The sequence below is a fragment of the Pseudomonas sp. 22082 genome (assembly GCF_052046055.1).
Classification (GTDB): domain Bacteria; phylum Pseudomonadota; class Gammaproteobacteria; order Pseudomonadales; family Pseudomonadaceae; genus Aquipseudomonas; species Aquipseudomonas pharyngis.
On record NZ_JBQEQB010000015.1, the window covers coordinates 55,463 to 101,801 of the forward strand.

46 protein-coding genes (1 of these 46 only partly in view) are annotated in these 46,339 nt (G+C 61.8%); 22 read left to right on the plus strand and 24 right to left on the minus strand.

The window, feature by feature from the left end; translation table 11 throughout:
- On the minus strand, positions 1-1,196 hold the 5' portion of the coding sequence (locus ACTJK9_RS18115; RefSeq protein ID WP_440815228.1) for an FTR1 family protein. Its footprint begins 700 nt before the window's first position; the window shows 1,196 of its 1,896 coding nt (coding positions 1-1,196); its start codon is at positions 1,194-1,196; the stop codon falls past the left edge of the window.
- 151 nt (positions 1,197-1,347) lie between these two features.
- Between ACTJK9_RS18115 and ACTJK9_RS18120 the strand changes: the two genes are divergently transcribed.
- The 5 genes from ACTJK9_RS18120 to ACTJK9_RS18140 all read left to right on the plus strand — a co-directional run bounded on the left by ACTJK9_RS18120 (position 1,348) and on the right by ACTJK9_RS18140 (position 6,080).
- Positions 1,348-2,721, plus strand: a complete 1,374-nt coding sequence (locus ACTJK9_RS18120) for a COG3014 family protein (protein WP_085612045.1) — start codon at positions 1,348-1,350, stop codon at positions 2,719-2,721.
- Positions 2,722-2,924: 203 nt separating this feature from the next.
- Positions 2,925-4,319, plus strand: coding sequence for a COG3014 family protein (locus ACTJK9_RS18125; protein WP_085612046.1), 1,395 nt, complete (start codon positions 2,925-2,927; stop codon positions 4,317-4,319).
- 15 nt (positions 4,320-4,334) lie between these two features.
- Positions 4,335-4,709, plus strand: a complete 375-nt coding sequence (locus ACTJK9_RS18130; protein WP_011336502.1) for a YcfL family protein — start codon at positions 4,335-4,337, stop codon at positions 4,707-4,709.
- A gap of 36 nt (positions 4,710-4,745) precedes the next feature.
- Positions 4,746-5,333, plus strand: coding sequence for a penicillin-binding protein activator LpoB (gene lpoB / locus ACTJK9_RS18135; RefSeq protein ID WP_007951848.1), 588 nt, complete (start codon positions 4,746-4,748; stop codon positions 5,331-5,333).
- Positions 5,334-5,336: 3 nt separating this feature from the next.
- Positions 5,337-6,080, plus strand: a complete 744-nt coding sequence (locus ACTJK9_RS18140) for a penicillin-binding protein activator LpoB (RefSeq protein WP_085612047.1) — start codon at positions 5,337-5,339, stop codon at positions 6,078-6,080.
- A 61-nt stretch (positions 6,081-6,141) separates the two neighbouring features.
- On the opposite strand, the gene ACTJK9_RS18145 is transcribed toward ACTJK9_RS18140, so the two are convergent.
- From ACTJK9_RS18145 to ACTJK9_RS18155, 3 genes are all read right to left on the minus strand, one after another.
- Complete coding sequence (locus ACTJK9_RS18145; protein ID WP_039765305.1) at positions 6,142-6,774, minus strand: LysE family transporter; 633 nt, start codon at positions 6,772-6,774, stop codon at positions 6,142-6,144.
- A gap of 114 nt (positions 6,775-6,888) precedes the next feature.
- A complete protein-coding gene (locus tag ACTJK9_RS18150; RefSeq protein ID WP_039765304.1) occupies positions 6,889-7,470 on the minus strand; it encodes a mechanosensitive ion channel family protein in 582 nt (193 codons plus the stop codon).
- Positions 7,470-9,380, minus strand: a complete 1,911-nt coding sequence (locus ACTJK9_RS18155; RefSeq protein ID WP_085612048.1) for an ATP-binding cassette domain-containing protein — start codon at positions 9,378-9,380, stop codon at positions 7,470-7,472. Before ACTJK9_RS18155 ends, ACTJK9_RS18150 begins: the two co-directional genes overlap by 1 nt.
- 50 nt (positions 9,381-9,430) lie before the next feature.
- Between ACTJK9_RS18155 and ACTJK9_RS18160 the strand changes: the two genes are divergently transcribed.
- Entirely contained in the window at positions 9,431-9,949 is a 519-nt protein-coding gene (locus ACTJK9_RS18160) for a TIGR02444 family protein (protein ID WP_440815235.1), read from the plus strand.
- Here ACTJK9_RS18160 and ACTJK9_RS18165 read toward each other — a convergent pair.
- On the minus strand, positions 9,873-11,078 hold the full coding sequence (locus ACTJK9_RS18165; protein ID WP_440815238.1) for an AlgP family protein: 1,206 nt from the start codon (positions 11,076-11,078) through the stop codon (positions 9,873-9,875). The two genes, ACTJK9_RS18160 and ACTJK9_RS18165, sit on opposite strands and share 77 nt — an antisense overlap.
- A 192-nt stretch (positions 11,079-11,270) precedes the next feature.
- Between ACTJK9_RS18165 and ACTJK9_RS18170 the strand changes: the two genes are divergently transcribed.
- Entirely contained in the window at positions 11,271-11,936 is a 666-nt protein-coding gene (locus tag ACTJK9_RS18170; protein ID WP_085612051.1) for an FKBP-type peptidyl-prolyl cis-trans isomerase, read from the plus strand.
- A 60-nt stretch (positions 11,937-11,996) separates the two neighbouring features.
- Here ACTJK9_RS18170 and ACTJK9_RS18175 read toward each other — a convergent pair whose 3' ends face one another.
- The 7 genes from ACTJK9_RS18175 to ACTJK9_RS18205 all read right to left on the minus strand — a co-directional run bounded on the left by ACTJK9_RS18175 (position 11,997) and on the right by ACTJK9_RS18205 (position 18,398).
- The gene (locus ACTJK9_RS18175; protein ID WP_007951863.1) at positions 11,997-12,455 is read right to left on the minus strand and encodes an Rsd/AlgQ family anti-sigma factor; all 459 of its coding nucleotides are present in this window, start codon (positions 12,453-12,455) and stop codon (positions 11,997-11,999) included.
- A 185-nt stretch (positions 12,456-12,640) separates the two neighbouring features.
- Positions 12,641-13,192 carry a disulfide bond formation protein B gene (locus ACTJK9_RS18180; RefSeq protein ID WP_221398321.1) on the minus strand — a complete coding sequence of 184 codons (552 nt, stop codon included), beginning with the start codon at positions 13,190-13,192 and terminating at the stop codon, positions 12,641-12,643.
- Positions 13,193-13,413: 221 nt separating this feature from the next.
- Complete coding sequence (locus ACTJK9_RS18185; RefSeq protein WP_440815240.1) at positions 13,414-14,652, minus strand: heme biosynthesis protein HemY; 1,239 nt, start codon at positions 14,650-14,652, stop codon at positions 13,414-13,416.
- Entirely contained in the window at positions 14,649-15,791 is a 1,143-nt protein-coding gene (locus ACTJK9_RS18190) for a uroporphyrinogen-III C-methyltransferase (protein WP_085612053.1), read from the minus strand. The genes ACTJK9_RS18185 and ACTJK9_RS18190 overlap by 4 nt, the downstream gene beginning before the upstream one ends.
- A gap of 16 nt (positions 15,792-15,807) precedes the next feature.
- Entirely contained in the window at positions 15,808-16,575 is a 768-nt protein-coding gene (locus ACTJK9_RS18195; RefSeq protein ID WP_085612054.1) for a uroporphyrinogen-III synthase, read from the minus strand.
- Positions 16,572-17,513 carry a hydroxymethylbilane synthase gene (hemC, locus tag ACTJK9_RS18200; RefSeq protein ID WP_440815243.1) on the minus strand — a complete coding sequence of 314 codons (942 nt, stop codon included), beginning with the start codon at positions 17,511-17,513 and terminating at the stop codon, positions 16,572-16,574. The genes ACTJK9_RS18195 and hemC overlap by 4 nt, the downstream gene beginning before the upstream one ends.
- 138 nt (positions 17,514-17,651) lie before the next feature.
- The gene (locus ACTJK9_RS18205) at positions 17,652-18,398 is read right to left on the minus strand and encodes a LytR/AlgR family response regulator transcription factor (RefSeq protein WP_039765284.1); all 747 of its coding nucleotides are present in this window, start codon (positions 18,396-18,398) and stop codon (positions 17,652-17,654) included.
- A 473-nt stretch (positions 18,399-18,871) separates the two neighbouring features.
- Between ACTJK9_RS18205 and argH the strand changes: the two genes are divergently transcribed.
- Positions 18,872-20,266, plus strand: a complete 1,395-nt coding sequence (gene argH, locus ACTJK9_RS18210; RefSeq protein WP_095049356.1) for an argininosuccinate lyase — start codon at positions 18,872-18,874, stop codon at positions 20,264-20,266.
- A gap of 127 nt (positions 20,267-20,393) precedes the next feature.
- Here the strand turns inward: argH and ACTJK9_RS18215 are convergent, their stop codons facing one another.
- Positions 20,394-21,053: a glutathione S-transferase family protein gene (locus ACTJK9_RS18215; RefSeq protein WP_221398323.1), complete on the minus strand. Its 660-nt coding sequence runs from the start codon at positions 21,051-21,053 to the stop codon at positions 20,394-20,396.
- A gap of 123 nt (positions 21,054-21,176) precedes the next feature.
- On the opposite strand from ACTJK9_RS18215, the gene ACTJK9_RS18220 reads away from it, so the two are divergent.
- From ACTJK9_RS18220 to ACTJK9_RS18230, 3 genes are all read left to right on the plus strand, one after another.
- Positions 21,177-21,461: a hypothetical protein gene (locus tag ACTJK9_RS18220; RefSeq protein WP_007951881.1), complete on the plus strand. Its 285-nt coding sequence runs from the start codon at positions 21,177-21,179 to the stop codon at positions 21,459-21,461.
- Between the two features lie 191 nt (positions 21,462-21,652).
- Positions 21,653-21,898, plus strand: coding sequence for a TIGR02647 family protein (locus ACTJK9_RS18225; RefSeq protein WP_007951883.1), 246 nt, complete (start codon positions 21,653-21,655; stop codon positions 21,896-21,898).
- A 194-nt stretch (positions 21,899-22,092) separates the two neighbouring features.
- Positions 22,093-24,936 (plus strand): class I adenylate cyclase, encoded by a 2,844-nt coding sequence (locus tag ACTJK9_RS18230; protein WP_440815248.1) that lies wholly within the window; start codon positions 22,093-22,095, stop codon positions 24,934-24,936.
- A 6-nt stretch (positions 24,937-24,942) separates the two neighbouring features.
- Here ACTJK9_RS18230 and rnk read toward each other — a convergent pair whose 3' ends face one another.
- From rnk to cyaY, 3 genes are all read right to left on the minus strand, one after another.
- A complete protein-coding gene (gene rnk / locus ACTJK9_RS18235; RefSeq protein ID WP_064379882.1) occupies positions 24,943-25,353 on the minus strand; it encodes a nucleoside diphosphate kinase regulator in 411 nt (136 codons plus the stop codon).
- Between the two features lie 128 nt (positions 25,354-25,481).
- Entirely contained in the window at positions 25,482-25,706 is a 225-nt protein-coding gene (locus ACTJK9_RS18240) for a DUF1289 domain-containing protein (protein ID WP_064600343.1), read from the minus strand.
- Positions 25,707-25,710: 4 nt separating this feature from the next.
- Positions 25,711-26,043, minus strand: a complete 333-nt coding sequence (gene cyaY, locus ACTJK9_RS18245) for an iron donor protein CyaY (RefSeq protein ID WP_007951887.1) — start codon at positions 26,041-26,043, stop codon at positions 25,711-25,713.
- Positions 26,044-26,282: 239 nt separating this feature from the next.
- Between cyaY and lptM the strand changes: the two genes are divergently transcribed.
- The 6 genes from lptM to ACTJK9_RS18275 are packed head-to-tail and all read left to right on the plus strand — an operon-like array spanning position 26,283 to position 30,890.
- A complete protein-coding gene (lptM, locus tag ACTJK9_RS18250; RefSeq protein ID WP_082934452.1) occupies positions 26,283-26,456 on the plus strand; it encodes an LPS translocon maturation chaperone LptM in 174 nt (57 codons plus the stop codon).
- Between the two features lie 9 nt (positions 26,457-26,465).
- Positions 26,466-27,713, plus strand: coding sequence for a diaminopimelate decarboxylase (gene lysA, locus ACTJK9_RS18255; protein WP_007951889.1), 1,248 nt, complete (start codon positions 26,466-26,468; stop codon positions 27,711-27,713).
- Between the two features lie 4 nt (positions 27,714-27,717).
- Positions 27,718-28,548 carry a diaminopimelate epimerase gene (gene dapF / locus ACTJK9_RS18260; protein ID WP_011336523.1) on the plus strand — a complete coding sequence of 277 codons (831 nt, stop codon included), beginning with the start codon at positions 27,718-27,720 and terminating at the stop codon, positions 28,546-28,548.
- Positions 28,549-28,561: 13 nt separating this feature from the next.
- On the plus strand, positions 28,562-29,287 hold the full coding sequence (locus ACTJK9_RS18265) for a DUF484 family protein (RefSeq protein ID WP_440815253.1): 726 nt from the start codon (positions 28,562-28,564) through the stop codon (positions 29,285-29,287).
- Between the two features lie 2 nt (positions 29,288-29,289).
- Positions 29,290-30,189 (plus strand): tyrosine recombinase XerC, encoded by a 900-nt coding sequence (xerC, locus tag ACTJK9_RS18270; protein ID WP_085612059.1) that lies wholly within the window; start codon positions 29,290-29,292, stop codon positions 30,187-30,189.
- On the plus strand, positions 30,186-30,890 hold the full coding sequence (locus ACTJK9_RS18275) for an HAD family hydrolase (protein ID WP_197867119.1): 705 nt from the start codon (positions 30,186-30,188) through the stop codon (positions 30,888-30,890). Before xerC ends, ACTJK9_RS18275 begins: the two co-directional genes overlap by 4 nt.
- 65 nt (positions 30,891-30,955) lie before the next feature.
- On the opposite strand, the gene sutA is transcribed toward ACTJK9_RS18275, so the two are convergent.
- The 4 genes from sutA to glnK form a co-directional block, all read right to left on the minus strand.
- Positions 30,956-31,282, minus strand: coding sequence for a transcriptional regulator SutA (gene sutA, locus ACTJK9_RS18280; protein ID WP_007964546.1), 327 nt, complete (start codon positions 31,280-31,282; stop codon positions 30,956-30,958).
- 102 nt (positions 31,283-31,384) lie between these two features.
- Positions 31,385-31,810 (minus strand): secondary thiamine-phosphate synthase enzyme YjbQ, encoded by a 426-nt coding sequence (locus ACTJK9_RS18285; protein ID WP_085612061.1) that lies wholly within the window; start codon positions 31,808-31,810, stop codon positions 31,385-31,387.
- Positions 31,811-32,025: 215 nt separating this feature from the next.
- Entirely contained in the window at positions 32,026-33,363 is a 1,338-nt protein-coding gene (locus ACTJK9_RS18290; RefSeq protein ID WP_007951904.1) for an ammonium transporter, read from the minus strand.
- 37 nt (positions 33,364-33,400) lie between these two features.
- Complete coding sequence (gene glnK, locus ACTJK9_RS18295) at positions 33,401-33,739, minus strand: P-II family nitrogen regulator (RefSeq protein ID WP_002555808.1); 339 nt, start codon at positions 33,737-33,739, stop codon at positions 33,401-33,403.
- A 398-nt stretch (positions 33,740-34,137) separates the two neighbouring features.
- Here glnK and ACTJK9_RS18300 point away from each other — a divergent pair, with 398 nt between their 5' ends.
- On the plus strand, positions 34,138-34,398 hold the full coding sequence (locus tag ACTJK9_RS18300; protein WP_007920416.1) for an accessory factor UbiK family protein: 261 nt from the start codon (positions 34,138-34,140) through the stop codon (positions 34,396-34,398).
- A 303-nt stretch (positions 34,399-34,701) separates the two neighbouring features.
- Here the strand turns inward: ACTJK9_RS18300 and ACTJK9_RS18305 are convergent, their stop codons facing one another.
- On the minus strand, positions 34,702-34,956 hold the full coding sequence (locus tag ACTJK9_RS18305; RefSeq protein WP_085612062.1) for a HigA family addiction module antitoxin: 255 nt from the start codon (positions 34,954-34,956) through the stop codon (positions 34,702-34,704).
- 487 nt (positions 34,957-35,443) lie between these two features.
- Here ACTJK9_RS18305 and ACTJK9_RS18310 point away from each other — a divergent pair, with 487 nt between their 5' ends.
- Positions 35,444-36,937 carry a YifB family Mg chelatase-like AAA ATPase gene (locus ACTJK9_RS18310; protein WP_440815259.1) on the plus strand — a complete coding sequence of 498 codons (1,494 nt, stop codon included), beginning with the start codon at positions 35,444-35,446 and terminating at the stop codon, positions 36,935-36,937.
- Between the two features lie 105 nt (positions 36,938-37,042).
- On the opposite strand, the gene ACTJK9_RS18315 is transcribed toward ACTJK9_RS18310, so the two are convergent.
- Positions 37,043-39,019: a methyl-accepting chemotaxis protein gene (locus tag ACTJK9_RS18315; RefSeq protein ID WP_085647044.1), complete on the minus strand. Its 1,977-nt coding sequence runs from the start codon at positions 39,017-39,019 to the stop codon at positions 37,043-37,045.
- Between the two features lie 180 nt (positions 39,020-39,199).
- Entirely contained in the window at positions 39,200-40,120 is a 921-nt protein-coding gene (locus ACTJK9_RS18320; RefSeq protein WP_440815263.1) for a LysR substrate-binding domain-containing protein, read from the minus strand.
- Between the two features lie 158 nt (positions 40,121-40,278).
- On the opposite strand from ACTJK9_RS18320, the gene ACTJK9_RS18325 reads away from it, so the two are divergent.
- Positions 40,279-41,673 (plus strand): NorM family multidrug efflux MATE transporter, encoded by a 1,395-nt coding sequence (locus tag ACTJK9_RS18325; RefSeq protein ID WP_221398329.1) that lies wholly within the window; start codon positions 40,279-40,281, stop codon positions 41,671-41,673.
- A 42-nt stretch (positions 41,674-41,715) separates the two neighbouring features.
- On the opposite strand, the gene ACTJK9_RS18330 is transcribed toward ACTJK9_RS18325, so the two are convergent.
- Positions 41,716-43,386, minus strand: coding sequence for a putative bifunctional diguanylate cyclase/phosphodiesterase (locus ACTJK9_RS18330; protein WP_064600376.1), 1,671 nt, complete (start codon positions 43,384-43,386; stop codon positions 41,716-41,718).
- A 264-nt stretch (positions 43,387-43,650) separates the two neighbouring features.
- On the opposite strand from ACTJK9_RS18330, the gene rep reads away from it, so the two are divergent.
- Together rep and ACTJK9_RS18340 are read left to right on the plus strand one after the other, a co-directional pair.
- On the plus strand, positions 43,651-45,660 hold the full coding sequence (gene rep, locus ACTJK9_RS18335) for a DNA helicase Rep (protein ID WP_440815267.1): 2,010 nt from the start codon (positions 43,651-43,653) through the stop codon (positions 45,658-45,660).
- A gap of 57 nt (positions 45,661-45,717) precedes the next feature.
- Positions 45,718-46,290 (plus strand): xanthine phosphoribosyltransferase, encoded by a 573-nt coding sequence (locus ACTJK9_RS18340; RefSeq protein WP_003229440.1) that lies wholly within the window; start codon positions 45,718-45,720, stop codon positions 46,288-46,290.
- Positions 46,291-46,339: the final 49 nt, after the last annotated feature.

Here is a 46,339-nt window from a genome sequence, read left to right on the forward strand (position 1 = left end):
AACGCGAGGATCGCCGCCAGCACCAGAATCGCTTCCAGACCTTCGCGCAGCAGAATCAGCAGACCGGAGATGTAGCTCAGCGACCAGCTCAATCCATCGCTGCCCAACAGGCCGGCAGACTCCTTGAGTTTGGCCTTGGCCGCATCGAGACGCTGTTCGGCCTGCTCCACCGGCAAGCCGTCCTGCAGCGATTGCCGATAGGCCATCAGGGACTTTTCGGTGTCCTTGCGCACGTTGGCGTCGACGTTGTCCAGCGAGCTTTCGACCAGTTCGAAGCCTTCCAGATACGCCGCCACCGACAGGTCGTAAGCCTGATCGTGTTCACCGGCACGGTACGCCGCCAGGCTCTTGTCCAGGGTCGCGGCGGTGTAGTCGAGCAACTGCGCCGGGCCGCGCTTGACCTGCGGCGGCTGCGCCCGTTGCGCACGGAAGATCGCGGCGGCTTCAGCGCCCTCGGCAGCCTGCACCTCGGCCGGGGTCTGGCGGGCCAGATCGGCAATGTTGTAGGTCTTGTCGGCTTTGGCCGTGGCCGGATCGGCGCTGAACTGCGCGATATAGGTCGCCAGATCCCAGCGCTGACGGTCGTCCAGTTGATCGGCAAACGCCGGCATGTCCGTGCCTTCGACGCCCTGGCCGAGGGTGCTGTAGATCGCATACAGGCTCAGGTGATCCATCCGCGCAGCATCGCGCAGATTGGCCGGCGCCGGCGTCATACCGACACCTGCCGGGCCGTCGCCGGCACCCGCGTCGCCGTGGCACACCGAGCAGTTTTGCGCGTAGAGCGGCGCACCACGGGTCGGGTCGGGGGTGATGATCGGGGCCTGGCTGACTTCATAAGCCACCGCCAGTTTCGCCCCCAGTTGTCGGGCCTGACGGGCCACGTCCGCACCGTCCTGTTTCGCCGTGATCGCGGCGTGCAAGGCGCTGACGCCCTGTTCCAGCGCCGCTTTCTCCGGTTTGGCCGGCAGGCCGGCGATCAGCCCTTGCAGCACCTGGGTGAATTCCAGTTGCTCGCGGTATTCGCCATCGTCGATGACCTTGCCTGCCGCTACCGTCGGCGGGTAATCGGCGCTGATGTAATCCAGCAGGTGCAACGCTTGCGGCGCGCCTTCCACGGTGTCGGCCAGCAGATTGAAGCTGCTCAGGGCGCACAGCGGGAACACCAGCCAGGCCAGAAATCGGGACGCGGCAGTCATGAATGAGTCTCAAGTGGAAATGCGAAGTTACATATTGTTCACTTCGAGCGCGATTCCCTCAAGCTTTCTCTCCAATACCCGGCACATGGCCACTGCCCACCCCTATAATCCTTCACCTTTCGCCTCTCTGCTCCAGGAAGAGCTGCACTCCATGCGCCAACGCCTGCTACTCCCGGTATTAATCAGCACGATTCTGCAACTGAGCGGCTGCGCGGCTTACCGCAATTACGACCTGGAAATGCAGCAAACCAACGACCGGCTGATGCTCGGCGACTATCAGGGTGCCCTGGATGTGCTGGAGTGGCACAACCCGTGGGAAGACAAGGACCTGCTCTACTACTTCGAGAAGGGTTCGATTCTCAGCTTCGCCAACGCCCGCCCGCAGAGCCAGAAAGCCTGGCGCAGCGCAGACCGGATGGTGTTCCAGCGCGAAGAAGCCGTACCTTCCGCCCCCATGAAGCTACTCAACCGGTTTGCCTATGAAATGGGCACCCTGCTGGTCAACGACAAGCTCAGCCGCTACGAAGGCTATGACTACGAAAAAGTCATGCTGACCACACAGATGGCCCTCAACCAATTGGGCGAAAGCGATTTCGACGGCGCCCGGGCAGACATCAAGAAGACCCACGAACGTGAAGCACTGATCGCCCGCCAGCGGGAGCGCCAGTATGAAGAGCTCGAGGAACAGGCCAAAGCTCAAGGCATCGTCGTGCAATACAAGGATTTGCAGGGCTATCCCGTCACCACCCTGGACGCGCCAGCGGTTATCGAACTGAAGAACGGCTACCAGAGTGCTTTCAGCCATTACCTGGCCGGGTTCACCTATGAAGCGCTGGGTGAACGGGATCTGGCCGCACCGGGTTATCGCCAGGCAATCGAGTTGCGCCCGAATATCCCCTTCCTCGAACAGGCGTTGCGCAATCTCGACAAACCGCCGGCCAAGGATGATGAAAGCGATGTTCTGATCGTCGTCCAGAGCGGTCTGGCGCCGGCCCGCAGCTCGGTAACGGTGCCGATCCCGGTGCGGCTCAATGAAAATCTGGTCATTACTGCGCCGATCTCGTTTCCCATCCTGGTGCCGGACACCGTCACACCAGCGTTCGACCACATCCTGGTGGATGGCCGCAAACGCCCGCTGACCGTGATCAACAGCGTCACCGACATGGCGTTTCGTACGCTGCGCGATGACATGCCGGCGATCATTTCCCGGGCAATGTTCCGCGCCAACATGGCCGCCATCTCGCAGGCTCAGGAAAACGAACGCAATCCGGCCAAGGCCTCGCTGGTCGTCACCGAGCACGACCCCTTTGAGGAGGCCGACACCCGAACGTGGCGCACGCTCCCCGACAAGACATTGGTGGCGCGCATACGGCTGAAGAAAGGCGATCACCAATTCAATGCGCCCAATGCACCCGGAGCGTCATCGGTCACCCTGCGCATCGATCGCGATCACCAATTGGTCAACCTGCGAGTTCTGAGAGATGTCGCCAACGTAATCGGCAATGCCAGACTGCCGGATAAGTAATGGCACCTAACTAACCGGTGCAATTAAAAAGCTATTACATAGCCAGCATCGCCCGCTTATAATGCCGCGCCCGCGCTATCGCGTTGCGGCATTAAAGCTCCTCTTTTTATGAGGAATTGGCAGGAGGCCAGCGCCACTGCCGATCGGTCCCAGCAGCCCGACCCGCACCCGAGGCTGTCGCTACTCATGGAAGAAGTAACCCCATGGCATTCCGCGCTCCCACTCTGATTGCGCTCAGCGCTGTCACCCTGCTGTCCGGCTGTTCGGCGTTTCGCAACTACGATTCCGAACTGGCCCAGACCAACCAGCAACTGGCCACCGGCAACGTCGACGCCGCCCTGACCCTGCTGGAAAAGAACAACACCGGCCCGGACAAAGACCTGCTCTATTACTTCGAGAAAGGTGAACTGCTGCGCGCCAAGGGCGATCTGTCCGGCAGCCAGAATGCCTGGACCAGCGCCGACCAGGTGGTGGGCAAGTGGGAAGACTCGGTCAAGCTCGACACCGACAAGTACCTGGCCCAGTTCGGCAGTTTCCTGGTCAACGACAAGGTGCGCCGCTACGAAGGCTACGACTACGAAAAAGTCATGCTGACTACGCAGATGGCCCTGAACCTGCTGGCGGTCAACGACTTCGACGGCGCCCGCACCGCGATCAAGAAGACTCACGAACGTGAAGCGGTGATCGCCGACCTGCGCGACAAGGAATACCTCAAGAGCGAAGAGGAAGCCGAGAAGGAAGGCATCAAGACCGAGTACAAGGACTTGCAGGGCTACCCGGTGGCCAGCCTCGACGCGCCGGAAGTGGTCGGCCTGAAAAACAGCTACCAGAGTGCGTTCAGCCATTACCTGGCCGGTTTCGTCTATGAAGCTCTGGGCGAAAAAGACCTCGCTGCGCCGGGCTATCGCAAGGCTGCCGAACTGCGCCCGAACACGCCGCTGCTGGAGCAGGCGTTGGTCAACCTCGACAAACCGGTCAAAAGCGATGACAGCGACATCCTGATCGTGGTGCAAAGCGGTCTGGCGCCGGCCCGCGATTCGATCCGCGTGCCGTTGCCGCTGCCAATCTCCAACAACGTAGTGATTACTCCGCTGTCGTTCCCGATCATCAAGCCCGACACCTCCACCGCGACGTTCGCGCAGATCGGTGTCGATGGCCAGCAGGTCGACCTGACCGCGCTGAACAGCACCACCGCCATGTCCCGCCGCGCCCTGCGCGATGACATGCCGGGGATCATCCTGCGCACCACCGTGCGCGCGATCACCAAAGGTGTAGCGCAGAAGAAGATCAACGAAACCAACCCGCTGGCGGGCCTGGCAGTGGGTATTTCTTCAGCTGTGCTCGAAGGTGCCGATACCCGTACGTGGCGTACTCTGCCGGACATGACTCAGGTTGTACGTCTGCGCTTGAAGAAAGGTGAGCACCTGGTCACTCTGCCGAGCGCCGTCGGTGGCTCTCAGGTCAAGGTCACCGTCGATCAGCGTTATCAGGTGATCACCCTGCGCGCCGTCGGCAATCAGGTGTTCGCTGCCGGCCTCGCCGCCCACGTCACCCCGAGCGCTGGCGCTACCGCCGTGGCCAGCCTCAAACAACCTTAAGAACGGAGTCTTTGCATGCGCTTCAAACTCATCGCCGTCGCCGCCCTCGCTCTGCTGGCGAGCGGTTGCGCCACCCCGCCACCACCGGAGCCGGGCAGTGCCGCGAGCAAGGTCGTGGCCATGGGCCCGCAGAAACACATCGTGGTCGGCGCGATGCGCGTAGCCCGCGAAAACGGCTTCATGACCGTCAACGTGCAGTTGAGCAACACCCTCAACAGCAACAAGACGTTCTACTACCGCTTCGCCTGGCTCGGGCCGGAAGGTTTCCCGATCGCCGAAGAAGAAGTCTGGAAGAGCCAGATGATGTACGGCGCCCAGACCAGCTTCATCCAGGGCATCGCCCCGACGCCCAAAGCCGTGGACTTCCGTCTGGAACTCAAGACGCCTTAAGCCCGACACCCTATTCCCGATTCAGAGAGCATTCCCATGTTTGCACGCTTTTCCTTCATCGCCGTCCTCGCCCTGCTGGCCAGCGGTTGCGCCAACACTTCGCCGACCCTGGGCAGCAAGAACATCAGCTACGGCGACACCAAGGCTGTTGAAACCGTGACCAACGAGTTCGGTTCGACCGACCTGCAGATGATCGCCGAGTCGATGACCCGTTCCCTGGCCCAGTCCGGCATTCTGCAGGGTCGTCCTGTGGTGCAGGTCTACGACGTGAAGAACAAGACCAGCGAATACATCGACACCCGCGAAATCACCACCAGCATCAAGACCCAGCTGATGAAGTCCGGCACCGCCCGTTTCGCCAGCGACAACACCGCGATGCAGAGCCAGGTCGACCAGCTCAAGCTGCAAAACCAGAGCGGCCTGTACAAGAAAAGCACCGTGGCCAAGACTGGCAACATGATCGCCGCCAAATACCGTCTTGAAGGTTCGATCAGCTCGATCGTCAAGCGCAGCAGCGACTACAAGGACGTCTTCTACAAATTCAGCCTGCAACTGATCGACGTTGAAAGCGGTCTGGCCGAGTGGATGGACGAGAAAGAGATCCGCAAAACCACGGAGCGTTAATCGATGCGCACATGGATTGGCATGATGGCCCTGGCTTGCGCGTTCAGCGTGCAGGCGGCCCCGAAAGTCGCGGTGACGGATCTGGCGTATCAGGAACGTGTGGAGCAATACATCCACATCGTTTCGGCCCAGAACAATTACCGCGAGGGTTATTACAGCGCCAGTGGGTCTTCGAGCTATAACGAGCTCGAAGCCACCACCAGCTACATCGAACAGACCGAGCTGCGTAAGTTCACCGGCGACATCAAGGGTGAAATCCTGCGTACCGGCATGTTCCAGCTGGTGCAGGGCACGCCGTACACGGCGTCGTCCAAGGGTGACGTCTACGACGTGATCAAGCGGATCAAGGCCGGCAACTTCAAGGGTGCCGACTACGTGCTGTTCGGCACGGTGTCGGACATCGACTTCACCCAGGACGTAAACGAGCTGGCGAACACCGACAGCTATTCCGCCGTGCTGGGCCTGACGCTGGTGGCCGATTTCAGCCTGATCAACACCAAGACCTTCGAAATCACCTCGGCCTTCACGGCGATGGGCGAAGCGCAGGACACCAAACTGGTGAACCACCGCGACATCAAGATCTCGCTCAACCGCCCGCGGGTGGTGCGCGATGTTTCGAAGGCGCTGGGCGAAGACGTGGCCGGACAGCTGAGCATGCAGCTCGGCGGTGGCGGTTACGAGCAGCCGCGCGAACCGCAGCAGCGCAACAATCTGCCGCGTGATACGGCGCCAGTGATTCTTCACTGACCGACTGTCGGAAACGAAAAAGGCGACCTTCTCAGGTCGCCTTTTTTTGTGGCTGCACGCTTTACGCGGCCGCTTTGCGCAACGTCGCCATGAACGCCGCAGCGCCAATGAACAGCCCGGCAAACGTGCGGTTCATGCGTCGCTGCTGGGTCGGTGTACGCAACAGGCGCAACACCTTCGACGCCAGACCGGTGTAGCCGGCCATGACGATCAGGTCGACCGCGATCATGGTCACGCCGATCACCACGTACTGGATCAGCAGCGGCGCATGCGGATTGATGAACTGCGGCAGCACCGCGAGCATGAACACCAGGGCCTTGGGGTTGCTGATGTTCACCAGAAAACCACGGAACACCAGCGCCAGCGGCTTGCCGATCGGCCGGACCGCCGCGTCGTCACTCATGTCCATCGGCTGTGCGCGCCATTGCTTGATCGCGAGATAAACCAGATACGCGACACCGAACCATTTGATCGCGTGGAACGCAGTGGCCGAAGCGGTGAGGATCGCGCCGACACCGGCGCCGACGATGGCAATCTGCACAGCCAGGCCGATCTGCAGGCCCAGGGCGTTCCAGTAACCGCGCCAGAAACCGTATTGCAGACCGCTGGACATCGACGCAATGGCGCCGGCACCCGGAGAAAGACTGATCACCCAGCAGGCGGCAAAAAACGCCAGCCATGTTTGAAGCTCCATCGCACACCTCGACTCGGACTCGTGACAATCCTCAAAGCTAATGCGGATTTGGCTGGATGACTACCGATTTTTTGCAGGATGTCGCGGCCGCTGACCAATGTGGCCGGCGCCCAATCACTTTTCGAAACCGCTGGAAGGGAAGACATCCGTGCCGCGCCAGCGGCGCACCGAACGCTGGAAGAACAGGCTGTTGGGTACTTGCACCATGGCACTGCCGGTGCCGAGTTCTTCGGCCTCGATCAACGTGGTGTAGAGCAGATTGATCGCCACCACCCGGCCTTTGACGCCGGGTTTGTCGGTGGTGTCGACCAGTTCGACCACGTCGCCAAGACGGAACGGGCCGACAGTGAAGATCAGAATTGCGCAGAGCAGGTTCGACAGCACGCTCCACATGGCGAAGAACGCCACCGCCGCCACCGCGACGAAGCCCGACAGCGCGGTCCAGAGCACCGTGGCCGACACCCCGAGACGCTCCAGCACAAAGATCAGCGCACTGCCCATGATCAGCCAGCGCAGACCGCCGCGCAGCGGCATCAGCAACTGCGGCGGGAACGGATACTTCTCGCCCAGGCGAGTCAGGAATCGGGCGACGACGCGCTGGGCGAAGTAACCGGCCAGCAGGATCAGCAGAATCTGCACACCGAGCCAGATCGGCTCGGCCCACATCGCCGGCAATGGAAGTTTGAAAGCTTCCATCAAGACAGCGCCTCCAGCTCCGCCTGCATGCTTTCCAGCGTTTCCAGCGCTTGCATCCATGCTTCTTCAAGCTCGCCTTCGCGGACTTTCAACTTGGCCTGTTCGGCCAGCAGGTCACGCAGTTCGTTCTTGCGCGCCGGCTCGTAGAGGTCGCTGTCGCCGAGGCTGGCATCGACCTTCGCCAGTTTCTCGTGCAGCTTGCCGAGCTCGGCTTCGAGCTTGTCAGCCTCGCGCTTGTGCGGCGCCAGTTGCTGACGCAACGCAGCGGCAGCCTGACGCTGGGCCTTCTTGTCGGTCTTGTCCGGGTTGACCGGTGTGTTGCTGACCGGGGCGTTGCGCTGACGGTACTCGACCAGCCAACGGGCGTAGTCCTCAAGGTCGCCGTCGAACTCTTCGACCTTGCCGTCCGCGACCAGGAAGAAGTTGTCGGTGGTGCTCTTGAGCAGATGCCGATCGTGGGAAACCACCAACACCGCGCCGCTGAATTCCTGCAACGCCATGGTCAGCGCCAGGCGCATTTCCAGGTCGAGGTGGTTGGTCGGTTCGTCGAGCAGCAGCAGGTTCGGCCGTTCCCATGCGATCAGCGCCAAAGCCAGACGAGCCTTTTCGCCACCGGAGAAATTCAGCACCGGCTCGTCGATCCGTGCGCCACGGAAGTCGAAACCACCAAGGAAATCGCGCAGGGTCTGCTCGCGCTCGGTCGGCGCCAGACGCTGCAAGTGCAGCAACGGGCTGGCCTTGGAATCCAGCGAGTCGAGTTGATGCTGAGCGAAGTAACCGACCACGGTGTTCTCGCCGCGAGTCAGGCGCCCGGCCAGTGGTTCGAGTTCGCCGGCAAGGTTCTTGATCAGGGTCGACTTGCCCGCGCCGTTGGGGCCGAGCAAGCCGATCCGCGCGCCGGGGGTCAGTTGCAGCTTGACCTTCTCCAGCACGGTTTTCTCGCCGTAACCCAGGCGCGCATCGGACAGGTCGATCAGCGGGCTGGAGATCTTGGTCGACTCGCGGAACACGAAGTCGAACGGCGAATCGACGTGGGCCGCCGACAGCTCTTCCATGCGCTCCAGCGCCTTGATCCGGCTCTGGGCCTGACGGGCCTTGGTGGCCTGGGCCTTGAACCGGGCGATGTAGCTTTCCATGTGCGCACGCTGCGCCTGCTGCTTCTCGTAGGCCTGTTGCTGCTGGGCCAGACGCTCGGCACGGGCGCGTTCGAACGCGGTGTAGCCGCCACGGTAGAGCGTCAGCTTGCGCTGATCGACGTGGGCCACGTGATCGACGACTTCATCGAGGAAATCGCGGTCGTGGGAAATCAGCAGCAAGGTGCCGGGGTAACTTTTCAGCCACTCTTCGAGCCAGATGATGGCGTCGAGGTCCAAGTGGTTGGTCGGCTCGTCGAGCAGCAACAGGTCCGATGGGCACATCAAAGCCTGCGCAAGGTTCAGACGCATCCGCCAGCCACCGGAGAAATCTCCTACCTGACGATCCATCTGCTCGTTGGTGAAACCGAGGCCGGCAAGCAGCTTGCGCGCCCGCGCATCGGCGGTGTAGCCGTCGGCGCTGTCGAGTTCGGCGTGCAGGCGGGCCAGCGCGGTGCCGTCGTGGGCCTCTTCGGCTGCCGCGAGCTCGCGCTGCACTTCGCGCAGGCGCAGGTCACCGTCGAGTACATAGTCGACCGCCAGGCGCTCGAGCGTGTCGACCTCCTGGCGCATGTGGGCGATACGCCAGTCGGCCGGCAGCAGGCAGTCGCCCGAGTCCGGGTGCAACTCACCGCGGAGCAAGGCGAACAGGCTGGATTTGCCGGCGCCGTTGGCACCGATGAGGCCGGCTTTGTGGCCGGCGTGCAGGGTCAGCTCGGCGTCTTCTAGCAGACGTTGCGGGCCACGCTGTAAAGTCAGGTTCTGAAGTCGGATCATAATGGCGGCGGAGTCTACCAGCTTCCCCCGCAACTGGCGCGAGTAGCACGATGTCCTCTGACCTGTGGAGCTTTGCACTTGCCGTCTACGCCCGTCCCGGCGTCGAGGATGCCTGCCTGCGCCTGCAATCGGCGGGGGCCAACGTGTGCCTGATGCTGTGCGGTTTATGGCTGGAACAACGCGATGCCACCTGCAACGAGGTGCGAGCCCGGCAACTTCTTGAACTGACAGAGCCTTGGGACCGGGAGGTGGTGCAACCGTTGCGCACATTGCGCATGCAGTGGAAAGCGCTGGCCGAAACCGATCCGGCGCTCAAGGGGATGCGCGAGCAGATCAAGGGACTGGAACTGGAAGCGGAACGTGCTCTGCTGTCGCGACTGGAAGGCGCCGCACAAGGCTGGAAGCGGAATTCGAAGGAATCGAGTGACTGGCTGGAAGTGCTGGCCGGCCCTGCGGCCAACCTGAACCGCGACGCGCTNCGGCGACCAGCGCTTAGGAAGCGCTGGACGGGTTGCTGGCGACGCTCGACACCGGCGCCGACGATGGCGTGGTTGCGGTGGTCGAGGTAGTGGCGGCGGGTGCAGGTGCAGCGGTCGCAGCCGGAGTTGCCGGTGCGGCAGGTTTGGCAGGTTTGGCAGCAGGAGCAGCGGTCGGTTTTACTGCAGCGGGTTTCGCGGCAGCCGGCTTGGCAGCGGCAGGTTTTTTCACCGCAGGTTTTGCAGCAGGTTTCGCTGCTGGCTTGGCGGCCGGTTTAGCGGTGGTCGCTGGCTTGGCGGCGGTCGTTGCAGGCTTGGCGGTGGCAGCCGGTTTGGCGGCTGTTTTTACAGCGGGTTTGGCCGCAGCTTTCACCGCAGGCTTGGCCGCTGGTTTCACTGCCGCTTTGGCAGCAGGTTTGGCAGCAACCGGTTTGGCAGCGGTTTTCGCCGCAGGCTTGGCAGCAGCTGTTTTGGCGGCTGGTTTAGCGGCGGCTTTAACGGCTGGTTTTGCTGCCGGCTTGGCGGCTGGCTTGGCAGCAGGTTTCGCAGCGGCAGTTCTCGCTGGAGCCGCTTTCGCAGCAGCAGTTCTCGCCGCAGGTTTGGCGGCTGGTTTTGCAGCAGCCGGCTTGGCGGCAGCGGGTTTGGCCGCTGTGGTTTTGGCCGCAGGTTTAGCAGCGCTGGCGGCTGCGGGTTTCTTCGCGGCTGGTTTTGCAGCGGCTTTCACTGGCGCTTTTGCAGGGGCTTTTGCAGGAGCCTTGGCCGGTGCTTTTGCAGCAGGTTTGGCGGCTGCTTTTTTCGCAGGTACCGCTGCCGGTTTGGCCGAACGCAGGGACAACGCCTTGCCAACAGCCTCTTGAACACGACCGACACCCTGGGCCAGTTTCAGGCTTTCCTGGGCATCGCGCTTGAGTTGCAGAATGTAGCTGCGGGTGTCGGACTGACGTTCCTTCAGCGCATCGAGCAGGTCTTCGAGTTCCTTCACGGCAGCCTTGGCCTTGGTCTGCGCCTTGGCTTTACCGGCTGCTGCTGCGTCCTGCAGTTTGGTGCGGGACTTGTGCAGTTTTTCTTGCGCCTTGCCGCGTTGCTTTTCCAGTTTGGCGAGCAGTTTTTCAGCATCAGCCAAGGCTTGGGAGCAAGCGTTTTCCAGATGCTCGAGCAGGCTGCCCGAGAGTTGTTGGAGTAAATGCAACGGAGTGTTTACAGGCTTCTTGGTGGCCGACATGGTTTACCTCCTGGCTGACGTGAGTGCGGCTCATACTAGACCTCTGCTGCTACCGCCGCTAGGGCATGTTGACAGTATCGAAAGCACTCGGTTGCAGGCTTGCAAAAAACTTCTGCGCATTGGCAAAAGCAGTTCACCGTTGCAGACGTTCGCGCTGGCATAATCCACCGCAATTCAGGATGGAGAGTGCCCATGTCGCGCTACTTTTTTTTATCCCTCTGCATGATTTTTTCCGTGGCTCAGGCCGACGAAAAAACGACGGCGAATGACGCCCACGATCTGGCTTACAGCCTCGGCGCCAGCCTCGGCGAACGACTGCGTCAGGAAGTGCCGCAGCTGCAGATCCAGGCGTTGATCGAAGGTCTGCAGCAGGCCTATCAAGGCAAGCCGTTGGCACTGAGCGAGGCACGCATCGAGCAGATCCTCGCCGATCACGAATCGCAGGCAGCCGAGCAGGCGGCGATGCCTTCGACTGAAGCCGCGATGGAAAACGAGCGACGTTTTCTCACCGCCGAAAAAGCCAAACCGGGTGTAAAGGAGCTGGCCGACGGCATCCTGCTGACCGAGCTTGCGCCGGGGAATGGCACCAAGGCCGGCCCGGATGGAAAAGTGCAGGTGCTGTACATCGGCCGACTGCCGGACGGCACCGTGTTCGATCAGAACAGCCAGCCGCAGTGGTTCAATCTCGACAGCGTGATCGCCGGCTGGCGCACCGCGCTGCAGAACATGCCGGTCGGCGCGAAGTGGCGTCTGGTGATTCCATCGGATCAGGCTTATGGCGCCGACGGTGCAGGCGACTTGATCGCGCCGTTCACACCGCTGGTGTTCGAAGTGGAATTGCGCGGCGCGACCAGTTGATCGCCCAATAAAAAACGGTGCGTTTGGGGCGCACCGTTTCTGTGTCTTGCGAGGTTCGGTTCAGGCCTGAACCGAATCCTCTTCCTTGTGTGCGGTATGCAGCACTTCGATCAGGCAGTCTTCCAGTTCGAAGCGCTCGTGGAGCAGGCCGCCCAGCTCCTTGAATTTCTCCGCAACGCATTTGCCTTCATCACAAAGGTCGTTGAACGCGAGCAGCTTTTCGGTGATGACATCGATCCGCGGATAGATCGTCTCGGCCAGTTCCAGGCCGCGCTTGTCATTGAAGGCCTTGGCCTCGCCCGTCAGCTGTTCGTAGATTTCGAAGTGCCCGGCCGAGACGTAATCGACCAGCACACCGCAGAATTCCTGCAAAGGCTTTCGATCCTCGGACAGCGCCTGAGGTTTGGCGCCCAGCTTGTCATAGGCAGCGATCAATTCCTCACGCTCCTGCAGCCAGCGGTCGATCAGCAGATGAACTCCACCCCAACGTTCCTGAGCATTCTGACAACTTTCGAGCATGGTGATCTCTCTTCCCTTGTGGGTCATGCTGCCCTACACCCGCGCCTCTTCTTGTGGCTATTGCTTTGAGAGGCGGCCGGGCAGAGCGTCATCGAGCAACACAATTCCAATGACACGTGCGGGCCAGATTATGCCCGCACGCCTATGGCTTCAAGGTACGCAGGAGAGAAAGTTCATACAAGTGTTTAATCCCTGACCAGCGCCGGGTGCGACGGTTGGCCGCTAAGTGGTCGCTGTAAAGCCATCCAGACCTGTCGCAGCAACTGGTAAGCGGCAAGGATCGACATCCCCACGAAGAACAGCAGGCTCCACTCCGGAATGCTCAAATCGAACAGTGTCCAGGACAACTCCGTGCAATCGGCAGTGTCGTTGAACATACGCATCAGTGCGCATAACCACGGCAGGCTGCTGAACATTTCCTCCGGCCCTGGCCCGCAATGCGCCAGCCTTTGCAGGGAATCACTTTGCAACAGTACTTGTCGCCAGGCCGCCGTCATCCCGCCAAGACTGGTCAGCAACGCCATCATCCAGTACAGCGACAGACCGACACGCTGCGGCCCATGGACCGCCGCCACACCACAAAAAGTGGTGAGCATACACATGAACAGACGCTGGACCAGACACAGGCTGCAGGGCACCAGACCGACCGCGTATTCGAGGTAATAAGAAGCTCCCAGGGCCAGAATCCCCGCAGTGAAAGCCATAAAGAACAGGGAGCGTGAGCAGGCCAACGACATGGCTTATCCGTAACAATAAAGACAGGCAGTTACGGTAGAGGAAAGCGCCTCGGGCTTTCAAGGCAGGTCACTGGCGACACTTCATCAGAAGTGTAGGGAAATCCCGACAGGCACCGAAGGATTCGGTGTAGCCCATTGTAGGATTTTGCTCGGGAGAGGATTTACCGGTAACAATTCAGTCACCGGGAAAGAAATGGAGGAGCAACGCTCCCCCTTTCTGATCATGCTCGAGCGGCTACCGGCAATGGTGCAGCCAGCAGGCGCTCATCCAGCATACCGAGCCCTTCCTGGAACAGCAGATTGCTGCGCTCGGTGTCACCGAGCCGGGCCAGCAGACGCGCCAACTCGGCGCACGCTTCCGGATTGCGCTGCACTCGCAGACTGCTTTCCAGGTAGTCCCGCGCCTTGCCCCACAGACTGGCTTGCAGGCACAGGCGTCCCAGCGTCAGCAGCAAGCTGGCATCGCCCGGATGATCCTTGAGCCATCCCTCGGCTGTCTGCAACTGACGCGCCGGATCGCTGCCACGCACCAGACCGTAAAGGCGCGCCAGATGACTGTCGTACTTGCGCTTGAGCGCCGTGCGCAGCACTTCTTCCGCTTCGACCTGAGCACCCAGCTGGCGCAGCTGCTCGGCGTAGGCCAGCACCAGTGCCGGCTCCTGGCGCTGGGCAGAAGTCAGTTGCTGCCAGGCGCGGTTGAGCGACTGTAAACCGACTGCGCCGTCCTCTTCACGCTGGGCCGCGAGGGACAGGTTTTCCCCCCAGGCGCGACGTTCGAGTTCGGTCAGTTCGGACGGTGGCAGGACTTTGTCCTTGCGCAGCTCCGGCAACAGGCTAATCACGGACGACCAGTCACCGCGCTGCTGATGCAGGCGCTGCAACTGGCGCAGGGTCTGGACATTGTGCGGATGGCGTTCATGCATAGCCTGCAAAGTGACCAGCGCCCCATCGGTATCGCCACGATCGGTCTGCAACTGCGCATGGCTGAGGGCGATCGCCAGCTCGGCCTGCGGCTGACGCTCGAGGGCACGCTCCAGCAGGCGATCGCTTTCCTCGTAATGACCTTGTTCGTTGGCGGCGCGGGCGGCGCCCAGGTAATACAGCAACGGTTGACGCTCGGCTTCGGCGGCCCGGTAAAGATGACGCTGGGCGCTGGCCCAGCGCCCTTCGGCCAGGTCGAGCTGACCATGCTCGATCGCCACCTGCACACGGCGGCTGCGGTTACGACGCGACCACGGATTGACCACTCCGCCGGAGGTCAGTACCAGCTCGACCAGCGCCTTGATGCCCCAGACCAGCAGCCAGAGCACCGCCACCACCGCCAGGGTCGCCCAAAGGCTCGATTCATAACGAAAGCTTTTGTAGGCGACCAGCACGTAACCGGAATGCTCGGCAATCGCCAGGCCCAGCGCCGCCGTCGCCGCGATCACCAGAAACACGATCACATACAGGCGCTTCATGGTGTCGCCTCCTGCGCGGTGCTGGCAGCCGGTTTGGCGAAGGGTTTCACCGAGTCTTCGGCGTTGACGTTGCGGCGCTCCAGATAGGCCTGCACCGCACTTAAGGTTCCAGCGAGATCCGGCGTGTTGACGGTAACCGGTTGCTTGCTCAATTCCGCGACCTGCTCGAGCATGATTTTGCTCTGCGGGTTGTCCGGATTGAAGTTGCCCGTGAGGACGTCACGCGCTTCGGCCAGCGCCTGGGTGTACACCGGCGCCTGACCGTTGAGCGCAGCCCATTGCGCCTGCTCGAGCGAAAGGCTCAGGGCCAGGCGCACCTGGCTCAGGCTCTGGCCTGCAAGCAGCGGCCGGACGTTTTTGTCAGCGTTGAAATCGATGCGGATGTAGCGCGATATCTGATCCCACCACTGCGCCCAGCGACTGGCGCCGTCGCCATCGGAGGTCAGGCCCAGCAGTGAATCGCCGCGATCCTTGTATTCCGGCGCCAGCTCGGTGAGGCCGACGACCTGATCGCGCAAGGCGCCCAGGCGCAGGAACAGCCCGGTGCGATCCGGCTGCTCGGTACTGCGCAGCGCTACCAGGGTTTTCGCCACTTGCTCGCGGGCGGCGAACGAGCCGGGATCATTCTGCTCGCGCAGGATTTCATCGGCACCCTGAACCAGCGCCTGGGCGCTGCTGATGTCCTGCAGGGCGGAAAGACGCAGGCTGGCCAGCCGCAGCAAGTGCTCGGCCTCGGCCAGCCGCCAGTCCTTGCGGCTGGCGCCGAGGACCGTTTCCAGACGCTGGTTGAGGCGTTGCTGATCGCCCTGAAGCTGGGTCACTAGACGCTGGCGTTCGGCAAGTTCATCGGCACCGGGCAATTGCCCGAGGCGCTCGGTCAGTCGTTGCTCGTTGAGCTTCAGGGTCTGTGCCTGATCGTTCAACGCCTGAACCTGATTCAACTGATTCTGAGTGCTGGTCTGCAGGTGTCGCACCTGCCACACACCCCAGCCACCCACCGCAACACCGGCAGCGCCGAGCAGCAGCGCGAGTATGGCCAATCCGTTGCCTCGGCGCGGTTCCGCGGCCGGTGGCGGTGCATCAACCGGTGCATCGATCACAGGTTGAACGTCATCTTTAGGCAAGGCTGTTTCGCTCACGTATCCATCCTTTGCATTAGAGAACGGGCACGGGATGCTCCCGTAACGCCGTCAGCAAGGCCGCGGCACTGGCGCCGCGACAATCCACAACTGTTCGGGCCCCGGCGGCACTGGCCTGCTCGGCAACCCTTGGGCTTGGAACAAACAACGGCAGCCGCGCAAGTGCAGGCCAGCTGTCGCCGGCCAGTTGGCGCAGGTGTTCGAAACCCTGTCCACTGCTGACCACCAGCCCGTTCAGGCGTTCCGCTGCAATCCTGCGGGGCAGCTCCTGCGGCGGATAGTCCGGCAGGTCGCGACGGTACAACTCCAAGTATTCGACACTAGCACCAAGCGCGCGCAGGCGCTCGGCCAGCAGCTCGCGTCCGCCCTCCCCACGCAGAATCAACACCTGCGAACCGGGCACGACCACCGCCTCAAGCAGACGCGGCAATTGCAGCAAGGCCTCGCTGTCGTCACCCGCGTCCGGGAAGCTCACATCCAGCCCCCGATCCCGAAGGATAGCGGCGGTCGCTGCACCCACACTGAACCACGGCATCGTAGGAGTCGCCAGGCCCAAAGAGTCGAGCAGATCCACCGCGATCCGCGCCGCTGGCTTGCTGACCACGATCACTGCGCTGTAACGCGGCAGTTGCGTGATTGTGCGGCGCATTGTGTCAGAGACCGGCAGTGGCGCGATTTCCAAAAGCGGCAGACAGCTGCTGAAAAACCCTTGTTCGGCCAGCACGGCGGCGAGCGCCGAGCAGTCTTCCGCCGGGCGCGTCAGCAGCAGGCGCCAGGCGGTCACTCGTGACCTGCCTCGCCGTAGACTGCCTTGAGAATATCGTCGGCGCCCTGGCTCAGCAGGTCTTCGGCCACCTGCACACCCAGGGTCTCGGCTGCCGCACGCGGCGCACGGGCTTGTGCGCTGAGCAGCTTGCCGCCACTCGGCTCGCCCACCAGACCGCGCAGCCACAACTGATCGCCCTCGAGCACGGCGTAGCAGGCGATCGGCACCTGGCAGCCGCCATTCAGATGTTTGTTGAGGGCACGCTCGGCGGTGACACGGTCAGCGGTGTCGGCGTGATGCAGGGGCGCGAGCAAGGCGTGGATTTCAGTGTCGGCGCTGCGGCATTCGATACCGACGGCGCCCTGCCCACCGGCCGGCAGGCTGTCATCGACGCTGATGGCCGAGGTGATGCGATCTTCGAAACCGAGGCGGATCAGGCCCGCTGCCGCGAGGATGATCGCGTCGTATTCGCCGGCGTCGAGCTTGGCCAGACGGGTGTTGACGTTGCCACGCAGGAAACGGATCTCGAGATCCGGACGGCGCGTCAGCAACTGCGCCTGACGCCGCAGGCTGGAGGTACCGACGATGCTGCCGGCAGGCAACGCATCGAGGCTGGAATACGTATTGGAGACAAACGCGTCACGGGGATCTTCGCGCTCGCAGATGCAGAACAGACCGAGGCCTTGAGGGAAATCCATCGGCACGTCTTTCATCGAATGCACGGCGATGTCGGCTTCGTTTTCCAGCAGCGCGGTTTCCAGTTCCTTGACGAACAGGCCCTTGCCACCGATTTTCGACAGGGGCGAATCGAGCAGCTTGTCGCCGCGACTGACCATGGGCACCAGCGTCACCAGCAGGCCCGGGTGGGATGCTTCAAGACGGGCTTTGACGTATTCGGCCTGCCAGAGGGCCAGAGCACTTTTGCGGGTGGCGATGCGGATTTCGCGAGAGGACATGGATCAATCCGTACTGAATAGATACGGCGGATAATAACAGCTCAGCCAAATCCACTTTGACCTGAATCAGATACGGCGTGGCCTCCCTGGCCTGCAATGCCTGGTGAAATGAACAAAGAACCGCCCGGAGCCTGCGGACTAAAGCCCCTGCATCATTTTGCGCACACCCGCCACATGTCGACGGCTGACAATCAGCGCGTCACCGTTGAGGCCCTTGAGGAACAACTGGAAGTGGCCCAGCGGTGTGCGTTGCAGTCGCTCGATGCGGTCGCGGGCGACCAGCGCATTGCGGTGGATCCGCACGAAGCGCTCGCCGAATTCGTCTTCCAGCGCCTTGAGCGGCTCATCCAGAAGGACTTCGCCAGCTTCGTGGCGCAAGGTCACGTATTTGTGGTCGGCAATGAAGTACACCACCTGATCCAGCGGGATCAGTTCGATGCCTTTGCGGGTCCGGGCGCTGATGTGGCTGCGCGGGCCGTTACCGCTTTCGGCGGCAGGACGGGTCAGGGCCGAGAGTTGGGCCCGGTTGGGACGTTCAGCCCGTTTCAGGGCGTCATGCAGATGTTCGGTTCGCACGGGTTTCACCACATAGCCCACGGCGCTGGCCTGCAGGGCTTCCACGGCAAATTCATCGGGACCTGCGCAAAACACCACGGCTGGCGGGGTTTCGCGTTCGCACAGACGGGCAGCCACCTGCAGGCCATCGAGGCCCGGCATGCGGATATCGAGCAGTACGATATCCGGCTTGTGGCTGTCGATCAGTGCCAACGCCTCTTCGCCATTGGTGGCGCTGGGCTCCAGGATTGTGTAGCCCTCGAGCTCGCTCACCATTCGGCTGAGTCGCTCGCGGGCCAGTGGTTCGTCATCAACGATCAGGACATTCATATTGCGCTGGATTCCTGCGTGAGTCTCGCACAAGGATAGCGTAGACAAGTGGAGTGACGTCCGTCACCGCGATCCACGCTAAGACTAGCGCGAGCGCCAAAAAGTGCCGTACGTCGGCCGGCAATATTTGCCGACACCTGCAACGTACCGCCCGACGCCCGTCGCCGACTGCGTTTTACGCAGGGTATGCCAATGGCCAATACACCCACCCCTCTCTCTTCTTATAGTCGGTGGCCGGATCTTTGCCCGATCCGTGGTCACCCGACCCCTATGTCCTACTGTAGACGCTCGTCGGGCCGATATTGCTCAATCGAAAAATATCCTTGCGCAAATCCCCCGGGGACGCCGACAACTATGGCGGAGCGAATGAGAAAAAAACGTATCGACCAGTGTCAGCGACAGGATTGGCAACCCTGTTATTATCCGCGCCAGCGTTTCACGCCTTCTTTCTTCAAGCCGATACGAGCGAATTCATGAGCACTGACAAGACCAATCAGTCCTGGGGCGGCCGCTTCAGTGAACCCGTCGACGCCTTCGTCGCCCGCTTCACCGCCTCCGTCACTTTCGACCAGCGCCTGTATCGCCACGACATCATGGGCTCGATCGCCCACGCCACCATGCTGGCCAAGGTCGGTGTGCTGACGGATGCCGAGCGCGACAGCATCATCGATGGCCTGAAGACCATCCAGGGCGAAATCGAGGCCGGCCAGTTCGACTGGCGCGTCGACCTCGAAGACGTGCACATGAACATCGAAGCACGCCTGACCGACCGCATCGGCGTCACCGGCAAGAAGCTGCACACCGGCCGCAGCCGCAACGACCAGGTCGCCACCGACATCCGCCTGTGGCTGCGTGACGAAATTGACCTGATCCTGGCCGAGATCACCCGCCTGCAAAAAGGCCTGCTGGAGCAGGCCGAGCGTGAAGCCGCCAGCATCATGCCGGGCTTCACCCACCTGCAGACCGCTCAGCCGGTGACCTTCGGGCACCACATGCTGGCCTGGTTCGAAATGCTCAGCCGCGACTACGAGCGCCTGGTCGACTGCCGCAAGCGCACCAACCGCATGCCGCTGGGCAGCGCCGCGCTGGCCGGCACCACTTACCCGATCGACCGCGAATACACCGCGCAGTTGCTGGGCTTCGACGCCGTCGGCGGCAACTCGCTGGACAACGTGTCCGACCGTGACTTCGCCATCGAATTCTGCTCGGCCGCGAGCATCGCGATGATGCACCTGTCGCGCTTCTCCGAAGAGCTGGTGCTGTGGACCAGCGCGCAGTTCCAGTTCATCGATCTGCCGGACCGTTTCTGCACCGGCAGCTCGATCATGCCGCAAAAGAAAAACCCGGATGTTCCGGAGCTGGTACGTGGCAAGACCGGTCGGGTATTCGGCGCCCTGATGGGCCTGTTGACCCTGATGAAAGGCCAGCCGCTGGCCTACAACAAGGACAACCAGGAAGACAAGGAACCGCTGTTCGACGCCGCCGACACCTTGCGCGACTCGCTGCGGGCTTTTGCCGACATGATCCCGGCGATCAAGCCAAAGCACGCGATCATGCGCGAAGCGGCGCTGCGCGGGTTCTCCACCGCCACCGACCTGGCCGACTACCTGGTACGCCGTGGCCTGCCGTTCCGTGATTGCCACGAGATCGTCGGCCACGCGGTGAAGTACGGCGTCGACACCGGCAAAGATCTGGCGGAAATGAGCCTGGAAGAACTGCGCCAGTTCAGCGACCAGATCGAGCAGGACGTGTTTGCCGTGCTGACCCTGGAAGGTTCGGTAAATGCCCGTGACCACATCGGCGGCACTGCGCCGGCGCAGGTCAAGGCTGCCGTGGTTCGCGGTCAGGCGCTGATCGCCAGCCGCTAAAAGTCAAAGCTTCGCGAGCAAGCTCGCTCCCACATCTGATCTGCTGCGAACACCGAACAGGTGTCCAATCGAGATCAAGTGTGGGAGCGGGCTTGCTCGCGAAAGCTATCTCGAAAACTCCAAAAAATTACTTCTTCGCTGCGATCATCGCCAAAAACGCCGGCATCGCCGCATCCTTGTCCGCCGCAATCTTCTGCACGTGCGGATTCTGCTCAAGCCGCTCCAGCAGTGCCTTGGCCTTCGGCATCTCCGCCAGCAAATCCAGACCGAACAGCTTGTGCCCCACCGCAACTGCCAACGGCACGCTGTAGAGGAAGTACAAATCCGCAATAGTCAGGCTGTCGCCCGCCACATACGGAGCGAACTTGCCGTGACGTGCCAGCGCCGCGAAACCCAGCAGCAATTCAGCCTTGGTTTTCTCCTTGATCGCCTCCGGGAGTGCCATGCCAAAAAACGCCTCGCCATAGCAGGCACGGGCCGGCAGCTCGATATACAGCTCGATTTCCTTGGCCACTGCCAGCACCTGAGCTCGGGCAAACGGCTCGGCCGGCAGCAGTGGAGCACCCTTCTGGGTGCTTTCGAGGTATTCGAGCATCACCATCGTTTCATTGATGTAACCACCTTCAGCCCCCAGCACCGGCACCTTGCCGCGCGGGCTGATGGCCAGGGACTCCGGCGTTGGCGTCGGGTAGAACGTGACCTCTTCGAACGGCAGGTCTTTTTCCAGCAGCGCCAGCTTGACCATGTTGTAGTAGTTGCTGACGGAGAATCCATAGAGCTTGAACATCACATAGCCTCCAGGCCGTGCGGGGTGGGCAGTGCCTGTTTATAGATCGCCCCGGGTATTCGTGCCAGCAGCATCACGCTGCTGAATGCGGGTAAACTGGCGCCTTTCCTTGAGGAGCCTGCCATGAGCGAGCCGACTGACATCGACAATGATGAAGAAGAGTTCACCGAATCGACGCTGATCGAAGCGATCGAGAACCAGATCGAAAGCGACAACCCGCCAGCGGCCAAGGCAACCTTCAACAAGCTGACGCTGGTCGGTTACGAACGCGATGACATCCTGAATCTGATGGCCCACGTGCTGGCCTGTGAAATCGACGCGATGCTCGACGAAGACCGCGCGTTCGATACCGAGTGGTACGAAACCGCGCTGCGCGCACTGCCCGAGCTGCCACCGGAAAAGCAGTAAACGGCCCCGCCCTGTGGGAGCCCGCCTGCTCCCACACAATTTGTCACCCATCTGCGCGGTCTTCTGCCGCTCCCTGACTACACTGGAATCCACCCCGGGACAAAAACCCTGACACGCGCACTGGACAGGCCGCGCCGGCAGGTTCACCTTAGGGGCGCTGTCGTCCAATTCCTAGAAAGTCTGGAGTCCTTATGTCGCTTACCCCTGAGTTGGTTGCCGAACTGGAAGTCCTCGCACTCTTCAACCTGGACAGTTCCCAGGAAGGTCTGAAAATTCATCAGACCGCTGCCCCGAAGCACATTGCCGCCGCACAACGCCTGTTCGAAAAAGAACTGACAGACCAGCCTGATGGCGGTTACCTGACCAGCCTCGGTCGCGATGCCGCACAAAACGTGCAAACCGTACTGACGATTCTCAAAGAGCAGCAAACCGCCTGATCCTCCCGACTTTGCCCACGGAAACCCCTGTCACGGGATTTCCGCGGGCCAGCCATGAACATCGTCCATCACCGCGCGATAGAAATCTGACGTCAAAAAACAAATTCAGCTTAAAACTCCTGCCGCTCAGGCGCTAAACTCCCGGACACCCGAGACCCCTTGCCTCCGAGCCCTGCGCGCCGGTTTGAGCCGACATGACCCGCACCCATGAAATCCGCCCCGACCTGGACGAAGGCATCGACCGCAAGGTACTCAGCCAGCTACGTGCACGCTTTCTGAAACTCAATGAAGGCCGCCTGAACCGGGCGCGGGAAGGCCTGTCGACGCGCCAGCAAAGTGTGCTGACGTTGCTGCCGCTGTTTTTTCACGTTAATCATCCGCTGTTGCCGGGTTATGTCTCGGGCAGCACGCCGGCCGGGCTGTCGAATTACGAACCGGACGCCGAGACGCTCGCCGAAGCCCAGCGCCTGACCCGCTCGTTCTCCTACAAGCCGCGTCACGGCAGCAACCCGCCACGACCGATTCACGGCCTGTTCCTGATGGGCAGCCTCGGCACGCTGGCCCAGGCGGACCAGAGCGACATGGACGTGTGGGTCTGCCACGCCCCCGACCTGAGCGACAGTGAGCTGGCCGAACTGCGCAAGAAGTGCCAGTTGCTCGAAACCTGGGCTGCCAGCCAAGGGGCCGAGGCGCACTTCTTCCTGATCGACCCGGTGCGTTTCGTCAAAGGCGAACGCGACACTCAACTCAGCTCCGAAGATTGCGGCACCACCCAGCACTATCTGCTGCTGGACGAGTTCTACCGCACCGCGATCTGGCTTGCCGGGCGCACGCCGATCTGGTGGCTGGTGCCGGTCTACGAAGAACGCGCCTATGACGCGTACACCCATACCCTGATTTCCAAGCGCTTCATCCGCAACGATGAAACCCTCGACCTGGGGCCGATGGCGTACATTCCACCGGGCGAGTTCGTCGGCGCCGGGCTGTGGCAACTGTTCAAGGGCATCGAATCGCCTTACAAGTCCGTGCTCAAGCTGCTGCTGACCGAGGTCTACGCCAGCGAGCACCCCCAGGTGCAGTGCCTGAGCCTGCGCTTCAAGCAAGCGGTGTTCGCCAACCGGCTGGATCTCGACGAGCTGGATCCGTACATGGTGGTCTACCGCCGGATCGAGGAATACCTTACTGCGCGCAATGAGCCGGAACGCCTTGAGCTGGTTCGACGGGCGCTGTACCTCAAGGTCAACCGCAAGCTCACCGGCAACAGCCGAACCCAGAGCTGGCAGCGCTCACTGCTGGAAAGACTGGCCAGCGAATGGCATTGGGATCAGCGGCAACTGGCGCTGCTCGACAGCCGCAGCCAGTGGAAAGTCCGCCAAGTCAGCGCCGAACGCCGGGCGCTGGTCAACGAACTCAATTACAGCTATCGCTTCCTGACCCAGTTCGCCCGCGCAGAGCAGACCGTCAGCCTGATCAACAAGCGCGACCTCAACGTTCTCGGACGGCGCCTGTATGCGGCGTTCGAGCGCAAGGCGGACAAGGTCGAGTTCATCAATCCCGGCATCGCCCCGGACCTGGCCGAAGACACGCTGACCCTGGTGCAATCGCCGAACAAAAAGGAACCGGGCCAGACCCAGTGGGGCCTTTACAACGGCAGCCTGACCGCGCTGGAGTGGGAACACTTCGCACCGATCAAGCGCAGCCGCGAGTTGCTGGAATTGTTGACCTGGTGCCACCGCAACGGCGTGATCGACAGCAGCACCCGACTGGCCCTGCACCCCGGCACCAGCGACATGAGCGAGTTCGAGCTGTTCAACCTGCTCGGCAGCCTGCAACAGAGCATTCCCCTACCCTTGCCGACCGTTGCCGAAGAACCGCTGCTGCGCGCCGCCGTACCGAACGAAGTCTTGATGCTGGTGAATGTCGGGGTCGATCCGCTCAAGCATCACCGCGACCTGAACATCCTGATGACCACCGAGCGCACGGACTCCCTGAGCTATGCCGGTGTGCGCGAGAATCTGGTGCTGACCCTGGATCAGGTCACGCTTAACAGCTGGAACGAAGTGCTGGTCAACCGCTTCGACGGCCCGCATGCCCTGATGGACTGCCTGCGCGATTACCTCAACAATCTGCCGCGCGGAGCGCAACAGCCCTCGCTGCGAGTGCGCTGTTTCTGTCACAACCGCGCGCAATTCATCGCGCGCCGGGTGGAAGAAATTGTCGACACCGCGCAGACCCTGTTGCTCAGCGACCTGAATCACCGCTACCTGATCCAGGTGCAGCAGCATTACCACGTTCTGGAACTGGTGCCGGGTCAGGTCAGCCATGTCGCCCTCGCCACCCTGCCGGCGCTACTCGATTATCTGGGCGAGGAACAGCCACGCTACAGCCCGCTGCACCTGGACCCGATGGCGCTGGAAGACCACGACCTGGCGTTGATCCTGCCGATGGGCCAGCCCGAATGCATTCAGGTGTTCTACCGGATCACCGAACTATCCGCCGAGCTATACGTGCTCGATGAGTTCAACGCGCTGTGGCAACAACACTTGCCCTTTCACGACGAGCAAAGCCTGTTGGTGCCATTGCAGCGGTTCCTGCAATCGATCCAGTTCCGCCGCGAAGCGCTGCTGCCGATGGATTCGGGCCATGCCGCCAGTCTTGAAATCTTGTATTACCAGTTATTGCCATCAGGGCCGGGACGCGCGCGACGGGTCGAAATGCACCCGGCGCCGCAGACACCGGTCAACAAACCGTTCTACGACGTGCAGGCGATCGTCGGCAAAGCCGCACCCGGCGAAGTGCAGGTCACGCTGTATTGCAATCAACGGGAATTCAGCGAGCTGGAACATGGCGACCAGCTGTTCAGCGTGGTCGCCCGGGAGATCGTCGGGCAGCGCCGGGAAACCGAGCGCTACCGCTGCTACATCACCGACCTGGACCTGTCTGGCGTGATCGGTGACGGGCAGAGTTCAAGCAATCTGTATCTGCGCTACAAGGCCGACCTGGAACGCTCTCTGAACGAGGCGCTCGAGCAGGTCTGAAGCGGGTTACTCCGGGAAATCACCGCCGTTGGCCGGCTGCGATTCGACTTCGAGCAAAGTCAGTTTCAGGGTCTTGCCACCCGGAGCCGGCCAGTCGATGTGCTGACCAACCTTCAGGCCCAGCAGCGCACTGCCGACCGGGGCCAGGATCGAGATTTTGCCTTCGTCGGCGTTGGCGTGCTTCGGATAGACCAGGGTCAGGTGGTAGTCCTTGCCGCTGCTTTCTTCGCGGCAGTGCACACGGGAATTCATCGTCACGACATCGGCAGGCACTTCATCGTGACCGACCAGGGTATCGGCGCGGTCCAGTTCGGTTTGCAGCGCGATCACGCCCGGCAGCGTGTCATCCAGGCTGTCGATCAGGCGCTCCAGACGTTGCACGTCCAGACGGGTAAGGGTGATGGAAGGTGCGGTCATGATCCGGGCAGACTCCTTTCTTCTGCACACAAAAAAAGCAAAACCCCGCCAAAAAAGACGGGGTTTTCACCAGGCCTCGATGGGTTGAGGCGTTTCCGGACACTACCACAGCTCAAAAAATATACAAGCTACGCTCCGGTGAGCTGCCGGCGCTGAGCCGCTTGCGCACAAATCACCCGACGGCGCTCGTCATCGGCCGAACGCCACTCGCGGATGTCTTCGACATGGCGCATGCAACCGAGGCAGACCTTCTGCTCATCCAGCCGGCACACGCCGGTGCACGGCGAAGGCACGGCCGGGCTGACGTTGCTGTAGAGCGGCTTCGGCGGACGGACGGGCGCAGTATCAGTCACGAAATCACAGGCCTTCGAAATCGAATTCGGTGCCAGCCTGCTGCTTGACGATACGCTCGAGCATTTCGCCCAGCTGCTCTTCGCTCTTGTCGCACATCCAGCGTTCGCTTTCTTCGTCGTAGTCGAAGTGGAAACCGCCAGACACGGCGGCCAGCCACAGCTGACGCAACGGTTCCTGACGACTGAAGATCAGCTGCGTGCCGTTCTCGAACTTGACGGTCAGCACACCGGCCGAGTTCTCCATGTCGATGTCCAGGTCGCTGTCGTCGAAGATGTCTTCCAGTTTTTCCTGGGTTTCATCGACCAGATCGTGGAAACGGGCTTCGGACAAACTCATTGCGGCAACCTCAAAAAATGTCTGATCAGGCTCAAGCGCCGCAAGATACGGACGCCGCCAGCCGATTGCAAAGGATAACGACCAAGCGCCCTGCCCGGCGACGAAATATCCACCCGTCACGCGGGAAAAGTTTCCGCGCCGCAGCCTGAGCCCCGCCGGACGGGAGTTCCGTCGCATAGGCAAGCTGCCGGGTGGCCGGTATACTCCGGCGCAATTAACGCATTTTCAAGGATTTCGCCATGAAGCGCCTGATCTCTTCCCTTGCTGCGCTCGTCGCGGTTGCCTGCCTTGTTTCGGCTTGTGGTCAAAAAGGCCCGCTGTACCTGCCCGATGAAGATCAGGACCCGGCCGAGCAAGCCCAGTCTTCGCAAAAGCAGCCTGCCTCCAAGGCACACAAGCACGACGTTTACTAAGGGATCGCCATGGACGCTTTTAACTACCGTGGCGGGGAGCTGTTCGCGGAAGGTGTGGCGCTGTCCGCCATCGCCGATCGCTTCGGCACTCCCACCTACGTCTACTCCCGCGCCCACATCGAGGCCCAGTACCTGGCCTACGCCGATGCGCTGGCCGGCATGCCGCACCTGGTGTGCTTCGCGGTCAAGGCCAACTCCAACCTCGGCGTCCTGAATGTCCTGGCCCGCATCGGTGCCGGTTTCGACATCGTCTCCCGTGGCGAGCTGGAACGCGTGCTGGCCGCCGGCGGCAGCCCGGACAAGATCGTGTTCTCCGGCGTCGGCAAGACCCGTGACGACATGCGCCGTGCGCTGGAAGTCGGCGTGCACTGCTTCAACGTCGAATCCACCGACGAGCTCGAGCGCCTGCAAGTGGTCGCCGCCGAGCTGGGCGTTCGCGCGCCGATCTCGCTGCGCGTGAACCCGGACGTCGATGCCGGCACCCACCCGTACATTTCCACCGGTCTGAAAGAGAACAAGTTCGGCATCGCCATCGCCGACGCCGAAGACGTGTACGTGCGTGCCGCGCACCTGCCGAACCTGGAAGTGGTCGGCGTCGACTGCCACATCGGTTCGCAACTGACCACTCTGCCGCCGTTCCTCGATGCCCTCGACCGCCTGCTGGATCTGGTCGATCGCCTCGGCGATTGCGGCATCCACCTGCGCCACATCGATCTCGGTGGCGGCCTGGGTGTGCGTTATCGCGACGAAGAGCCGCCATTGGCTGCCGATTACATCAAGGCTGTGCGCGAGCGCCTGGTCGGCCGTGATCTGGCGCTGGTGTTCGAACCGGGCCGCTTCATCGTCGCCAACGCCGGCGTGCTGCTGACTCAGGTCGAGTACCTCAAGCACACCGAGCACAAAGACTTCGCCATCGTCGACGCGGCCATGAACGACCTGATCCGCCCGGCGCTGTACCAGGCCTGGATGGACGTGACCCCGGTCAAGCCACGCGAGACCGCTGCGCGTACCTACGACGTCGTCGGCCCGATCTGCGAAACCGGCGACTTCCTCGCCAAGGAACGCGAGCTGGCGCTGGAAGAAGGCGATCTGCTGGCCGTGCATTCGGCCGGTGCCTACGGTTTCGTGATGAGCTCCAACTACAACACTCGCGGCCGTGCCGCCGAAGTGCTGGTGGATGGTGATCAGGCCTTTGAAGTGCGTCGCCGCGAAACCGTGGCCGAGCTGTTTGCCGGCGAAAGCCTGCTGCCGGAGTAAACCCATGCTGCTGCGTTTTACCAAGATGCACGGCCTGGGCAACGACTTCATGGTCCTCGACCTGGTCAGCCAGCACGCGCATATTCAGCCCAAGCACGCAAAAATGTGGGGCGACCGGCACACCGGCATCGGTTTCGACCAGTTGCTGATCGTCGAAGCGCCGAGCAATCCGGATGTGGACTTCCGTTACCGGATCTTCAACTCCGACGGTTCCGAAGTGGAGCAGTGCGGCAATGGTGCGCGCTGCTTCGCCCGCTTCGTGCTCGACAAACGCCTGACCGCCAAACGGCAGATCCGCGTCGAGACCAAGGGCGGCATCATCGAACTGGACGTGCGTAACGACGGCCAGATCGGCGTGAACATGGGCGCCCCGCGCCTGGTGCCGGCGGACATTCCGTTCCAGGCGCCGGAGCAGGCCTTGAGTTATCAGGTCGATGTCGACGGTACGCCGGTCGATCTGGCCGCGGTGTCCATGGGCAACCCCCATGCGGTGCTGCGGGTCAGCGATATCAACACTGCACCGGTGCATGAACTGGGGCCGAAAATCGAACACCATCCGCGCTTTCCGGCGCGGGTCAACGTCGGTTTTCTCCAGGTCATCGACCGCCACCGCGCACAACTGCGCGTCTGGGAACGCGGCGCCGGGGAAACCCAGGCCTGCGGCACCGGTGCCTGCGCTGCTGCTGTAGCGGCGATCAGTCAGGGGTGGATGGATTCGCCACTGTTGATCGACCTGCCGGGCGGGCGCCTGTCCATTGAGTGGGCAGGCCCCGGCCAACCGGTGTTGATGACCGGCCCGGCAGTGCGCGTATACGAAGGACAAGTGCGTCTTTGAGTGAGCAGAAGCCATGACCGATAAGCCTCAGGTACCCGCCCGACAGTCCGGTGAATCAGCGTCCGAGAGACTGGAGGCGGCAGCGGTTGCCGCGTACCTGGAGGCTCATCCGGACTTCTTCGTCGAGCATGAAGAACTGCTGCCGTCCCTGCGCATCCCCCATCAGCGCGGCGATACCGTCTCGCTGGTCGAGCGCCAGATGGCCATCCTGCGCGACCGCAACATCGAGATGCGTCACCGCCTCTCGCACTTGATGGACGTCGCCCGGGACAACGATCGCCTGTTCGACAAGACCCGTCGCCTGATCCTCGCCCTGATGGACGCTGCCACTCTGGAAGATGTGGTGATCAGCGTCGAAGACAGCCTGCGCCAGGATTTCCAGGTGCCCTTCGTCAGCCTGATCCTGCTCGGCGATAACCCGGCCCCGGTCGGCCGCTGGGTGACCCACGCCGACGCGCAAACTGCCATCGGCGGGTTGCTCACCGAAGGCAAGAGCGTCAGCGGTAGCCTGCGTGAACACGAGCTGGACTTCCTGTTCGGCGAAGAGCAGCGCAAGCAGATCGGCTCCACCGCCGTGGTCGCCGTCAGCCACCAGGGCATCCACGGAATCCTGGCCATCGCCAGCCGTGATCCGCAGCACTACAAGAGCTCGGTCGGCACGCTGTTCCTCAGCTACATCGCCGAAGTCATGGGTCGCGTGCTGCCACGGGTCAACAGCTCCCTGCGCTCGGTACGCTGAACATGGAACGACAACTGGACGCTTACTGCGAACACCTGCGCAGTGAGCGGCAGGTGTCGCCGCACACGCTGTCGGCCTACCGCCGCGACCTCGATAAAGTCCTCGGCTGGTGCAACAAACAGAACATCGGCAGCTGGCAGGCGCTGGACATCCAGCGTCTGCGCAGCCTGATCGCCCGCCTGCATGCCCAGGGCCAGTCGTCGCGCAGTCTGGCGCGCCTGCTCTCGGCCGTGCGCGGGCTCTACCATTATCTGAATCGTGAAGGCCTCTGCGATCACGATCCGGCCACCGGACTGGCACCGCCCAAAGGCGAACGCCGCCTGCCGAAAACCCTCGACACCGACCGCGCCCTGCAACTGCTTGAAGGTGCGGTCGAGGACGATTTTCTCGCGCGGCGCGATCAGGCGATTCTGGAGTTGTTCTATTCCTCCGGCCTGCGCCTGTCGGAGCTGACCGGGCTCAATCTCGATCAGCTCGATCTGGCCGACGGCATGGTTCAGGTACTCGGCAAGGGCAGCAAGACGCGCCTGTTGCCGGTCGGTAAAAAGGCCCGGGAAGCGCTGGAGCACTGGCTACCACTGCGGGCGCTGACCAATCCGGCGGACGACGCCGTATTCGTCAGCCAGCAAGGCCGACGCCTCGGCCCGCGCGCAATTCAGGTGCGGGTCAAACTGGCCGGCGAGCGCGAACTGGGGCAGAACCTGCACCCGCACATGCTGCGGCACTCCTTCGCCAGCCATTTGCTCGAGTCCTCCCAGGACTTGCGCGCGGTGCAGGAACTGCTCGGCCACTCGGACATCAAGACCACCCAGATCTATACCCACCTGGACTTCCAGCACCTGGCGGCGGTCTACGACAGCGCCCACCCACGGGCCAAACGCATGAAAGGCGACGATTCATGAGCATCCAGTTGATCACCTTCGACCTCGACGACACCCTGTGGGACACCGCCCCGGTGATCGTCAGCGCCGAAGCGGTTTTGCGCGAATGGCTGAGCGAACATGCGCCGAATCTGGGCGCGGTACCGGTGGAGCATCTGTGGTCGATCCGCGAGCGGGTATTGGCCAACGAGCCGGGCTTGAAGCACCGCATCAGCGCGCTGCGCCGGCGAGTGTTGTTCCATGCGCTGGAAGAAGCCGGGTACGCCCACGGTGAAGCGTCGGATCTGGCAGACAAGAGTTTTGAAGTGTTTCTGCATGCGCGGCATCAGATCGAGGTGTTCCCGGAGGTCGAGCCGATCCTGGAAACCCTCGCCAAACACTACGCTCTCGGGGTGGTCACCAACGGCAACGCCGATGTCCGTCGTCTCGGACTGGCGGACTACTTCAAGTTTGCGCTGTGCGCCGAAGACATCGGCATCGCCAAGCCGGATGCGCGCCTGTTCCATGAAGCGTTGCAGCGCGGTGGCGTGAGCGCCGAAGCCGCCGTGCATATCGGCGATCACCCGGGGGACGACATCGCCGGGGCGCAGCAGGCCGGTCTGCGAGCGATCTGGTTCAACCCCGCCGGCAAGGTCTGGGAAGCGGAGCGCCTGCCGGATGCCGAGATTCGCAGCCTGAACGATCTGCCCGCGGTGCTCGCCCGCTGGAACAGCCGCGGCTGATTTTCTTTCGCCCATGAAAAAGCCCGCAGCGACGGCGGGCTTTTTCAGCAAGCAAGCGCCACGCCTCAGATAGGGCGGCTGCCGTACTTGTTGTCCGGCTTCTTGGGCGGATCGGCGACCACGTTGGCCTCCACTTCCTGAACCTTGCCACCGCGCGCAAGGAACTCTTCCATGGCCTTGGCCAGGGCATCGCGCTCCTTGTTCTTGGCTTCGATGCTCGGCAACTCGTCGACCGACACCGCAGCCTTGGCCTTGCCTTTGGCAGCCGGGGCCGGCGTATCGTCACCGCCATCGTCGTCAGCAACGTCTTCCGCTGCTGCTTCCAGACCTTCCTCGGCCTCGTCTTCGTCGCCTACTTCGAGGTCGTCGTTTTCCAGATCATCGTCGCTCATGTTCTACCTCATGACTTGCGAAAAGCAGATTAGTTATAGACCAGCTTTGGCGACTGTCGAAAGTCGCCGGAAAAAAATCGGTAACCATTGGTGACCAACGGTTTATGCCCCTTCACCGTGCAAGGTGGCGAGGACTTTACGGGCACCGCCATGATCACGGTGCTCGCCCAGGTAAACGCCTTGCCAGGTGCCCAGTGCCAGTCGGCCCGCCGTTATCGGCAAACTGATCTGACAGCCCAGCACGCTGGCCTTGAAGTGCGCCGGGAGGTCGTCCAGGCCTTCGTCGTTATGCTCATAGCCGTCTGTTCCTTGTGGGATCAGACGATTGAAAAATCGTTCGAAGTCGCGACGTACCGCCGGATCGGCGTTCTCGTTGATGGTCAACGACGCCGAGGTATGCTGCAGCCACAAATGCAACAGACCGACCCGGCATGCCTTGAGTTCAGGCAGACCGGCGAGCAACTCGTCCGTCACCAGATGAAAGCCCCGGGGCCGTGCCCGCAGGGTTATCAGAGTCTGTTGCCACATACAGTTCTCCGCACGTTCGGGGCGCATTCTAGCGCGCTCTGGAAAAAAACAAAGGCCCTAATATTCCTTCAATGATGTAAGCCTTTGGCCGCAGAAAAACACTCGTCGTAAACACGACCAAAGCAGTACGAAAAATCCTTTCAGCTGTATCGGGGAAGACAAATTCCAGATAAAAAAATGCCCGGCGAGCCGGGCAAGTTTTTTGCGGCGCGTGCTTACAGGTTGTAGCCGCGCTCGTTGTGTTGTGCCAGATCCAGGCCGACCGATTCTTCTTCCTCGGTCACACGCAGACCCATCACGGCATCCAGCACCTTGAGGATGATGAAAGTGACGATGGCGGTGTAGATCACGGTGAAGCCGACGCCTTTGCACTGAATCCAGACTTGTGCGGCGATGTCGGTGACGGTGCCGAAGCCACCCAGCGACGGTGCAGCGAACACACCGGTCAGGATCGCGCCGAGGATACCGCCGATACCGTGCACGCCGAAGGCGTCCAGGGAGTCGTCATAACCGAGTTTGCGTTTCAGGGTGGTGGCGCAGAAGAAGCACACCACGCCTGCTGCCAGACCGATCACCAGGGCGCCCATCGGGCCCACAGTGCCAGCGGCCGGAGTGATCGCGACCAGACCTGCAACGACGCCGGATGCGATACCCAGTGCGCTTGGTTTGCCGTGGGTGATCCACTCGGCGAACATCCAGCCCAATGCAGCAGCAGCGGTAGCGATCTGAGTGACCAGCATCGCCATGCCGGCGGTGCCGTTGGCGGCCGCAGCGGAACCGGCGTTGAAGCCGAACCAGCCGACCCACAGCATCGCCGCGCCCATCAGGGTGTAACCCAGATTGTGTGGCGCCATCGGAGTGGTCGGGAAACCTTTGCGTTTACCCAGTACCAGGCAGGCGATCAGACCGGCCACACCGGCGTTGATGTGCACCACGGTGCCGCCGGCGAAGTCGAGCACGCCCCAGTCCCACATCAGGCCGCCGTTGCCGGACCAGACCATGTGCGCGATCGGTGCATAAACCAGGGTGAACCAGATGCCCATGAAGATCAGCATCGCGGAGAACTTCATCCGCTCGGCAAACGCACCGACGATCAGCGCCGGAGTGATGATCGCGAAGGTCATCTGGAAGGTGATGAAGACCGCCTCGGGGAACAGCGCCGCCGGGCCGGTCAGGCTCGCTGGCGTAACACCGGCCAGGAACGCCTTGCCGAAACCGCCCACGAACGAGTTGAAGTTGACGACGCCCTGCTCCATGCCGGTGGTGTCGAACGCGATGCTGTAGCCATAAATGACCCACAGGACGCTGATCAGACCGGTAATGGCGAAGCACTGCATCATCACGGAAAGAATGTTTTTCGACCGAACCATGCCGCCGTAGAACAGCGCGAGGCCGGGAATGGTCATGAACAGCACGAGGGCTGTGGAAGTAAGCATCCAGGCAGTGTCGCCGGAATTCAGGACTGGGGCTGCCACTTCGTCTGCCGCCATGGCCAGGCCGGGCATTACGATAGACAACAGGGCTCCTAGCCCTGCGAATTTACGCAGAGTCATATTGTTTTCTCCTGGGGCGTTGGGTTTGTGGCGGCGTTTAGATCGCGTCGGTATCGGTTTCGCCGGTACGGATGCGGATCGCCTGTTCCAGATTGACCACGAAGATCTTGCCGTCACCGATCTTGCCGGTGTTGGCAGCCTTGGTTATCGCCTCGATAACCCGATCCAGATCCTTGTCGTCGATGGCAACGTCGATTTTCACCTTGGGCAGAAAATCGACCACATACTCCGCGCCGCGATACAGCTCGGTGTGACCCTTCTGCCGACCGAAGCCTTTGACTTCAGTAACGGTAATGCCCTGCACGCCGATTTCGGACAGCGACTCGCGCACGTCGTCCAACTTGAACGGCTTGATGATGGCAGTGACTAGCTTCATGAAACTCTCTCCCGAATTGGTGGACTTGCCCCAGGAAAACAAACCCGACTCAAGTCTAAGCGCAGTGCCTGGCTTTGTAACGCTTCGTTGTCGACGCCAGCTAACCGCTCCAGACGAAACTCCCCGCTCCGTCTGCCGCACTGCATTCGTCACAGCGACTGCATCAGTGCATGGGTCGAAGGTGACTAAGCAGAAAGCTTGCCATCTCGCCAAAAACCACTGATTTCAATCCCTTGGCCGCTGCCACAGATGCCATCACCCAAATGGCACTCCGGATACGCACAACAACGGTGCGTGGCCGTGCATCCCGTTGCGCGAAAAGCGTGCATCCGTGCCTGCGCCAATGACTATAGACACTGCGTGATACACTGCCGGCCATTGTTTCCAGGACATATCCCATGCTCGCGCCCAAAGACTTCCTCGACGCCCTGAGCGGCACCGCCTCCCGCCTGTTCAGCGGCGACACGCCCTTGCCAAAAGCCGAAATCGAAAGCCAGTTCAAGATGCTGCTGCAAAGTGCCTTCAGCAAACTGGACCTGGTGAGCCGTGAAGAGTTTGACAGTCAGATGGTGGTGCTGGCGCGCACTCGCGCCCGGCTCGAGAGCCTTGAGGCGAAGGTGGCGGAGATGGAAGCGAAGCTGACGCCGCCGGCTGAGTGAGTCCTCATCCCAGCCCGCAACTGGTTGGCGGAATTTCGTTGATGCTTGTGCCAGCGATCAGACCTGCATAACCTCAGCAAACGTGAGTGTGTCCACTAAGGACGCGCAGGCCTTGGCCTCACCGAAGCCTGCAACTGAAAACCGTCTCCTCAAGGCGGTTTTTTTTCGCCTCGAGATAGCTGCAATAATCGGTTTTCTGAGGAGTAGTCACAGCAACTGTTCAGCTCCCCGCCGTACGACCTTGGATTCAGATCAAGCGCAATGCGCCAGCCGCTCCAGTTGATCACGGACGGAAGCTCCTCTCTAAACTTCAGCTTTTCGCAAATCGTAAGTCGACTGAAGATTCATCCAGAACTCAGGCGTGGTGTTGAGGTGAATGGCAAGCCTGATTGCCAAATCGGCGCAGATCCTGAGCTGGCATTTCACAAGCTTTTCGATCTCGGTTTCAAGCCAGTTCGTGGGCATGGCCAAGTCCATGACCGTCATGCCCAATGGCTCCATGAATTCCTTATTCAGAACCTCACCCGGATGAATCGGGCGCATACCATTGCGGTTCATTTTTCGCCTCCAGAGGCTGCATTGAGCGGCCAAACTGGAGCATCCGACTTTGCGATACAAGACCGTCGAGTCGCTTTCGCTGGCGTCCTACAACTATTAGGGCACGCCCCTACAAAAATTAGCGTCCGCGCCTATTTAAGTTGTCTTTACGCCTGTCATTACATTAGCGACACCCATCAGGAAGGAGGTCTCTGTGAAGGATAAAAAGAGAAAGACAAAGCTACTTCAGGTTGTTGAACTACACCTCGAAGCACTCCGACTGGCTGGAAATTTGTCAGCCAATCAACGGAGGTTTATTGAAGTTGCCGTTACGTGCGGACCTGAGCTTGAGCCAAGTGGTCTGTTAGCAGGCAGAAGATGAATGCATCGGCCCGCACAACCGCTTTCTGATACGTCTTGCAAACCTCTACTCAAACGCTAGAACCCCGCTCAACTACCCTTCAAAAACCCGCAGGAAGCGGCCCCCGATTCAACTCAAGGAACGACCATGTCCCTCGCCATCGTCCACAGCCGCGCCCAGATTGGCGTGGATGCCCCCGCCGTCACCGTCGAAGTTCACCTGGCCAACGGCTTGCCCTCGCTGACCATGGTCGGCCTGCCCGAAGCGGCGGTGAAGGAAAGCAAGGATCGGGTGCGTAGCGCGATCATCAATTCCGGGCTGCAGTTTCCGGCGCGGCGGATCACGTTGAATCTGGCGCCGGCGGATCTGCCCAAGGATGGCGGGCGGTTCGATCTGGCAATTGCGCTGGGAATCCTGTCGGCGAGTGTGCAGGTGCCGACGTTGACGCTGGATGACGTGGAGTGCCTTGGCGAACTGGCGTTGTCCGGCGCCGTGCGGGCGGTGCGCGGGGTGTTGCCGGCGGCACTGGCAGCGCGCAAGGCCGGGCGGACGCTGGTGGTGCCGCGGGCGAATGCCGAGGAGGCTTGTCTGGCGTCGGGACTGAGGGTGATTGCGGTGGATCATCTGCTGGAGGCTGTGGCGCATTTCAACGGGCATACGCCAGTCGAGCCTTATGTCTCGGACGGGCTGATCCATGCTGCCAAACCTTATCCCGACCTGAATGAAGTACAGGGCCAACTGGCGGCCAAACGGGCGCTGCTGATTGCCGCTGCCGGCGCCCACAACCTGCTGTTCAGCGGGCCACCGGGGACGGGCAAGACATTGCTGGCCAGTCGTTTGCCAGGGCTGCTGCCACCGCTGACCGAGAGTGAAGCGCTGGAAGTGGCGGCGATTCAATCCGTCGCCAGTGGCGCGCCGCTGACTCACTGGCCGCAACGCCCGTTCCGCCAACCGCATCACTCGGCTTCCGGGCCGGCATTGGTCGGTGGCAGTTCAAAACCTCAGCCCGGCGAAATCACCCTCGCCCACCATGGCGTGCTGTTTCTCGATGAGCTGCCCGAGTTTGATCGCAAGGTGCTGGAGGTGCTGCGCGAACCGCTGGAATCCGGCTGCATCGTGATCGCAAGGGCCAAGGAACGGGTGCGGTTTCCCGCGAGATTCCAACTGGTCGCGGCGATGAATCCCTGCCCCTGTGGATATCTCGGCGAACCGAGCGGCAAATGCTCATGCACACCGGACATGGTGCAGCGCTATCGCAACAAACTGTCGGGGCCGTTGCTGGACCGGATCGACTTGCACCTGACAGTAGCGCGGGAGGCGACAGCGTTGAACCCTGCCGTGAAACCGGGAGAAGACAGCGCCAGCGCGGCCACATTGGTCGCCGAGGCCCGCGAGCGTCAGCAAAAACGCCAGGGCTGTGCCAATGCGTTTCTCGATTTGCCGGGGCTGAAGGAGCACTGCAAGTTATCCACAGTCGATGAGACCTGGCTGGAGACCGCGTGCGAAAGATTGACCTTGTCGCTGCGCTCGGCCCACCGGCTGCTCAAGGTCGCGCGGACGTTGGCGGATCAGGAAAAGTGCGCAGATATCAGTCGCGAGCATCTGGCCGAAGCGTTGCAGTATCGGCCGGCGACTCAGTAAGTGCTGAGTTTGGGGTGGCCCCAATCGCGAGCAGGCTCGCTCCCACACGTCCAACATAGATCCTGTGGGAGCGAGCCTGCTCGCGATCACTATTTCAGAGACGCCTCAACGGAAGCGGTCGACCTCTTGGCGCAGGTCGGCTGCCAGGCCTTCCAGTTCCTTGGCGGTGATGGCCAGGTTCGACACCACTTCGCGCTGCTCGCTGTTGGCCATCGCGATGCTCTGCAAGTTGCTGCTGAGCAAAGTCGCGGTGCTGCTCTGTTCCTGAGTCGCGGTGGTGATCGCGGCAAACTGCTCACCCGCCGAGCGACTTTGCTCGTCAATGCGCGCCAGCGCCGACGCCACGTTGGCATTGCGCGACAGGCCTTCCTGCATCAGCAGGTTGCCCTGCTCCATGGTGCTGATGGCGTTGCCGGTTTCCTGCTGAATGCTGTGAATCATGCTGGAAATTTCATCCGTCGCCTGACGGGTACGCGAGGCCAGGCTGCGTACCTCGTCGGCCACCACGGCAAAGCCGCGACCTTGTTCACCGGCACGGGCGGCTTCGATTGCAGCGTTGAGTGCCAGCAGGTTGGTCTGTTCGGCAATCGAGGTGATCACGCTGACGATGCCGCCGATTTCCTGGGAACGCTGACCGAGCGTGTTGATCACGGTCGCGGTGGTGTTCAGTGCGCCGGCAATCTGCTCCAGCGAGGAAGACGCTTCCTCCATCGACGTGCGACCGATCTGGGTCTGCTGCGCGTTTTCCTGAGCCAGACGTTGAGTGTTGCCCATGTTGTCGGCAATGTTCAGCGACGTGGCGGAAAACTCCTCTACCGCGCCGGCCATGCTGGTGATCTCGCCGGACTGTTGCTCCATGCCTTCATAGGCGCCGCCGGACAGACCGGACAGCGCCTGAGCCCGACGGTTGACCTCTTCCGAGGCGCGGCGGATGTGCTCGACCATGGTCGACAGGGCCTGGCTCATTTGGTTGAAGGCGCGGGCCAACTGACCAATCTCGTCGTTGCTCGACACACTCAGGCGCACGCTCAGATCACCCGCGCCCAAGGCTTCGGCCTGACGCACCAGATCGCCCAGTGGCGCCAGCTTGCTGCGCAGCAACCAGACCACAGAGCCGACCGCCAGCAGCATCGCCAGCAGACTGCCGATGGCCAGCTGAGTGCCGACGCTCCAGGTCACCGCGCGAATCTCCGCCTTCGGCATGCTCGCCACTACCGACCACGGCCCACCCTCGAACGGCACGGCGATGCTGTAGAAATCTTCGGACTTGTCGCTCCAGAACCGGCCTTTACCCGGCGCTTTCGCCAGATCGTTGATTACCGGAATCGCTTGATCCAGCGCCTGCACGCCCGCCGGGGCCACCAGCCATTGGTTTTTCTCGTCCAGCAATGCCAGCGAACCGGTCTGGCCGATGCGGAAGCGCTTGAGATTGGCGAACTGGGCGTTCTGCGCGTCGGTGTAATCGAAACCGACGAACAACACCGCAATCACCTTGCCGCTGCTGTCACGCACCGGGGTGTATTGGGTCATGTAGGAACGGTCGAACAGCAAGGCGCGGCCGACGTACCCTTGCCCCGCCATCAACTTCGCATAGGCTGGATGGGCGTGGTCGAGCAAGGTGCCAATGGCGCGGGTGCCATCCTGTTTGGTCAGGGAGGTGCTGACCCGCACAAAGTCTTCGCCGCTACGCACGAACAGCGTGGCGACACCGGCCGTCATCTGCTTGAACTCGTCGACTTCCTTGAAGTTGTTGTTCAACACTTCGCTGCCCAGGTGCAGGCCCGGCGTCTGGGTGCCGGCCACGGTCACCGGCTCGCTCGGATGAATGCTCAGGCCGGCGCTGAAGCGCTTCTCGAACAACCCGCTCAGGCGCTGGGTGCTTTCGCGCAGCGTGCCGTGGAAGGTGCTCAATTGGTCGGCGAGCAGACGCGCTTCACTGGCGAGGTGCTCCTCACGAGTGGCGAGGTTGGCGGTATCCAGCGAACGCAAAGCAAAGACTGTACTGCCGCTGATGACAATCGCCAGTATCACGGCGAGCGCGAGGCCCAGCTGCGAGGCGATCCGAGCGCGAGGTTGAGACATGGACAGCTCCTGGCCGAACTTCCGATCCTCCTTGATCGCAGCTCGGATAATTTTCTAATGGGGGTGAATCGTGGAGACCGGCACGACGGTTCCACATGCACGTATTCGGCGGTAAAACCGAATACTTGAGCGAACAGCAGGGTTATGGCGAAAGGCCGGCATTGTGCAGGCTCGAACGATTCAGCTCAAGCGCGTGACCGCCGGCAGCGCCATGGCGCGGACTTCGCCTTGCAGGAAGTCGCTGAGGCGGCGCAAACGTTCACCTCCGGGGCGGGTCTTTGGCCATACCAGGTAATAATTCAGTCCGCTGGCGACCGCCGTCGGCCAGGGCAGGCTCAAGCGCCCTTGCGCGACATCCTCGGCCACCATCAGTAGATCGCCCATGGACACCCCATAGCCCCTGGCTGCCGCGATCATGCCCAGCTCCAGGGTGTCGAACACCTGCCCGCCCTTGAGCGACACCTGTTCCGACAGTCCCATGTGTTCCAGCCAACTGCGCCAGTCCCGGCGATCCGGCGTCGGGTGCAGCAGCTCGGCGCTGGCCAGCCGCGCCACGTCCCACGACTGATCGTTGAGCAGGTTCGGCGCGCCAACCGGAATCAGCTCCTCTGGAAACAGCAGGCTGGCTTCCCAGTCCGGCGGGAAATGTCCGTCACTCAGCAGCACCGCGCAATCGAAGGGCTCGTTGTTGAAGTCCACCGAGTCCACGTCCATCCACGCGCTGGTCAGTTGCACCTCGTTGCCTGGCTGCAAATGCCTAAAACGACTGAGCCGCGCCAGCAACCAGCGCATGGTCAGGGTCGACGGGGCTTTCATGCGCAGGATGTCATCTTCGGCGCGCAAGGTATTGCAGGCCCGTTCCAACGCAGCAAAGCCATCACGGATGCCCGGCAGCAGTAGGCGTGCCGACTCGGTCAGTTGCAGGTTGCGTCCGCTGCGGTGGAACAAGCGGCAGGCGAAATGCTCTTCGAGCGTGCGAATGTGCCGGCTCACCGCACTCTGAGTGATCGACAACTCTTCGGCTGCCCGGGTGAACGAGCTGTGGCGTGCCGCCGCTTCGAATGCGCGCAGGGCATACAAGGGTGGAAGACGACGGGACATGCACAACGCTCCAATGGCGGGATTGCGCCAACTTAGCAGAATCGCGGCAGGATGAGTTTTAATCATGCCACCCATCCTTTTTATCCCTTTGTGCAACCTGCGCCAAACCCTGAGAATCGACGGTCTCTTGCTCCCTCTTTTATAAGGATGTGAACGCCATGCAGCGTCCTGTGCGTACCGAACTCTGGGCCATCCTGCGGCTGGCGGGGCCGTTGATCGCCTCGCAGTTGGCGCACATGCTGATGGTGCTGACCGACACCCTGATGATGGCGCGCCTCAGTCCCGAAGCGCTAGCCGGTGGCGGTCTGGGCGCGGCCACTTATTCATTCGTGTCTATTTTCTGCATCGGCGTGATCGCGGCGGTCGGCACTCTGGTGGCGATTCGTCAGGGCGCTGGCGACATCATCGGTGCCGCCCGCCTGACCCAGGCCGGACTGTGGCTGGCATGGCTGATGGCGCTCGGTGCCGGGCTGCTGTTGTGGAACTTGAAACCGGTGTTGCTGCTGTTCGGCCAGACCGAGACCAACGTCAACGCCGCCGGGCAGTTCCTGATCGCCCTGCCCTTCGCCCTGCCCGGCTACCTGAGCTTCATGGCCCTGCGCGGTTTCACCAGCGCCATCGGCCGGGCAACGCCGGTGATGGTCATCAGCCTCGCCGGCACGGTGGCCAACTTCCTGCTCAACTACGCGCTGATCACCGGCCTGTTCGGCCTGCCGAAACTCGGGCTGACCGGTATCGGCCTGGTCACGGCAATTGTCGCCAACTGCATGGCGCTGGCACTGGCCTGGCACATTCGTCGGCATCCGGCCTATGACGCCTACCCGCTTCGCGAAGGTCTGTCGCGGCCGAACCGGCAGTACCTGAAAGAACTCTGGCGCCTGGGCCTGCCCATCGGCGGCACCTACGCGGTGGAAGTCGGGCTGTTCGCCTTCGCGGCGCTGTGCATGGGCACCATGGGCAGCACGCAACTGGCGGCGCATCAGATCGCCCTGCAAATCGTCTCGGTGGCATTCATGGTTCCTGCGGGGATGTCGTATGCGATCACCATGCGCGTCGGCCAGCATTACGGCGCCGGGCAATTGAACGATGCGCGGATGTCGGGAAGGGTCGGCATCGTCTTTGGTGCGGTGGTAATGCTGGGGTTTGCGATGGTGTTCTGGTTGCTGCCGAATCAGTTGGTCGGTTTGTTCCTCGACCATAACGACCCGGCGTTTGCCGAAGTGATTCGTCTGGCCGTGAGCCTGCTGGCCGTGGCGGCGTGGTTCGAGCTGTTCGACGGCACGCAGACGATTGCCATGGGCTGCATCCGCGGCCTCAAGGATGCCAAGACCACATTCCTGGTCGGGCTTGTTTGCTACTGGCTGATCGGCGCGCCGGCGGCGTGGCTGATGGCGTTTCATCTGCACTGGGGGCCGACCGGCGTCTGGTGGGGTCTGGCGCTGGGGCTGGCCTGTGCGGCGGTGAGCTTGACGCTGGCGTTCGAATGGAAGATGAAGCGAATGATTCGGCTTGAGCCGCAATCTCAAGGCTTCAAAATCGCTCAGGCCGAATGAGTCTCCCTGTGGGAGCGAGCTCGCTCCCACAGGGGTTTGAGGCTAAACCACGATACCCAGCGGCGGCTGGCTGGCGTCAACCACCAGATATTCAACCAGTTCCGCCAACGGCAGCGGCTTGCTGATCAGGTAACCCTGCACCTGATCACAGCCGAACCCGCGCAACAGATCCAGTTGCTCCCGGGTTTCCACCCCTTCGGCCACCACTTCCAGGTGCAGGTTGTGCGCGAGGTTGATCATGGCGTGCACCAGTTTGCGGTTCTCTTCGCGCTGCTCCATGCCGCCGACAAAGCTCTTGTCGATCTTCAGCAAGGTGATCGGCAGGCTGTTGAGGTGCACGAACGACGAGAACCCGGTGCCGAAATCATCCAGCGAAAATCGCACGCCGAGGCGACCGAGGGCGTCCATGGTCTGCTTGACCAGATCGCTGCGGCGCATCACGGCGGTTTCGGTGAGTTCGAATTCCAGCCACTGCGCCTCGACCCCGCGCTCGGCGATCAGACGACTGAGCGTCGGCAGCAACTGACTGTCCTGAAACTGGCGGAACGACAGGTTGATCGCCATGTGCAGCGCCGGCAGTCCGCGTTCGCGCAACGCCTGCATGTCGCGCAGGGCCCGGGAAATCACCCAGTAACCCAGCGGCACGATCAGACCGCTCTGCTCGGCCAGCGGCACGAATTCGCTCGGCGGCAGAAGGCCGCGTTCACTGTGACGCCAGCGCACCAGCGCTTCGAGGCCGACGATCTGGCCGTCCTGCAGGTTCAGGCGCGGCTGGTAATGCAGCTCCAATTCATCGCGACGCAAGGCCCGGCGCAGCTCGCTTTCGAGGTCGGCCATGCTTCGCGCGTTGCGGTTGATCCGCTCGTTGAAGATGTGAAAGGTGCAGCCCTGAGTGCTCTTGGCCTGCTGCATGGCGATGTGCGCATGCCACATCAGCGGATCCGCACCACCCTGGGCGCGGGCATGGGCGATGCCCAGGCTGGAGCCGATCAACAGGCTTTCGCCGTCGACCCAGTAAGGTTCGGCCAGGGCTTCGGTAATGCGCTCGGCCATCCATTCCGCCCGTTGTGGGGCGCGGCGGGTGTCGATCAGCAGGGCGAATTCATCGCTGCCGAGGCGCGCCAGTTGATCGCCGACTTCCAGCTGACTTTTCAGCCGTGCGACGACTTGCAGGATCAGGCGGTCGCCGGCCTGGTGGCCAAGGGCGTCGTTGGCGTGACGGAAGTTGTCGAGATCAAGGTGCCCGAGGGCCAGGCCGCGACCGTCGTTTTCGGCGAGGCGCGCCGTCAGCAGGGTCTGGAAGCCCTGACGGTTGGCGATGCCGGTCAGCGGATCCTGCTCGGCCAGGCGTTGCAGGGTGTTTTCCAGCACGCCGCGTTCGCGCACATGCCGCAGGCAACGTCGAAGCATGCCGGGATCGAGGGCATCGAACACCAGCCAGTCGCTGACACCATCGGGCGCGGTCGCCGGCTCGTGTTCCAACAGCAAGACCGTCGGCAGGCTGCAACGGCCGGGCGCCGGCTGCAACGCGGGAACGGTCAACAACACCGCGTGGCGGTTGTCTTCGAACAGGCTGCTGACCGACTCCCAGCTCGGCGCGCTGATCAGCACCGCCGCACTCCCCAACGGAGCCAGACACTCGCGCAATAACGCTGTCCACGCTGGCTCTTCGGCCAGTAGCAGCAAACGCAAGGGTTCGACAGGCGTAGTCAAGCTGACTCCCTAGACTCTGCAATGATGTGGGCGGCGGGCATTATGCCGTTGCGGCAACCAATGACCAAACGACAACGGTTATCAAAACGTTATTTTGTGTCACGAATGAGAACATTAGCCGCAAAATCACCGCGCATCCTGCGTGAAAGTAACAAAACCGGCAAATTTGAATCGCGTGCTGCGTCACAAGTCGGAGAGAGCAGCACAAATCGCTGAGCCTGTTAAAATGCCGGCCCATTTCGTCAACGACTCCCGAATTTTCGTATGTCCCGACTCAATCCCCGGCAGCAAGAAGCCGTGAACTACGTCGGCGGCCCTCTATTGGTGCTCGCCGGTGCTGGCTCCGGCAAGACCAGCGTGATCACGCGCAAGATTGCGCACCTGATCCAGAACTGCGGCATCCGCGCCCAGTACATCGTCGCCATGACCTTCACCAACAAGGCCGCGCGCGAGATGAAAGAGCGGGTCGGCACCCTGCTGCGTCCAGGTGAAGGACGCGGGCTGACGGTCTGCACCTTCCACAACCTGGGCCTGAACATCATCCGCAAGGAACATGAACGGCTGGGCTACAAACCCGGTTTCTCAATCTTCGACGAAACCGACGTCAAGTCGCTGATGACCGACATCATGCAGAAGGAATATGCAGGCGACGACGGCGTCGACGAGATCAAGAACATGATCGGCGCCTGGAAAAACGACCTGATCCTGCCGGCCCAGGCCCTGGAAAACGCCCGCAACCCCAAGGAACAGACCGCCGCCATCGTCTACACCCACTACCAGCGCACGCTCAAGGCGTTCAACGCGGTGGACTTCGACGACCTGATCCTGCTGCCGGTGAAACTCTTCGAAGAGCACGCCGACATCCTCGAAAAGTGGCAGAACAAGGTGCGTTACCTGCTGGTCGACGAATACCAGGACACCAACGCCAGCCAGTACCTGCTGGTGAAAATGCTCATCGGCAAACGCAACCAGTTCACCGTGGTGGGCGACGACGACCAGTCGATCTACGCCTGGCGCGGCGCGCGGCCGGAAAACCTGATGCTGCTCAAGGACGACTATCCGTCCCTGAAAGTGGTGATGCTCGAGCAGAACTACCGCTCCACCAGCCGCATCCTGCGCTGCGCCAACGTGCTGATCTCGAACAACCCGCACGAATTCGAGAAGCAGCTGTGGAGTGAGATGGGCCACGGCGACGAGATCCGCGTGATCCGCTGCCGCAACGAGGACGCCGAAGCCGAACGCGTGGCCATGGAAATCCTCAGCCTGCACTTGCGCACCGACCGCCCGTACAGCGATTTCGCGATCCTCTATCGCGGCAACTACCAGGCCAAGCTGATCGAGCTGAAACTGCAGCACCATCAGGTGCCGTACCGTCTGAGCGGCGGCAACAGCTTCTTCGGGCGTCAGGAAGTGAAAGACCTGATGGCCTATTTCCGCCTGATCGTGAACCCGGACGACGACAACGCCTTCCTGCGGGTGATCAACGTGCCGCGCCGGGAAATCGGCTCCACGACTTTGGAAAAGCTCGGCAACTACGCCACCGAACGCAAGATCTCGATGTACGCCGCCACCGACGAACTCGGCCTGGGCGAACATCTGGACAGCCGCTTCACCGACCGCCTGTCGCGCTTCAAGCGTTTCATGGACAAGGTGCGCGAGCAGTGCGCCGGCGAAGACCCGATCTCCGCCCTGCGCAGCATGGTCATGGACATCGACTACGAGAACTGGCTGCGCACCAACAGTTCCAGCGACAAGGCCGCGGATTACCGGATGAGCAACGTCTGGTTCCTGATCGAAGCCTTGAAGAACACCCTGGAAAAAGACGAAGACGGCGAAATGACCGTCGAGGACGCCATCGGCAAACTCGTCCTGCGTGACATGCTGGAACGTCAGCAGGAAGAGGAAGACGGCGCCGAAGGCGTGCAGATGATGACCCTGCATGCGTCCAAGGGCCTGGAATTCCCCTACGTGTTCATCATGGGCATGGAAGAGGAAATCCTCCCGCACCGTTCCAGCATCGAATCCGACACCATCGAAGAAGAACGCCGCCTGGCCTACGTGGGCATTACCCGCGCGCGCCAGACCCTCGCGTTTACCTTCGCCGCCAAGCGCAAACAGTACGGCGAGATCATCGACTGCGCGCCAAGCCGCTTCCTCGATGAACTGCCGCCGGACGACCTGGCCTGGGAAGGCAACGACGACACACCGACCGAAGTCAAAGCCGTGCGGGGCAACAGCGCATTGGCTGATATACGCGCGATGTTAAAGCGCTAGAATTGACCACTTTTTTAAAACCTTAGGGCGCACAAGGCGCCAACAGAGGACAGCTTCATGGAAGCCCTGCACCAGAAAATCCGCGAACAAGGCATTGTGCTTTCCGACCAGGTCCTGAAGGTCGACGCCTTCCTGAACCACCAGATCGACCCGGCCCTGATGAAGCTGATCGGCGACGAATTCGCCACGCTGTTCAAGGATTCGGGCATCACCAAGATTGTCACCATCGAAGCCTCGGGCATCGCCCCGGCGATCATGACCGGTCTGAACCTCGGCGTGCCGGTGATCTTCGCCCGCAAGCAACAGTCCCTGACCCTGACTGAAAACCTGCTGTCGGCGACCGTTTACTCGTTCACCAAGAAAACCGAAAGCACCGTGGCCATCTCCCCTCGCCACCTGACCAGCAGCGACCGTGTGCTGATCATCGACGACTTCCTGGCCAACGGTAAGGCGTCCCAGGCACTGATCTCGATCATCAAACAGGCCGGCGCCACCGTCGCAGGCCTGGGCATCGTGATCGAGAAGTCGTTCCAGGGCGGCCGTGCGGAGCTGGATTCGCAGGGTTACCGCGTCGAGTCGCTGGCTCGCGTGAAGTCGCTGAAGGATGGCGTGGTGACTTTCATCGAGTAACCCGGCTTCATCGCATTATCCCTGTGGGAGCGGGCTTGCTCGCGAAGGC

Excerpts from the sequence above, each read along its gene's own strand:
- glnK (WP_002555808.1), bottom strand. The coding sequence starts at position 33,739 with ATGAAGCTAGTCACTGCCATCATCAAGCCGTTCAAGTTGGACGACGTG.
- ACTJK9_RS18325 (WP_221398329.1), top strand. The coding sequence starts at position 40,279 with ATGCAGCGTCCTGTGCGTACCGAACTCTGGGCCATCCTGCGGCTGGCG.
- lptM (WP_082934452.1), top strand. The coding sequence starts at position 26,283 with ATGAAGCGCCTGATCTCTTCCCTTGCTGCGCTCGTCGCGGTTGCCTGC.
- ACTJK9_RS18320 (WP_440815263.1), bottom strand. The coding sequence starts at position 40,120 with ATGTCCCGTCGTCTTCCACCCTTGTATGCCCTGCGCGCATTCGAAGCG.
- xerC (WP_085612059.1), top strand. The coding sequence starts at position 29,290 with ATGGAACGACAACTGGACGCTTACTGCGAACACCTGCGCAGTGAGCGG.
- hemC (WP_440815243.1), bottom strand. The coding sequence starts at position 17,513 with ATGTCCTCTCGCGAAATCCGCATCGCCACCCGCAAAAGTGCTCTGGCC.
- cyaY (WP_007951887.1), bottom strand. The coding sequence starts at position 26,043 with ATGAGTTTGTCCGAAGCCCGTTTCCACGATCTGGTCGATGAAACCCAG.
- argH (WP_095049356.1), top strand. The coding sequence starts at position 18,872 with ATGAGCACTGACAAGACCAATCAGTCCTGGGGCGGCCGCTTCAGTGAA.
- ACTJK9_RS18155 (WP_085612048.1), bottom strand. The coding sequence starts at position 9,380 with ATGATCCGACTTCAGAACCTGACTTTACAGCGTGGCCCGCAACGTCTG.
- ACTJK9_RS18150 (WP_039765304.1), bottom strand. The coding sequence starts at position 7,470 with ATGGAAGCTTTCAAACTTCCATTGCCGGCGATGTGGGCCGAGCCGATC.
- rep (WP_440815267.1), top strand. The coding sequence starts at position 43,651 with ATGTCCCGACTCAATCCCCGGCAGCAAGAAGCCGTGAACTACGTCGGC.
- ACTJK9_RS18290 (WP_007951904.1), bottom strand. The coding sequence starts at position 33,363 with ATGACTCTGCGTAAATTCGCAGGGCTAGGAGCCCTGTTGTCTATCGTA.
- ACTJK9_RS18275 (WP_197867119.1), top strand. The coding sequence starts at position 30,186 with ATGAGCATCCAGTTGATCACCTTCGACCTCGACGACACCCTGTGGGAC.
- ACTJK9_RS18340 (WP_003229440.1), top strand. The coding sequence starts at position 45,718 with ATGGAAGCCCTGCACCAGAAAATCCGCGAACAAGGCATTGTGCTTTCC.
- lpoB (WP_007951848.1), top strand. The coding sequence starts at position 4,746 with ATGTTTGCACGCTTTTCCTTCATCGCCGTCCTCGCCCTGCTGGCCAGC.
- ACTJK9_RS18130 (WP_011336502.1), top strand. The coding sequence starts at position 4,335 with ATGCGCTTCAAACTCATCGCCGTCGCCGCCCTCGCTCTGCTGGCGAGC.
- ACTJK9_RS18170 (WP_085612051.1), top strand. The coding sequence starts at position 11,271 with ATGTCGCGCTACTTTTTTTTATCCCTCTGCATGATTTTTTCCGTGGCT.
- ACTJK9_RS18180 (WP_221398321.1), bottom strand. The coding sequence starts at position 13,192 with ATGTCGTTGGCCTGCTCACGCTCCCTGTTCTTTATGGCTTTCACTGCG.
- ACTJK9_RS18145 (WP_039765305.1), bottom strand. The coding sequence starts at position 6,774 with ATGGAGCTTCAAACATGGCTGGCGTTTTTTGCCGCCTGCTGGGTGATC.
- ACTJK9_RS18310 (WP_440815259.1), top strand. The coding sequence starts at position 35,444 with ATGTCCCTCGCCATCGTCCACAGCCGCGCCCAGATTGGCGTGGATGCC.
- ACTJK9_RS18175 (WP_007951863.1), bottom strand. The coding sequence starts at position 12,455 with ATGCTCGAAAGTTGTCAGAATGCTCAGGAACGTTGGGGTGGAGTTCAT.
- ACTJK9_RS18220 (WP_007951881.1), top strand. The coding sequence starts at position 21,177 with ATGAGCGAGCCGACTGACATCGACAATGATGAAGAAGAGTTCACCGAA.
- ACTJK9_RS18315 (WP_085647044.1), bottom strand. The coding sequence starts at position 39,019 with ATGTCTCAACCTCGCGCTCGGATCGCCTCGCAGCTGGGCCTCGCGCTC.
- ACTJK9_RS18205 (WP_039765284.1), bottom strand. The coding sequence starts at position 18,398 with ATGAATGTCCTGATCGTTGATGACGAACCACTGGCCCGCGAGCGACTC.
- dapF (WP_011336523.1), top strand. The coding sequence starts at position 27,718 with ATGCTGCTGCGTTTTACCAAGATGCACGGCCTGGGCAACGACTTCATG.
- lysA (WP_007951889.1), top strand. The coding sequence starts at position 26,466 with ATGGACGCTTTTAACTACCGTGGCGGGGAGCTGTTCGCGGAAGGTGTG.
- ACTJK9_RS18165 (WP_440815238.1), bottom strand. The coding sequence starts at position 11,078 with ATGTCGGCCACCAAGAAGCCTGTAAACACTCCGTTGCATTTACTCCAA.
- rnk (WP_064379882.1), bottom strand. The coding sequence starts at position 25,353 with ATGACCGCACCTTCCATCACCCTTACCCGTCTGGACGTGCAACGTCTG.
- ACTJK9_RS18285 (WP_085612061.1), bottom strand. The coding sequence starts at position 31,810 with ATGTGGCAACAGACTCTGATAACCCTGCGGGCACGGCCCCGGGGCTTT.
- ACTJK9_RS18140 (WP_085612047.1), top strand. The coding sequence starts at position 5,337 with ATGCGCACATGGATTGGCATGATGGCCCTGGCTTGCGCGTTCAGCGTG.
- ACTJK9_RS18120 (WP_085612045.1), top strand. The coding sequence starts at position 1,348 with ATGCGCCAACGCCTGCTACTCCCGGTATTAATCAGCACGATTCTGCAA.
- ACTJK9_RS18305 (WP_085612062.1), bottom strand. The coding sequence starts at position 34,956 with ATGAACCGCAATGGTATGCGCCCGATTCATCCGGGTGAGGTTCTGAAT.
- sutA (WP_007964546.1), bottom strand. The coding sequence starts at position 31,282 with ATGAGCGACGATGATCTGGAAAACGACGACCTCGAAGTAGGCGACGAA.
- ACTJK9_RS18265 (WP_440815253.1), top strand. The coding sequence starts at position 28,562 with ATGACCGATAAGCCTCAGGTACCCGCCCGACAGTCCGGTGAATCAGCG.
- ACTJK9_RS18300 (WP_007920416.1), top strand. The coding sequence starts at position 34,138 with ATGCTCGCGCCCAAAGACTTCCTCGACGCCCTGAGCGGCACCGCCTCC.
- ACTJK9_RS18225 (WP_007951883.1), top strand. The coding sequence starts at position 21,653 with ATGTCGCTTACCCCTGAGTTGGTTGCCGAACTGGAAGTCCTCGCACTC.
- ACTJK9_RS18215 (WP_221398323.1), bottom strand. The coding sequence starts at position 21,053 with ATGTTCAAGCTCTATGGATTCTCCGTCAGCAACTACTACAACATGGTC.
- ACTJK9_RS18230 (WP_440815248.1), top strand. The coding sequence starts at position 22,093 with ATGACCCGCACCCATGAAATCCGCCCCGACCTGGACGAAGGCATCGAC.
- ACTJK9_RS18125 (WP_085612046.1), top strand. The coding sequence starts at position 2,925 with ATGGCATTCCGCGCTCCCACTCTGATTGCGCTCAGCGCTGTCACCCTG.
- ACTJK9_RS18185 (WP_440815240.1), bottom strand. The coding sequence starts at position 14,652 with ATGAAGCGCCTGTATGTGATCGTGTTTCTGGTGATCGCGGCGACGGCG.